At 43.6% G+C, this 51,531-nt stretch carries 48 protein-coding genes and 1 tRNA gene; 39 read left to right on the forward strand and 10 right to left on the reverse strand.

Going from position 1 to position 51,531, the window contains the following annotated elements; genetic code table 11:
- Positions 1 to 1,884 (forward strand): MucBP domain-containing protein (locus tag NRIC_RS17655; protein ID WP_146624040.1); only part of this gene is annotated, 1,884 nt, incomplete at its 5' end.
- 6 nt (positions 1,885 to 1,890) lie between these two features.
- Here NRIC_RS17655 and NRIC_RS19365 read toward each other — a convergent pair.
- Complete coding sequence (locus NRIC_RS19365; protein ID WP_175580148.1) at positions 1,891 to 2,061, reverse strand: hypothetical protein; 171 nt, start codon at positions 2,059 to 2,061, stop codon at positions 1,891 to 1,893.
- 301 nt (positions 2,062 to 2,362) lie between these two features.
- Here NRIC_RS19365 and NRIC_RS17660 point away from each other — a divergent pair, with 301 nt between their 5' ends.
- From NRIC_RS17660 to NRIC_RS17685, 6 genes are all read left to right on the forward strand, one after another.
- The gene (locus tag NRIC_RS17660; RefSeq protein ID WP_146624041.1) at positions 2,363 to 2,896 is read left to right on the forward strand and encodes a helix-turn-helix domain-containing protein; all 534 of its coding nucleotides are present in this window, start codon (positions 2,363 to 2,365) and stop codon (positions 2,894 to 2,896) included.
- Positions 2,897 to 2,965: 69 nt separating this feature from the next.
- Positions 2,966 to 3,826, forward strand: a complete 861-nt coding sequence (locus NRIC_RS17665; protein WP_146624042.1) for a CPBP family intramembrane glutamic endopeptidase — start codon at positions 2,966 to 2,968, stop codon at positions 3,824 to 3,826.
- 117 nt (positions 3,827 to 3,943) lie between these two features.
- Positions 3,944 to 4,147: a hypothetical protein gene (locus NRIC_RS17670; RefSeq protein ID WP_146624043.1), complete on the forward strand. Its 204-nt coding sequence runs from the start codon at positions 3,944 to 3,946 to the stop codon at positions 4,145 to 4,147.
- A gap of 776 nt (positions 4,148 to 4,923) precedes the next feature.
- Entirely contained in the window at positions 4,924 to 5,235 is a 312-nt protein-coding gene (locus NRIC_RS17675) for a hypothetical protein (protein WP_146624044.1), read from the forward strand.
- Between the two features lie 80 nt (positions 5,236 to 5,315).
- Entirely contained in the window at positions 5,316 to 6,671 is a 1,356-nt protein-coding gene (locus NRIC_RS17680; protein ID WP_146624045.1) for a sensor histidine kinase, read from the forward strand.
- A gap of 9 nt (positions 6,672 to 6,680) precedes the next feature.
- Entirely contained in the window at positions 6,681 to 7,442 is a 762-nt protein-coding gene (locus NRIC_RS17685; RefSeq protein WP_146624046.1) for a LytR/AlgR family response regulator transcription factor, read from the forward strand.
- Between the two features lie 316 nt (positions 7,443 to 7,758).
- Here NRIC_RS17685 and NRIC_RS19370 read toward each other — a convergent pair whose 3' ends face one another.
- From NRIC_RS19370 to lepB (NRIC_RS17700), 4 genes are all read right to left on the reverse strand, one after another.
- Positions 7,759 to 7,896, reverse strand: a complete 138-nt coding sequence (locus NRIC_RS19370; protein ID WP_175580149.1) for a hypothetical protein — start codon at positions 7,894 to 7,896, stop codon at positions 7,759 to 7,761.
- A 46-nt stretch (positions 7,897 to 7,942) separates the two neighbouring features.
- A complete protein-coding gene (locus NRIC_RS17690) occupies positions 7,943 to 8,545 on the reverse strand; it encodes a hypothetical protein (RefSeq protein ID WP_146624047.1) in 603 nt (200 codons plus the stop codon).
- A gap of 137 nt (positions 8,546 to 8,682) precedes the next feature.
- Positions 8,683 to 9,351, reverse strand: a complete 669-nt coding sequence (locus NRIC_RS17695) for a CPBP family intramembrane glutamic endopeptidase (protein WP_146624048.1) — start codon at positions 9,349 to 9,351, stop codon at positions 8,683 to 8,685.
- 188 nt (positions 9,352 to 9,539) lie between these two features.
- Entirely contained in the window at positions 9,540 to 10,112 is a 573-nt protein-coding gene (gene lepB, locus NRIC_RS17700; protein WP_175580150.1) for a signal peptidase I, read from the reverse strand.
- 863 nt (positions 10,113 to 10,975) lie between these two features.
- On the opposite strand from lepB (NRIC_RS17700), the gene NRIC_RS17705 reads away from it, so the two are divergent.
- From NRIC_RS17705 to NRIC_RS17810, 22 genes are all read left to right on the forward strand, one after another.
- Positions 10,976 to 12,082, forward strand: coding sequence for a tyrosine-type recombinase/integrase (locus NRIC_RS17705; protein ID WP_146624050.1), 1,107 nt, complete (start codon positions 10,976 to 10,978; stop codon positions 12,080 to 12,082).
- A gap of 395 nt (positions 12,083 to 12,477) precedes the next feature.
- Positions 12,478 to 13,338 carry a DivIVA domain-containing protein gene (locus tag NRIC_RS17710; protein WP_146624051.1) on the forward strand — a complete coding sequence of 287 codons (861 nt, stop codon included), beginning with the start codon at positions 12,478 to 12,480 and terminating at the stop codon, positions 13,336 to 13,338.
- 24 nt (positions 13,339 to 13,362) lie between these two features.
- Positions 13,363 to 14,619 carry a hypothetical protein gene (locus tag NRIC_RS17715; protein ID WP_146624052.1) on the forward strand — a complete coding sequence of 419 codons (1,257 nt, stop codon included), beginning with the start codon at positions 13,363 to 13,365 and terminating at the stop codon, positions 14,617 to 14,619.
- Positions 14,620 to 14,682: 63 nt separating this feature from the next.
- Positions 14,683 to 15,153, forward strand: coding sequence for a signal peptidase I (lepB, locus tag NRIC_RS17720; RefSeq protein WP_146624053.1), 471 nt, complete (start codon positions 14,683 to 14,685; stop codon positions 15,151 to 15,153).
- Positions 15,128 to 15,472 (forward strand): hypothetical protein, encoded by a 345-nt coding sequence (locus NRIC_RS17725; RefSeq protein ID WP_146624054.1) that lies wholly within the window; start codon positions 15,128 to 15,130, stop codon positions 15,470 to 15,472. Before lepB (NRIC_RS17720) ends, NRIC_RS17725 begins: the two co-directional genes overlap by 26 nt.
- 17 nt (positions 15,473 to 15,489) lie before the next feature.
- Positions 15,490 to 16,611 (forward strand): glucosaminidase domain-containing protein, encoded by a 1,122-nt coding sequence (locus NRIC_RS17730; protein ID WP_146624055.1) that lies wholly within the window; start codon positions 15,490 to 15,492, stop codon positions 16,609 to 16,611.
- Positions 16,608 to 17,585: a signal peptidase I gene (locus NRIC_RS17735; protein ID WP_227873853.1), complete on the forward strand. Its 978-nt coding sequence runs from the start codon at positions 16,608 to 16,610 to the stop codon at positions 17,583 to 17,585. Before NRIC_RS17730 ends, NRIC_RS17735 begins: the two co-directional genes overlap by 4 nt.
- 97 nt (positions 17,586 to 17,682) lie before the next feature.
- Complete coding sequence (locus NRIC_RS17740; RefSeq protein WP_146624056.1) at positions 17,683 to 18,948, forward strand: hypothetical protein; 1,266 nt, start codon at positions 17,683 to 17,685, stop codon at positions 18,946 to 18,948.
- A 34-nt stretch (positions 18,949 to 18,982) separates the two neighbouring features.
- Positions 18,983 to 19,738 (forward strand): cell wall protein, encoded by a 756-nt coding sequence (locus tag NRIC_RS17745; RefSeq protein WP_146624057.1) that lies wholly within the window; start codon positions 18,983 to 18,985, stop codon positions 19,736 to 19,738.
- On the forward strand, positions 19,731 to 20,570 hold the full coding sequence (locus NRIC_RS17750; protein WP_146624058.1) for a BsaA family SipW-dependent biofilm matrix protein: 840 nt from the start codon (positions 19,731 to 19,733) through the stop codon (positions 20,568 to 20,570). The genes NRIC_RS17745 and NRIC_RS17750 overlap by 8 nt, the downstream gene beginning before the upstream one ends.
- Positions 20,571 to 20,586: 16 nt before the next feature.
- Positions 20,587 to 21,195, forward strand: coding sequence for a hypothetical protein (locus NRIC_RS17755; RefSeq protein WP_146624059.1), 609 nt, complete (start codon positions 20,587 to 20,589; stop codon positions 21,193 to 21,195).
- Positions 21,196 to 21,312: 117 nt separating this feature from the next.
- Entirely contained in the window at positions 21,313 to 26,700 is a 5,388-nt protein-coding gene (locus NRIC_RS17760; RefSeq protein WP_175580151.1) for an Ig-like domain-containing protein, read from the forward strand.
- A 264-nt stretch (positions 26,701 to 26,964) separates the two neighbouring features.
- Positions 26,965 to 29,979 (forward strand): pectate lyase-like adhesive domain-containing protein, encoded by a 3,015-nt coding sequence (locus NRIC_RS17765; protein ID WP_146624061.1) that lies wholly within the window; start codon positions 26,965 to 26,967, stop codon positions 29,977 to 29,979.
- 16 nt (positions 29,980 to 29,995) lie between these two features.
- Positions 29,996 to 30,211 (forward strand): hypothetical protein, encoded by a 216-nt coding sequence (locus tag NRIC_RS17770; RefSeq protein WP_146624062.1) that lies wholly within the window; start codon positions 29,996 to 29,998, stop codon positions 30,209 to 30,211.
- Positions 30,208 to 30,903: a recombinase family protein gene (locus NRIC_RS17775; protein WP_146624063.1), complete on the forward strand. Its 696-nt coding sequence runs from the start codon at positions 30,208 to 30,210 to the stop codon at positions 30,901 to 30,903. The genes NRIC_RS17770 and NRIC_RS17775 overlap by 4 nt, the downstream gene beginning before the upstream one ends.
- Before the next feature lie 77 nt (positions 30,904 to 30,980).
- Positions 30,981 to 31,736 (forward strand): helix-turn-helix domain-containing protein, encoded by a 756-nt coding sequence (locus NRIC_RS17780; RefSeq protein WP_146624064.1) that lies wholly within the window; start codon positions 30,981 to 30,983, stop codon positions 31,734 to 31,736.
- Between the two features lie 46 nt (positions 31,737 to 31,782).
- Positions 31,783 to 32,880, forward strand: coding sequence for a C40 family peptidase (locus NRIC_RS17785; protein WP_146624065.1), 1,098 nt, complete (start codon positions 31,783 to 31,785; stop codon positions 32,878 to 32,880).
- 90 nt (positions 32,881 to 32,970) lie between these two features.
- A complete protein-coding gene (locus tag NRIC_RS17790; RefSeq protein WP_146624066.1) occupies positions 32,971 to 33,864 on the forward strand; it encodes a permease-like cell division protein FtsX in 894 nt (297 codons plus the stop codon).
- Positions 33,865 to 33,877: 13 nt separating this feature from the next.
- Positions 33,878 to 34,576, forward strand: a complete 699-nt coding sequence (locus NRIC_RS17795) for a cell division ATP-binding protein FtsE (RefSeq protein WP_146624067.1) — start codon at positions 33,878 to 33,880, stop codon at positions 34,574 to 34,576.
- Positions 34,577 to 34,597: 21 nt separating this feature from the next.
- On the forward strand, positions 34,598 to 36,109 hold the full coding sequence (locus NRIC_RS17800; protein ID WP_146624068.1) for a hypothetical protein: 1,512 nt from the start codon (positions 34,598 to 34,600) through the stop codon (positions 36,107 to 36,109).
- A gap of 18 nt (positions 36,110 to 36,127) precedes the next feature.
- Complete coding sequence (locus NRIC_RS17805) at positions 36,128 to 36,880, forward strand: winged helix-turn-helix domain-containing protein (RefSeq protein WP_146624069.1); 753 nt, start codon at positions 36,128 to 36,130, stop codon at positions 36,878 to 36,880.
- Between the two features lie 63 nt (positions 36,881 to 36,943).
- Positions 36,944 to 38,767 (forward strand): InlB B-repeat-containing protein, encoded by a 1,824-nt coding sequence (locus tag NRIC_RS17810; RefSeq protein WP_146624070.1) that lies wholly within the window; start codon positions 36,944 to 36,946, stop codon positions 38,765 to 38,767.
- Between the two features lie 138 nt (positions 38,768 to 38,905).
- On the opposite strand, the gene NRIC_RS17815 is transcribed toward NRIC_RS17810, so the two are convergent.
- Genes NRIC_RS17815 through NRIC_RS17825 form a run of 3 tightly spaced genes read right to left on the reverse strand, consistent with a single transcriptional unit; the run spans position 38,906 to position 41,453 of the window.
- Positions 38,906 to 39,271 (reverse strand): PTS glucitol/sorbitol transporter subunit IIA, encoded by a 366-nt coding sequence (locus NRIC_RS17815; protein ID WP_146624071.1) that lies wholly within the window; start codon positions 39,269 to 39,271, stop codon positions 38,906 to 38,908.
- Positions 39,272 to 39,285: 14 nt separating this feature from the next.
- The gene (locus NRIC_RS17820) at positions 39,286 to 40,161 is read right to left on the reverse strand and encodes a class II fructose-bisphosphate aldolase (protein ID WP_146624072.1); all 876 of its coding nucleotides are present in this window, start codon (positions 40,159 to 40,161) and stop codon (positions 39,286 to 39,288) included.
- Positions 40,155 to 41,453 (reverse strand): zinc-binding dehydrogenase, encoded by a 1,299-nt coding sequence (locus NRIC_RS17825; protein ID WP_146624073.1) that lies wholly within the window; start codon positions 41,451 to 41,453, stop codon positions 40,155 to 40,157. The genes NRIC_RS17820 and NRIC_RS17825 overlap by 7 nt, the downstream gene beginning before the upstream one ends.
- A gap of 255 nt (positions 41,454 to 41,708) precedes the next feature.
- Between NRIC_RS17825 and NRIC_RS17830 the strand changes: the two genes are divergently transcribed.
- The 5 genes from NRIC_RS17830 (at position 41,709) to NRIC_RS17850 (ending at position 44,872) form a co-directional block, all read left to right on the forward strand.
- Complete coding sequence (locus NRIC_RS17830) at positions 41,709 to 42,086, forward strand: transcriptional regulator GutM (RefSeq protein ID WP_175580152.1); 378 nt, start codon at positions 41,709 to 41,711, stop codon at positions 42,084 to 42,086.
- Positions 42,087 to 42,098: 12 nt separating this feature from the next.
- Positions 42,099 to 42,635, forward strand: a complete 537-nt coding sequence (gene srlA / locus NRIC_RS17835) for a PTS glucitol/sorbitol transporter subunit IIC (protein WP_146624075.1) — start codon at positions 42,099 to 42,101, stop codon at positions 42,633 to 42,635.
- Entirely contained in the window at positions 42,632 to 43,627 is a 996-nt protein-coding gene (gene srlE, locus NRIC_RS17840; RefSeq protein ID WP_146624076.1) for a PTS glucitol/sorbitol transporter subunit IIB, read from the forward strand. The genes srlA and srlE overlap by 4 nt, the downstream gene beginning before the upstream one ends.
- A gap of 87 nt (positions 43,628 to 43,714) precedes the next feature.
- Positions 43,715 to 44,665, forward strand: coding sequence for a sugar-binding transcriptional regulator (locus NRIC_RS17845; protein ID WP_146624077.1), 951 nt, complete (start codon positions 43,715 to 43,717; stop codon positions 44,663 to 44,665).
- Positions 44,666 to 44,799: 134 nt separating this feature from the next.
- Positions 44,800 to 44,872 (forward strand) — tRNA-Gln (locus NRIC_RS17850).
- Between the two features lie 211 nt (positions 44,873 to 45,083).
- On the opposite strand, the gene NRIC_RS17855 is transcribed toward NRIC_RS17850, so the two are convergent.
- Positions 45,084 to 45,854, reverse strand: coding sequence for an ABC transporter permease (locus NRIC_RS17855; protein ID WP_146624078.1), 771 nt, complete (start codon positions 45,852 to 45,854; stop codon positions 45,084 to 45,086).
- Entirely contained in the window at positions 45,847 to 46,782 is a 936-nt protein-coding gene (locus tag NRIC_RS17860; RefSeq protein WP_146624079.1) for an ABC transporter ATP-binding protein, read from the reverse strand. The genes NRIC_RS17855 and NRIC_RS17860 overlap by 8 nt, the downstream gene beginning before the upstream one ends.
- A gap of 207 nt (positions 46,783 to 46,989) precedes the next feature.
- On the opposite strand from NRIC_RS17860, the gene truA reads away from it, so the two are divergent.
- The 5 genes from truA (at position 46,990) to NRIC_RS17885 (ending at position 51,118) form a co-directional block, all read left to right on the forward strand.
- Entirely contained in the window at positions 46,990 to 47,739 is a 750-nt protein-coding gene (gene truA, locus NRIC_RS17865; RefSeq protein ID WP_146624080.1) for a tRNA pseudouridine(38-40) synthase TruA, read from the forward strand.
- A 191-nt stretch (positions 47,740 to 47,930) separates the two neighbouring features.
- Positions 47,931 to 49,322 carry an oxaloacetate decarboxylase subunit alpha gene (locus tag NRIC_RS17870; RefSeq protein ID WP_146624081.1) on the forward strand — a complete coding sequence of 464 codons (1,392 nt, stop codon included), beginning with the start codon at positions 47,931 to 47,933 and terminating at the stop codon, positions 49,320 to 49,322.
- Positions 49,323 to 49,334: 12 nt separating this feature from the next.
- A complete protein-coding gene (locus NRIC_RS17875) occupies positions 49,335 to 49,631 on the forward strand; it encodes an OadG family protein (RefSeq protein WP_175580153.1) in 297 nt (98 codons plus the stop codon).
- Positions 49,632 to 49,644: 13 nt separating this feature from the next.
- The gene (locus NRIC_RS17880; protein WP_146624082.1) at positions 49,645 to 49,977 is read left to right on the forward strand and encodes a DUF2118 domain-containing protein; all 333 of its coding nucleotides are present in this window, start codon (positions 49,645 to 49,647) and stop codon (positions 49,975 to 49,977) included.
- A 10-nt stretch (positions 49,978 to 49,987) separates the two neighbouring features.
- Positions 49,988 to 51,118, forward strand: a complete 1,131-nt coding sequence (locus tag NRIC_RS17885; protein WP_146624083.1) for a sodium ion-translocating decarboxylase subunit beta — start codon at positions 49,988 to 49,990, stop codon at positions 51,116 to 51,118.
- Positions 51,119 to 51,531: the final 413 nt, after the last annotated feature.

Raw genomic sequence — 51,531 nt, forward strand, 5'->3', positions numbered from 1 at the left:
GGGTATACGATCCAAACAGTTCCAGCCAACAAAGCAGGCAAGTACAAAGAAGGGATCATCACAGTCACTTATATTTATAAGAAAAACAAAGAAGACGTGGGTAAGACACAAGGAAGTGTCGTGACTAAGTACGTGGATGGATCTGATAATGAAATTGCAGGACGCAACGCTGCAAGTGGAGAAATCGGTACTGCCTATACGACTATAGAAAAGAAAATCCCAGGATATACTATCATTGAGACTCCTAAAAATGCCAAGGGCAGCTATCAGGAAGGTCTTGTTACTGTCACGTATAGGTATAAGAAAATAGACGAACAAAGACCAGTGATTCAAGGTACAGTTGCGGTTAAATACGTGGATGAGACTAATAAAGAAATTGCGAAGCAAACAATATACACAGGTAACATCGGTGAATCCTATGCGACGCAAGAAAAAAATATTTCAGGTTATGCGTTGAAGAATGCTTCAAAAAATGCCAAAGGTACGTATCAAGAAGGTGAAATCACCGTAGTTTATACGTATAAGAAAGATACTGTTGAAACACCAATTATTGAGGGGATAGTAGAAGTACGGTATGTGGATCAGAACGAGGTAGATATTGCAGGACGCAACACGCAGAGCGGAGTAGTTGATGAAATGTATGAAACACAACCGAAAATCATTCCAGGATTTTCACTTGAAACGATACCAGACAATGCCAAAGGCAACTATTTAGAAGGAAAAATTACCGTGACATATGTCTATAAAAAAATTAGTGAACCAGAACCGATTTTAGAAGGGACACTGTTAGTCAAGTATGTCGATATAGCAGGTAAAGAATTAGCCAAAAGACAAAAGTATACAGGAATTGTAGGATCGGACTATCAAACTGAAGCAAAAAATATCCCGGGTTATGAACTAAAAACCAGTCCAAAAGAGGCAAATGGAAAATATATCGAGGGGATTATTGAGATTTCTTACGTTTATTCGAGTGTTGAGCTATCACAACCAGTAGTGGAAGGTACGGTAATCGTTAAATACCTTGATGTATCTGGCAAAGAAATAGCATCTTCCCAAACATTGACTGGTGAAATTGAAACAGAATATGCGGCGAAAGAAAAAAATATTTTGGGTTATGAACTTGTAACAACACCTGAAAATGCAACAGGAAAGTATCAAGAAGGTACGATCGAAATCGCTTATGTCTATAAAAAGATAGAAACACCAACTCCAATCGAAGAAGGCACAGTTCTTGTCAGATATGTCGACGAAAAGGATAAAGAGCTTGTTTTAAGCCAAACTATCACTGGAGAAATTGGTACAAATTACGTGACAGAAGCGAAAATGATATCGGGATATATAATAAAAATAACACCGGAAAATGCGAAAGGCAGCTATCAAAAAGAGCCGATCGAGGTGACGTATGTTTACAAAAAAGACAACAAACCTGTTGAAAAAGGAAAGGTAATTGTAAAATATCAAGATGAAACAGGAGAACGTTTGACAGATTCAGAGATTATGACTGGAGATATCGGCAGCAGCTATGAAACAAAACAAAAAGCAATTGATGGATACACACTCAAAATATCACCAAAAAATGCACGTGGTAAGTATGCAGAAGAAGCAATTACTGTCTGTTACGTCTATCAAAAGTCAGAGCATGAGAAGAATCAAACGGATGACAAAGATCGTTCAACAACAGTTAAGGACGCCCAAAGCAATCAAGGAACTAATCTGATTAAAAAGGAAACACAAGAAACAACGAAAGGAACTTTACCAAAGACAGGTGAGCAAATCAGCCAATGGTGGAAGATGGCAGGAATCCTCATCGTAGGATTAGTCAGCCTTTTAGTCGGAAAAAAAATCTGGGAGAAAAGAAAAAAATCAATTAGAAAAACTTTTTAGAAAGAGCTATTTATACGAAGGCAAACGATACAAAGCCCATTGGTGGACAAAGAATAAGAAGCCAACGGATTGCGACGCAACAGGTGTCTGGCGACTGGTAGAAAAGTAAATTTTTAAATAGAATGCAGGTCGTTTAAACAAATAGGCTAAAAAGACAAACAAACCAGGAAAATCCACCCTTTTTACTTCTAAGAATAGATAGAATGGCTAAGAAAAGGGTGGATATCTTTCACCTTAAACATGAAAAAAAGATGATGCTGGTCGGAGCTGTGTCTGACATACGGGCTGTTTTGAGCTCATTTTTCTTTTTCTGTTTGGCATTTTATAAGAACATCTTTCACAATTGTCTCGTTAAATATAAGATGAAACTATGAATAAACCAGCATTGCAACTTGAAGTTGCTGAAATTCTACCATTGATTTCTTGCGAAAAAAGAGAATTCAAGTGAAAATGAATGCCATAGTGAGGAGTGAGAAAAATGTTCCATGAAAAATTGCAAGAGCTTAGAAAAAGTCGAGGGATGACACAAGAGGAATTGTCTGAAGTATTGGATGTTTCCAGACAGTCGATTTCAAAATATGAGAGCGGGACAGCCGAACCTAGTTTTGAAAAGCTGCGAATGATTGCCGTCTATTTTGGTGTGTCCTTTGATTATCTGTTAGGAAATGGAGAAAAAGCATCTACTGAAAAAATCGTCGTTAATGAGCGCAGCAACCGTATCGCTATCATCAGTAAAATCGATGGTGCGATGTCCTCTTATTACAAGTTTAAATTATCCAAAACGGTCTGGAAAAAGAAAGACCAGCCAGCTGCCTTGTTAATTGGAACGGATTCCACCAATATGCTGGAAGACAATCTGACTGAACTGGCTTGGTACGAAACCGTGGAAGCCGGACAAAAGGAAATTGAAGCCATCTACGCAGCGATTGCTGCAGGAGAATCGAGCTATGAGCTGCAATATGATGTGGCAGTCAAGAAAAAAGGGCTGCTTGGTGTGCAGGTGGTTCGTTAAGCGCACGACACTTCTTGTGGAAACAGAAGAAGTGTTTTTTCACATTCACCAGCAAGAAGGAGAGTTATAATGAAAAATCGTTCGTTTTTTAAGCGATTGAACGGATATGCGGCGTTTTTGGGGAGAATCCTTGTCGTGATGATTGTTTATGGGATTGCAGCAGTTGTGTATGAAGAGGTTCTTATAGTGAGTGAGAAATTGCCTTCTATTATAGCCGTCACTTTAGCGGTTTTCGCTCAACTTTTTATTTGTTTAATGGGCTTCTTTTGGGGCGCCAGAGATGAGAAAAAAACATTGAAGAGCTATGGGATCTACTGGCAGCCACAGGATTGGTCAAAACTGCTCTTAGGATTGGGAATGGGTGCGGCCGCAATTTTGGTGATCTGTGTACCTTTGTATGCTAGTGGTATTTTTCATATTTCCCCAGGTCAAGCAGGCAGTGAAAAAATGGCTGTTCAATTCATCTTTTTTACAGGTGTCGGTGTTATCGAAGAATGCTTGTGCCGCGGGTTTTTATTGCACAGCTTTATCCGATGGGGGTCGCTTCTTGCATTGGTAGTATCTTCTGCACTATTTTCGCTGCTGCATCTCGGCAATCCAGGAATCAGTGCTTTGGCGATCCTCAATTTATTTTTAGCAGGCATATTTATGGGAGCTGCGATGCAGGCTGCAAACAGCATTTTTACCGCGATCGGTGTCCATATCACATGGAATTGGGTACAAGGTGCGGTGCTGGGAATTCCTGTCAGCGGAACAAACAGTTTAGGATATTTTTTAACAGAATCTGCCAATGCTCAGCCTTTGTTCACTGGTGGGACTTTCGGTGTGGAAGGATCGATCATCTGCACGATGGGATTAACACTATTTAGCGCAGGTTTACTGATCTCTATGCGGCGTTCAGGAAAAAAGCTTTTTTTGCAAGAGGACTAAGAGCGCCCAATATACCTTTCGAGTTAGAAAATGAACCAGTCAAGAAAAAAGCCCCATTACAGGAAATGATTCCTTTAAACTTCACTGTAGAAAGTAAAAAAAGTGGGAGGAATCATTATGTTGTTGGAGAAAATAAGAAATATGCTGCGTTTTTTATGGATTGCGTTTGCAGCTGGTTGTGCGCTGGTCCAAATCGTATTTGAAGATGCTGGAATGATTGAGTTCACGCTCGCAGTGATTGGATTCACCTTGCTTGTTGAAGGGATGGCATTAGAAGTCGCATTGTATTATGAACGAAAAAAAGAAGAGATTTCTGAATGATGTTTGAAACAGATGGAGGTGTCAAAACCTTCGTCTGTTTTTTTAGCTTCATGGTTTTCCATTCCTCGGCTTTAAAGCAGTCACGAAAAGGATAAACGTATTTTTCTATCGTCTTTGTGCCTTCGTATTTACCAACAAACAGCGTACCAAATCGGCACCCAAGCGATAGCAGATTTGTAAGACTAGCAGCAGCTGAATGGTCACGGTGTCATAATCCGTTCATGATTTGCTGTTCAGTGTCTCCAGCTTCAAATTGAACAGCTGCTGGGGTGTGTGCAAGGGTATTCTGACATCATTGATTCTTCTTTTCGAAGAGAGGCCTTCTAGATCTCAACTTGTTTCTTTTTCAGCCTCAAAAAACCTCGTTTCAAGGGATAATGTGTTGAAACGATGGTTTTCTTTTTTTCTCGTTCTCCTGTTGGATGTAACGTGCAGCTTGATTCCTAATGGTTGGTTCATGAGTGGTTATTTCTATTTTAGGCGAATTGTTCCGGCCGATGATTGCACGATAGCAAAAAAGGCTGACATAATCAAATGCCCTTCTTTGCGTGGAAGACCGCTAGTTTGAAGAAGAAAGGGGAAGGAGTCAAGTAACGGCTTTGGATTGGCTGCAGACGAGCAATAAAGAGGCATTTGTTTCTTAAATAAGGTCAAACTGGTGGAAAAGCTCTCTTCACGCAAAAAAACAGAACACGAAGAAAAATGGACACTTTAGGAATAAATGCCATTCCCCTGATTTTCATTCAGTAGAATAATCAATGAGAGGGGAAGTAAAGATGTTGTGGAACAATCTAAAAGCTTTTTTCAAAGGCACAGGGATACTGGTTCTCTGCATAAGTGTTACCTATCTGTTGACACCTGATTTAGTGACTCGTTATTTTTATCTGACTGCTTTCTTTTTTATCGTTATTATTGGCTTGTTCTTTTCTTATTTTCGAGTTGCCAAAAAACAGCAGCAGCGATTTGAGAAAAAAAGGCAACTGCTGATAGAACGCCAAACCGAGCTGCATGATAAATTGATGCACACCCTAGAAGAAATCGAAACAATAAAAAAAGAGATTCAAAATGTTTCAAAAAATAAAGAATAATAACAAATGCTTAAAAAACAGTTGTTTTATAGTCATTTTTGCTTTAGAATTTTATTAAAAATAAGTAGGATTGTATAATTATGACACCAGATCGAATCTTAGAAATTTTTCTATTCAACGCACTCACTTTTTTGTTTACGAAATGGTTTTCGCTTGAACTATTCAGCCTTTTTGTAGATAGAAAGGTGACAAGGAAAAAGAAGATTAGTTGCCTTGCCTGTTATCTGCTTTTCGTTGTATTTCCGATCAGTTTAGTTACGGAAATCGGAGCAGATGGATTGACCACGGCGCGCTCTAATCTGCTGATGGGTATGATTATTATTTTAGGAGAGCTGTTCTTCTACTTGTATTTGAACAAAGGCCTCTCTTTCAGAGGTGTCTCAGGCTATTTTATCGTAGAGACTCTTGTTTTATGCTTCAGCCAGATCAGCCTGCTGTTTGTTTTCAAGACCATGGAACAGTTTAATCTTGGCTATCCCTGGCCACAGGTACTGACTTATTATATTTGTATGCCTATCGGCTATTTCTTATTCATAAAGCTGCTTTACTCCTTGGAGCTGCGCACTCTAATCGACAGTCTATTCGAAACAAGAAAACGAGCGATCCTGTCTACGGTTGGTTTCTTTTTCTTGGCACAGATCAATCTCGTCTTCGAATTTTTTGCGCCCGAGTTTACCGAGGAATTTCCTTATGGTCATACCTTATTGATTTTCTCGTTGTTTTGTGCGCTGATCGTGTTCGCCAGCTTCTACAAGACGGCACAGATTCGGCTGGCAGAAAAGGAAGCCACCTTACTGCAGCAAGAGAATTATGTCCAAAACTTAGAGACGATCCAACGAGAAATGCGCACGCTGCAGCATGACTACAAAAACATTCTTTCCGGTCTGTATTTGCAGTCAGAAGAAGGGAACACCGAGGAGATTAAGCATTATTTGAATCAAACCTTGGGTCAGCTGGACGAAAATGTAGCCAAGAAGCTCAAAGATACGACTCATTTAAGCAATATCAGAATTTCGCCAGTCAAGAGTATGCTTTTGACGAAGTTGTCAGCGATGGAGCAGCAGGGAATTCGATTCAATTTGGAGGTCAGTGATCCCATCGAAGAGATCAATATGGAGTTGAATGATTTTGTCCGTTGCTTAGGTATTTTGCTGGATAATGCGATGGAAGAGGTCCAGCAGATTCATGATGGGACAGCCAAACTCGACCTGATCCTTAGTAATGAGGCAGAGGATTTGACGATTATTGTCAAAAATCCGACACGAGAAAAGCCCAAAATCCATAAGATTTGGCAGGAAGGCTTTTCCACGAAGGGCGAAAATCGCGGATTAGGACTCTTCAGCTATCAGCGAATCATACAAAAATATGGACATATTTCAAAGAAAACCTTTGTGCAGGAACATGAATTCGTACAGATGTTAACGATTAAAAACTAGGAGAAATGAATGGTAGCCATCTATATTTGTGAAGACAATCTGATTTTTCAGCAAGAAGTCAAGCGGACGATCGAGAATTACTTGATGATCCAGGCCTATAACATGCACGTTGCTTTGGCGACGGCGGATCCTCAAGCACTATTAGAGGAGATCCATGAAGGAAATGAACGCAGTATTTACTTTTTGGATGTTGATTTAAAACATGAATCGATGAACGGCTTTGATTTAGGTAAGCAGATTCGACAATTGGATACAAGAGGCTTTATCATCTTCATCACAGACCACAGCGAATTGCTGGCTGAAACCTTCAAGTTTCGTTTAGAGGCGATGGATTATATCATCAAAGGGGACTTGGAAAACATCCAGAAGCGAGTTTGCGAATGCCTGGACAGTGCCAAGGATCGGTTGGATGCCGAACAAAAAGAAACTCGACGGTACCTGCCCATCAAAAGCAACAATGAACGGTTTTATATTCCAATTGAAGACATCTACTTTATTGAAACGTCTCCTCACCAACACAAAGTCGCTTTGTATGCGGAGGATCAACAAATAGAATTTTTTGGGATTTTGAATAAGCTTGAAGACGAGCTGGGCGAAAGCTTTATCCGAGTCCATCGATCCTATTTAGTCAACAGTAAAAAAATCACACGTATCGACTTTAAAGCACGGATGATTCATTTTGAAGACGAATTGAGCTGTCCGTTTACCCGCTCTATGAAAAACGAGCTAAAAACATTGGAAGCAAAAGAAGGTTTAGCGAATTCTCGCTGAGCCTTTTTTAGTCTTATAAATTTTTGAGTCGTTCGCCAGATTCGTCTTAAATCAGCTGTCCTTATTCTTAGAACCCAAAGAATAAAAAGAACGAAATACTGAATCGTTCAAATGGAAGGTTGATACTCCTGAAAATTCTAACCAATCAACCGCTCCGATCCACGAGCTATTTGTCATTGGAAGGATAGAAAAAACATCCAATAGAAAACGGCTGAGTTCGATTATCCAAAAATAAATAGAGACCGTGACATCACTGTCATAGTCTCCTAAATAATACTACTTGATTTCCGAAACAGGTGTAACGATTAATGTGCCATCAGGATTGTACAATGGGCTGATTCCTGTTTTTTGGGAACCACAAATAGTTTACGCCTGTTTCACGGTCAATCACCACTGAGCCCCAACCTACCACTTTCTTTGTAGCCAAAACAAACCGTTCCTCATTGTTATTCATGTTATTTCCTCCTCAAAATAATAGTTTTCACTTTCGAAGTGTCTTGCTAAGTTCTTTTTCGTTTATAAAAAGCAATTTCTCGAGCAAGCAGAGAAGGGCTGCCTTCTTCTTGCCTTAAAAGAATGTTAAGCGGTTTTGTTACGGACAATCCCAATGCACGTTTTGTATAAAAAGAAAGGCGAATGTGAAAATAATTGATGTATTCAATTATTGAGAACAAGTAGATAAATAAAGCAATCGCATATTCTAAAAGGGATGTCTGTGTGCGAATCAACAGAAATAGCGGGATATACAAGACGAACAAGCCAAGTACCCCTAGATTAAGCATGGAGTAAAGCCGACCGATTTGCTTCTTAGACAACGCCCTTTTTCGTTGAAGACGGTTCAACAGATTGTACCAATAGAAAGAACCGATCAACAAAAGAATACACAGCAGAAGAACTGGATAAAAGGACACCCAATTCAATTGGTAAGGCAAAAGCTGAAGAAAGCTCACTTGTCCGGCGGAAAAAGCCTCCAGCTGTCCAAACCTCATTTGCACAACACTGGTCAGTGCCATGTACAAAAATAGGATAAGCAGCGCATTGATGAATTCCCACTTCGCTAAATAGACCAATTCTTCTTTTCCTTTACGCTTTTTAACAGCCATTGTTCTTGACCTCCAATCTAAGTCTCATTTTTAGGAAAATCAAACGTAAAACGATTTTTGCTGTTCACATAAGGATATGCTCATTCACTATTTTTAATTTATGCTGAAACGAGCAAATACTCGAACACTCATTTTTATTACCCAAAGCCTAAAAGGACCATTGCCAAAGCAACAATATTGTTAAATAAATGAAGTGCGATCGATACCTCTAAGCGTTTTGATTTAACGTAGATAAAGCCGAAGATTAAACCTGGGATAAAATAATTAATAAACGACAATCCATCGCTTGGTACATGAGCAAAGCTGAATACAATCGAAGACACCAGCACTCCGACCACGGGATAATGCCGGAACATCAAACCGATGATACATCCGCGGTACACACATTCCTCTAAAATCGGTGCCACGAGTGAGACTAAAACAAGCAAGAGAATGGTATTGTTTCCATTCATTGATTCTTCGATCATTCTTCCATTAGAGGTTCCGCTCAAACCCAGAAATGTTAATCCGTAGTGGAGGAGCAATATCGAGAGGTAGCCGCCCACAATGAGCACAAGATTTTCTTTGGTCAGCCAAGAAGAAGTGAAACTCAGCACTTTCTTCTTTGTAAGGAAGAAGAGAGGAACAAAGACAGAGAATAAAATACTCGCAAGAAGAAATCCGTTCTCCGCTAAGGTAAAAGGCTCCTTGTCGGTGTTCAAAATCAAGTAGACCGTCAGCGGAATGTTTGAAATTCCAAAGAATAGGACGGTCAAAAAAAGATGCTTCATAAAAGACAATGGCTGGTGTTGAATAGTTTTTTCCATAAAAAAACCTCCTTTTCTATAGCATAAATCAAAGAAAAGGAGGAGGAAGTTTATTTCCTAAGTTGTGCTTTTTATTACCCAAACTGTCTTTTTTCTTTATCAAGACTTCTGTATGTCTTTTGATGGCTAGGTAAGGATTCTTTATACAGAGAATGAACCAAACAGGGATGAAGAAATCGCAACTTGGTTTAATGGTCATCTGAAAAAAGCTGAAAACGAGGCCAAAATGAGACCCATACCTTCCCTTGGATCGATGACCGATCAATAAAATCATACGTGCGTGAATCACTAGATACCATTCGATTGTCTCCTAATACAAAATACTTGTTCTTTGGAACTGTGAGCTCAAGATTTTCAGTATAAGTTCTTCTATGTGAAGCCGTTCCAACCTGAAAAGCCTCAATATCAGGGCACTCTTTTTTAAATTTGTCGAAGGCGTCCTTATTGCTTGTCAAATAAGACTCTTTTCGAACGTTTCCATTTATACTCAATCGGTCATTGTGGATTTTGATCGTATCACCCGGAAGTCCAATAATGCGTTTAACAATATTTTTCCTCTTTTTATCGAGGGTGCTGCTAACGACAATATCAAAATTTCTCAACTTCCCTCTTTTGGTTATGAGTGCGATCTCCTCATTTTTCAAAGTAGGATACATAGAATCGTCCATTATTATGACTGGACTAATAAAGTAGAGTTTCAACACGAAAACAAAAACACAAACCACCACAATGATGCTAAAAAGCTTTCTTTTCTTTTCCATAGTACCAGCCCTCCCATTCGTCAAAAAAGCGACATTCATTTTATATACTAAAATTAAATCACAGCAGTATCGAATGATGAATAGAATTTGCACAAAAATAAACCCGTTATTTCTTAGGATGGGAAGATTATTTATTTTGTTTAAATAGTATAAAAAAATAGGTGAGAGGATAGGGTGGGTTGAGACAGAAAGCAAAACAGAAAGATTTGTGGTTCGTTTTCATCGTTTTGGTGAGTGCGTTCAAGGTAAAGAAGTGCTTTAGATCGAACCCAAGAACTAGACCATACGGTAGAGTCTAATCATCTTAATTGTTTCTTCTCTTCCTGTTCAAATTCGGAAAAACGTTTCATCCAATGGCACCTTTCAGTAAATTTGTATCGGTTATTACTGAAACAGCAATCGATATATTTATCCTACTTAAAAGAAAAAATGAACGCTAATTTCACTGAAAGGTTGAAAATATTCTGAAATTAGAAAAATATAACGAAATCAAATTTCGTATTTTTGTTATGATAATGGAGAGTAAAACAGAGAGGATTGGTTATTTAGAGATTAAAAAAAACTATTTTAAAGAAAAATAGTAGTGGGTGGTCGTTATTTGTTAACTGAAAAATGTCTTGGTCTTACCAAAACCAGGAAGTTTTCGTCCGTTTAAACCATTTTTTTGATTTTTTGTGAAGCAATATAGATTTATTATAGAATACAGTGAAAAAATAGGCAATCTTTTTTAATAAAATAATTTTTATTTTTTAGTCTTTATCATTTTGCTTGTTTTGAATCAAATTTTTTAATGTTTCTAGAAATTAATTAATAACTTATGCGCCGTCTTATAGACCGTCATAAGAAAGTGAAAGGAAGTTTTTATGCGCAAAGGTCACAATATTTATAAACGACGTGATGGACGTTGGGAAGGAAGATACACTAAAGGTCGAAAAGAAAATGGTCGAATTCATTACGGGTATGTTTATGGAAAATCATTTGGCGAGGTCAAAGCGAAGCTTTATCCACTAAAAGCTAAATATGAGCAGCTGCGAGAAAAAAATGGAGAGGCTACGATTGCTTTTCAAGAATGGGGAGCCGTCTGGTTGATGATGATTCAATCTGAGGTGAAGGAGTCTACTTATGGAAATTACTATTATAAATTGAATAAGTACGTATTTCCCAAAATCGGTGATTACGGATTAAATGAATTAACTGTTGAGATTGGCGCTGAAATGGTTGCTGAGTTGATCGATTTAGGGTTGGCAATCTCTACAATCGGTGCAATTCTCCGAATTATTAATCAGTGTTTAAACGAAGCCAAACGCAAGGGGCAGATCAGCGAGAATCCTTTTGCATTAATCAAATTACCGAAATCCAAATCAGGTAAAACAGGTGCTTTGACACGCGAAGAGCAACGAAAGCTTGAAATCGCAGCGATAACGGAAAGAAAATCTTATGGCTTGCCTACATTACTATCGTTGTATTCAGGTATGCGCATTGGTGAGATTTCTGCTTTACAGTGGAAAGACATTGATTTTGATACGAACTTGATTCGTGTAAAACACACATTTCAACGAATCATGACGACTAGTGAAGATAAAAAGACAGAGCTGGTGTACACTAATTCCAAAACGGATTCTTCTGTTCGAGTGGTGCCTTTAAGTGACTCAATGAGGACTTTACTGTGGGATCATAAAAAGCAGGCAAAAGGGGAATTTGTCTTCTCAAACAAAGTGTATCCGCCTGAACCTCGCTTATTGACTTATCACTTTCATAGAATTAGAAAAAAGGCTGGGCTAGAAAATGTTCACTTTCACCAGCTGAGGCATACATTTGCGACTCGCTGTATAGAAACACAAGGGGATATCGCCAGTGTGAGTGCGATCTTAGGCCATCGATCTACTCAAATGACACTGGATACATATACAGATGCGTTATTGGAGCAGCGAATTCAGGTCGTTAAACAAATGGAAAGATCCATCGCCTAAAAAACGTTTTCAAAAAAATACATTTTCAAAAAGAGTTTTGTGTTTTTTCTAGGTAAATTGCTTTCTAAAAAAGAAACAAAAATACGAAATATTCAAGTATCAAATAACCCTTTATTGCTTATTTTATTTTACAAAAAAGTGATTTTTATAAAATTTAAAAATTGAAAGCCGTCAGTTCCCGTCAGGAGCTGACGTTTTTTTTTGTTGCAACAGGGTTTTTGTCCAGCTTCCTGGTTTTGGTAAGACCAAGACATTTTAAGTCTATTTTATCATGCTTTAGTTAAAAAAAAATTAAATTCAATTGTTGTTGAAAATGAAATGTTATCGAGTAAATGCCGATATTTTATAAGAAAACAAAATGTAGAGAAACAGAGGAAGTCGAGGGGGAATAAGGCATGTTTGGATTTGGCAATCGTCAGAAGAAAGACGCCACGGCACAGCCGCAGGATGATTATCTATTTGAGGAATACAGCGAGGGAGAAGATTACGAGTATCAAGACTATGCGGAAGGCAACTATGAGGACTATCCCTATCAGGAAGATCAACCTGCCGATGGGTCTGCTGCAGTACCACAGGAAGCGGCTTATCAAGATCCCGCTCAGTCTTATCCAGAAGAAGATTATCCGCCACGCCGTCCTCGGATGACAGAAGCTGTCGATCCAACAGCGGTTGCGAGCTTAAAGCAAGAGACGGCTCGTTTAGAAGAGACCGTGACTCAGCTGAAAAAGCAGCTGGAAGTCAAACAGACAGAGCTAACTTCGATTGCAGGCAAACTGGCAGAAAAAGAATACGGACTGGACGCACAGCTAAAAGAAAAAGAAGCAGAGATCGCGAAGCTAAGACAGCAGCTGTCGCAGCAAAAAGAACAGATCAGTGAGCCGTATGAACTGCTAAAAGCCGAGTATCAGGAATTGCTTGACCAATACACCGTTGCCCAGGAGCGAATCACGGTGCTGGAAGAATCCGCAGCTGTACAGGATCGCATGAAGCAGGATCTGGCAAATCTCTTAGTTGAGTCCAAGAAGCAAGGCAATGAAATGCTGGAGCGAGCAGAATTTGAAGCGCGCGGGATTCGCCAAAAGGCTGAGAAGGAGGCCGATGAGATGCTGCATGATGCATCTCTGGAGCTGCGCGTGATCAAGCAAGAGATCAAGAACTACCGAGCACGCCTGGTGCGTGCGCAAGAAGAGACTGCTCAGATGTTCCACGGCTTATTGGCCAACAGTGATTCACTGGATGGAGACGAAACGTCTTAATTCAACAGAGAGGAAGAAAACCGGGTGAAACAACAGGATGTTCAACTCACGATTTATCCTACGCCTGCCAAGTCGTCTGCTCAGGTCTTGCAAGAGGGCTCCTTATTCGATGAAATCGAAAAAGCCTGTGTCTATCTCAGTGTGATCTCAGGTGAAAGCTTGACGGACGAACGGAAAACGGACATTCGCCAGTATTTCGACCAATACTTTACCTTGACTGATGCCACGTATCACATCGAGCTGCAGGCAAAAGCAGATTTTCCGTGGAAGTCCTATTGGCAGGCTTTACATACCTCTTTTCCGCAGTTTGCCTGGACACGCTGTCAGAAGGAGGAAATGTCGAACGACACAGCCGTTTATTCCCTTGATTTCGTTCCAATCGCCCTTCAGGAGGAAGGTTTTTCCTTTAGCGTCAACCTGGATGAGAGCTTGAAACGACATTACGGACTGCCGGCTAAGGAAGCCAAAGAACGTCTGGAAGAAGTACTGCTGCTATTGGCAGTTGATGTTCCGACTGCGGCTCCCGTCGAAGAGACACCAACAGTCATGCAGGAACCTGAGCGTTCTACTGTTCATACTATAGAAGAAACACGAGAAGAGGCACCAAACGACCAACGACTAGAAACAGCGCAAGAGGGTCCACAGGAGGTCGCCAAAGAAGCAAGACAAGAAGCACCAGATAAGAAGGCGCCCTTCACAGAAGCCGAGATACTGCCAGCACAACCCGACACCAATCGGGTAGAAGAATACCAGCAGCTGCGGATGCGCTCAGCAAACAAACGACTTGAGATGATGGTGGAAAAGCTCGAAGTGTCCATGATCCAAAACGGGATCAAATTTTTTACCCATCAGGTCAAGAACGAAGATGACTGGCACAAACGACTGACCATCAGCCTCAGAGAGTATACCTACCTGATGCAGAAGGCCAAGTTCCTGGAACAAATGTGGAGCTTGAACGGCAGCCTCGTCAGCAAAACAGAAAAAATGACGATTTCAGGCAACACCCTCGTCTATGAACGAGATCAGGTCAAGGATGTGAAGGCCAAGCTTTCCACCCAAGACATTCAATTTGTGCTTTACGAATGCCAGATGATCGAGTCACGAGCGAAGGTAAGAGCTCGACCTTGGTTTAGAAAGCCCTACGTCAAGATGATGAAGATGGACTATGACAATCTCGTCAGCAAAGCCACCTACTTCGATCTCTTGCAGGGAGAAAACTACCTGCTCGAACAGATGATCCAAGAAGACGAAGGCAGTGTTGTTTCAGAGGAGGTTGGTTGAGGCGGTCTGTATAAGGGATCATTTCGACTATTAACTGGTCTGTTGATCTATCTGTGTACCTTTATGCTCTTAGGTATTGGGCTGCACATCTATCAGGTCATCTATCCAGAGTTCATGGTTGATGGCGATTCGATGTACCCGACGTTTATCAATGAAGAGCAGATCAAAGTAAAAGCTCATCACCAGCCGAAACGCTGGGATGTCGTGGTCTTCCAGCCGCCAGAAGAATCCGAGGAAACGACGTACTTAAAACGGATCATCGGGGTACCTGGCGACCATATCCGCTACAAGGATGATCAGCTGTATCTCAATAACATAGCTGTCGATGATCCTTTCTCAGAAAACACGGATAATTTCGACATTCGACGTTTGCTGGGGATTAAGAAGATCCCTGAAGGCTATTACTTCGTATTAGGGGACAATCGCGGAATATCCAAGGACAGCCGACTCTTCGGTCTGGTTCCAGAAGACAATATTATCGGCATCGTTGCAGAAGGGAAAGACAGCTATGAAGAAAATACAGGATCAGATTGAGTTTTATACCTTTTTTCACCGTCTGTACCTGATGTTGTCCTTCGTGATCTTGAGTGTCTTCGCCTTTTTGGCAGGACGCAGCTACTTTACCAAGATCAGAGAATCAGTCACTATGATCGATCTGTCTCTCGTGTTGATCTTGTTCTTACTCGCAGCCTATCTGCGGATCAATGCCCTGCATTACCACAGCATCGCGATCCAGCTGCGCATGAGACAAGAAGAGCAGTTGCGAACGATGCAAAAGAAGCAGCCGCAAAAACCAAGATCCCACATCATGAATCCACAGCCTCGGCACCCAGAAAAGAGGATGCCGAGATAAGAAAAGAAGGTGCAAAGATGAAGATTCGATTCCTTGTAGGAAGTCTACTGCTAAGCGGCAGTCTGCTGGGTCTGCTTGTACATGCTGAGCCAATTAAAACAGCACAAGCCGCCGATGACCTCATTCATGTGACGGAGAGTAGCACGTCTTCTTCTATAGAGGAAAGCAGCTCAGATACTAGCACGACGACAACGACCAGCAGCACATCTTCCAGCAGTCTCCCGCAGTCGTCCAGCACGACTACAGCGACGTCTGAACCGACCGTGACCAGCAGTGAGTCGGCCGTGGAAGTACCACAGGAAGAGCCAGCTAAAGAAGAACCTGCCACTGATCCAGAACCGTCAGATCAGCAAAAGAAGATGGAAGAACATCAGGGTACCATCAAGCCTGAGAAGCTGGAGAATCACTACAACTTCTCAGTCAAGAAGAACCAGACGACGACTAGCTTTATCGCAGAAATCGGCAAGGATGCTCAAGCGATCGCCTGGAAAAATGATCTGTACGGCTCCGTCATGATCGCCCAAGCCATCTTGGAAACCGGATCAGGCAACAGCCAGCTGTCTTTACCGCCAAATCACAACCTGTTTGGCATCAAAGGGTCTTATAAAGGTAAGACTGTCAACTTCTCGACCCAAGAAGACAATGGCACAAGCCAGCTTTACACGATCCAAGCCGGCTTTCGCCGCTACCCAAGCTACAAAGAATCACTGGCAGACTACGCCGTTCTATTAAAGAAAGGCATTTCCGGCAATTCAACCTTCTATCAGAAAACCTGGAAAAGCCAAGCTGCAACCTATAAGGAAGCTACGGCTTTTCTGACTGGCCGCTACGCCACTGATACGAACTACGACAAGAAGCTGAATGCGCTGATCGAAACCTATGAACTAACCAAGTACGACAACGACCCAGCGGAAACCAAAGAAGAGACGACGACCGCTGAAGAGACGAAATCAAAGACAGCAAAACAGACAGCTAAGTCGAAAGAAAAAGAAGACAAGATGGTCAAAGCTGTCGAAACCACCCAAGGAGGAGAAGTGCGATCCATCACGACAAACGGAACGAAAGTGATGCCACCGATCACCCAACGCCCAGCCGTTGAGATCGCCGGCACACGTACAGGAAAGGAGGTCGCTGAATGAACAGGATGCAGCCGCCTCGCAGAGAGGTTCCTCCACGACCCGCAGGACCAGCAAATCAAAATGTGAATCGACCCGTGCGCGAACCCAGACAAGGAGGGGATCGACCAAATGGACCAAGACAGCCGTATCCACAGGGTGGACGAGTTCCACCCCAGCAACCGCAGCAAAACCGGCCGCCGCGACCCGTTAACCAAGGTGCTGCACCAGCTGGCCGAGGCGGATACTCAGACCCAAGAGGAGGCTATCCGCCGCCAAGACAAGGACAGCCCCAAGCCAGACCCCAGCGACCCGTAAGAGGAGGACAAGCTCCTCCCAACTACCGACCGCCAGCTGGCTATCCACAAGGAGGGATACCACGAGGACCACAAGCACCTTTGCCGGCGCAACCACCACCGGTAAAACAGAAGACCATCGGCGGAAAGATCTTCGCCTTAGTCTTCAATTTAATCTTTTACGGCTTGACCCTCAGTGTCATCCTGATGGCCTTGATGTTCGCCTTCAGCGAAAAATCAAGCGCTTCAATCTTCGGCTACCGGTTCTATACCGTCTTGACGGATTCGATGGTGCCTCATAAAGATTCACCGCCTGGTGGGTTTTACTCAGGGGATATTGTTGTTTCGAAATTGATTGACGGGAAGAATGCGAAGGTCAATGATATCGTGACATTTTCGGTTGGGGAGAGCGCTTACCTAACTCACCGAGTTGTTGAAAAACTGACCGAGTTGAATGGAGAGCCAGGAGATTATTTAGTTACTAAGGGAGACGCCAATGCATCCAAGGACCCACCGATTGAAGCAGAGCGAGTCCATGGAAAGGTAGTTTTTGTCATTCCTCACGCAGGAAGCATGATCCAATTTGCACAGAATAATTTTTGGCTCTGCCTCGTCTGTGTATTATCGACATTCGGCTTTATCTTGGTGCTAAAAGCGTATTTCTTCGGGGATGATAAAAAAGAACCTAAGGTAGCTTATTAGGACTAAACAATGCACTACCCACAAATCGTGGTATAAACGCCAATTCTCGGGCGCTTATATATAAAAAAAGGATTAATTATTAATAGGAGGAAAAGAGATGAAAGCACAAAGTAAAAGAAAGAAAAAGCTGTTAGTAGCAGCTGCGGCGCTGGCATTAATCGCAGCATCGTCAGGGACGTTTGCTTGGATCACTTCACGGGATGCACGAATCAATAGAGTGGACGCGGCTAATACTGCGAACGACACTACTAAAATTTATGAAAAATGGATTCCAGCACCATTAGTAGCGGGGACAGAAACAACCAAGGAAGTTAAAGTCGCCAACGAAGGAACTGCGAATGTATTCGTCCGTGTATCTTACGAAGAAGTTTTAAAACATTTAGCAGACAAAGGGGAAACCAAATGGGGTAAATCTACGGATAGCCCAACACCTAAATATTCGTATGTAGCAAATGATTCTGGCTTAGGAAAAAATATGCCTGTTATTGATTCTTCTGCTGCTGATGTAGTTGCTAACGGGTTCAAACAAGTTCCAGCTGCTAATGTTACTGGTTTAGAACCAGATACAGAACTATGGGTTAAAGGTGCAACTATGGTTCACCCTGTAACTGGAGATACAATTGCAAAACCAGAAGTTCGATTTTTCCACAGAGTTGCTGGAGCACCTGCACCAGGGATGTTCCAAGAAACAAAAGCTGAAATCGACTATAAGAATGTCGGAGCAGACGGAACACCTGCTGAAGATTACACTTGGACAGTTAAAAATACTGAATATAAATTTTATGAAGGTGGATACACTTACAAAACGGTAAACTGGGCAAAATCTTCATTACCAGATGAATTAGGTAACAAAACTGATTACTCTCTATTGGGAACTTCAGGAACTCGTCATTTAGTTGACTACGACTATACTACAGGTGTTGTCGGTGCTCTCAATGGTGTTCAACCGGCTGTCCTTTCTGATCAAATTCCTACTGGAACTGCTGGTGGTAGTAAAAATGGTGTTCAAGCAGATACATTCGCGTTCACTAAGAGTATGATTCGTATCGGTTACTCAGAAGATATTACAACCGTTGCTGGTCTTGCAACAACTACTACTCCGAAATGGGTATACAACAAGGATGATGGTTGGTTCTATTATACAGAAGCGTTAAAACCAAGTGCTGAAACACCAGACCTGTTGAAAAAATTGCACTTTGATTCTGGCATGGGTAAAGAGTATGACAATGCTAGTTATGACTTAGTTGTTAAGATGGAAGCAATTCAAACAACGAAAGAAGCACTAACTGATGCTAGTGGTTGGGGAATGCCTAGCACGGGTGATACTGCAACTATCTTGGCCCATTTAGAAGGTAAAATCTAAGAATCAAATGATTCCATGAGAAAGGGAGGAGAGTATGTACCTACGAAAGCATTTTGCCAAGATCGTCTGTGTACTGATCGCTATCTGTGGATTCAGTCAAGCATCGATCGGGTATGCAGCCGAGGAACTTCCTCCCGGCATGGTCATTGGGGACGAGAAAGGGTTGTATACGACCCCGGAAGGCGATTATTTCATTGAAATGGAAGATGTAATGCCCGGAGAGACCTATAAGAAGACGATCACGATTCGAAGTCTGGATCTGAAAGAACCCTATTCTTTAGACCTCCGAGTCGACCCCGTTGATTCGACAGGACCGATCGATTTTAACAAGAGTATGACTATGACACTCACACTTGATGACAAGGAGATTTATACAGGACCTCTTCTTGGCAATGGTGAGTTTGATTGGACAAAGACACCGTTGGATCTCGGTATCTGTAAATACGGGACGGATAAAGTATTAAAAGCGACGTTCAAAATGGACAAGTCGCTGACTGGTGATGACTTCAAGGAACCCAGCGAGATGACATTCAAATGGACCTTCGTTGCCACCAGAGATCAAAAACCAACAAAACCTACAGAAGAAACGAAGGATACACCAAAGCTCCCAGATACTCAGGGACCGAAAGAAGTCTCCTTTATCGAAGAGCTGATCCGCAAGAACCTCCCGCAAACAGGGGAGGACTGGAAGGATGCACTGTATAAGACCTTGTCAGGACTGTTACTAGTCTTAATCACGATCTTATTATGGAAGAAACGGAAGGAAGAGGAGGCAAATCAAGGTGAATAAAAAACAAAAATTAATCTATCTCTTTAAAAGCATTCACCGCAGTAAACCGACTGTCGCCCTATTCACCGTTTTCCTCAGTGTGCTGTTGGTCGTAGGCTCCACCTATTCCTGGATCACCTCGCAAGATGAACGCGTCAATCGAGCGAAATCAAATGACCGTAAACTGTCTGCACGAATCGATGAAGATTTCCAACGAGAGACGAGTTGGATACCAGGAAAAGAAGTAGAGAAAAAGCTTCGTGTCGAAAATAATGGGGAAACACCGGCGCTCGTCCGTCTATCGCTGTATGAATTTCTTCTAACCTTCGAGAATGATCTAGAAGATCAGGTTGGAAATGGCGGCTTGAAATGGACAGCGACACCAAGCGCGACACAAGTAAAAACAGAAGATTACACCACATGGGCAGTGGGGAATACCTATGGCAGTGGCACGAAGCATCTAAAAGTAGCTTCAGCGATCGTCAATGACCTCACAGACCCGAGCGATGCTATCGAGTACCAAGGCACGCGGACTGCACCACTTGATTTATTGAAGATCGAATTCAATGGAACGAAGGTCTTCAAAGGTACCTTGCCACCGGCAGGGACCAAGAACTATTGGTTCTACCAAGATGGCTACTTCTATTATTCCGACGTCTTACAGCCGAATGACAAAACCGTCGAGCTGATCAACAGTGTGACCTTAGACAAGCTGACACCGAATGCGTATAAAGGCTCATTGTATCATCTGGTTCCGATTATGGATGCTCACGATGTTACCAAATCTTTACTCAGTGATTGGCAAGTCACAGGCACCAAGGTCGCCGACATGTACCAGGACAAACTTCATTAGGAAAGGGGAATAAGCGATGATCAATCGATTGAAACAAAAACATAAGCTGCTTCCTCTTGCCTTGGTCATGATGTGTGTCGTGGCAGTCATCGGAGGCATGTGGGCCTATGCGGCCATGACCGCAAAGGAAGAAAAGAGGAATACCTTTCAGATCGGGAACCTAGAGACGGACATCGTGGAAGTCTTTGATCCTGAGAAGGGCATCGAATTGGACAAACCGGTTCAAAAGGAAGTCGCGGTGAAAAACGTCGGCAGTAATCCGCAATTCGTACGGGTGATGGTTCATCCGACGATCGAACATGCAGACGGCACCGTGATGCCTTCGACGATCGGCAAAGTCATTCATCTGGATATCTCCAATGATTGGCTGGCAGGTGGCGATGGGTACTACTATTACAAAGATAAGTTAGCGCCCAATGCCAAAACACCTGATCTGTTCAAAACGGTGAAGCTGGATAGTGGCTTATCGGCAGAGTATAAAGACGCGAAGCTTGAGCTACAGCTCAAAGTCGAAGCTGTCGGTACCACGAAACATACGTATCGCGATACTTGGTGGCGTGGAGACAATCCCACCACAGGAGATCTAGGTACGATCAATACCTTGCTTACAAGTAAGGCTGATTGATCAATTTTGAGAGCAGGCTCTCATTCGAGCCGCTCTCTGCTATTTATTGTTGAGGGAAGCAAGAGTGCTTCTTTGACCAATGAATAGTGGGGAGAAATAAAGGGAAGGAGGATGAAAATGAAAAAGAAGATGTTATTCGGGTTGTTGGTAACCACGGTATTGAGTGTTGGGTTCACTCACCGTGTCCATGCAGAAGAAAGTCAATTGAACATTACACCACGCATCATCATTGGGGATGATAATCGCGAACAAGTGCCAAATGAGCAGTTGGATCAAGAACCTTATCGTTGGACAGTATTTTTAGATATTACGTATGCAGATGGGACAAGATACTACGCAAGTGGTGCGATGATCTCGAAGGATACGGTATTGACTTGTGGACATGCGCTCTTCAAAAGTAATTTGAATTGGGCGACAGATGTAAAAGTTCATGCAGGATATGATGGGGGGAATAACAAATATTACGCACGATCGACTGAGATATTAGGCATATCCTCTTGGACAAGGGGGGCAGATATGGACTATATGCCTGACATCGCTGCGATCAAACTAGACCGTAATCTGGGAGAACAGACAGGATGGTTCCCGATCCAGAAAGATGTCTTGCTTCAAGATGAGATTACCGTAACAGGATTTCCTGGTACAAAAAACAAAACCATGTGGACGGATAATGGTGTCGTAACGAAGCAATACCGACATGGGATTGGTTACAATGCGGATTCCGACCAAGGAAATAGCGGGTGTCCTGTCTATAATCAAAACAATGAATTGGTTGCGATTCACTCCGGTGCATTAAAGTCGACATCACTAGGCGATCACAATACAGGAACTGGCTTTACTGACGAAGTGAAGAAGGTCGTTGACTATTGGGTAACTGGTCAAGCTGATGTCCCAGTGACCAGTGTTTCACTTTCCGATCAACAGATCACATTGGAAAAAGGGAGCACATACCAGCTTAGAGAAACAGTCCTGCCAACAAATGCCTTCTATAAAGAAGGAAAATGGAAGAGTAGCAATACCTCTATCGCGACGGTTGACTATCAAGGAAGGGTAACGGCTAAGAACAAAGGGAAAGCAACAATCACTTTCGCAACCGATGATCAGAAGAAAGAAGCAAGTTGTGAGGTGATAGTGAATGCAGTAGGGCATGTGCCTGTTGAAGATGTTCAATTTAGTTATTCTGATGAAGTTGAAAATGAAGAAAAAGGCAATATTTTTAGTACGCGCTCACCTACGTTTGTTCCGTCCAATGCAACAAACAAAGAAATTTATTACACCAGTTCCGACAAAGATATTTTGGATATGGACTTAAAAGATCCCTATTCACCAAGATATCGAAAAGCAGGAACAGTAGACATTTACTGTCATTCAAGAGATAACGGAAAACAGTACAAAGTAAAAACGGTCAAAGTGGATGATCATGGAGAAGATATCGCGTGGGCAACACCAATTGAGAGTGGAATAACTCAAAATGGGTATTTCTATAAACAATCAGATGTAGATTACTTCAAATTTATACCCAAAGAAACAAAAGAATATACGATTGATGGCGAAGCATTTGACGGAAAAGAAAGTGCAGAGCTGAATAAGTATTGGGAATTTATGATTTGGGATGAAAAAGGGAAGCATATCTTTACTAGTCATAACCGAAATTTTTCTTACTCTTTTGAAGCAGGAAAAACGTATTATTTATTACCAAGATTACTCAAATATGCGCATATCAAAGATGAAGATTACAAAACAAATTACATTTTCAATGTCTTTCCTAAAGGAGCACCTACGCCAAAACCTATTACAGAGATCAAGCTGAGTAGGAAGAAACTTGAAATAGCTTTGAACGAGAAAGATTCTTTACAGGTAGAAGTTACGCCGGAAGATACGACTTACAGTAAAAATATCGAATGGAGTAGTAGTGACGAATCTGTTGCAACAGTAAACAATGGTGAAGTTACCGGAATAAAAGAAGGAACTGCTAAAATCACTGCAAAAGCAATGAATGGAATAACTGCGGTTTGTGAAGTAAAGGTGAAAAAAGTTGTTATACCTTTAGAAGATATGACATTTCCTTATTCTGAAAAAATTCTGGATGTTGAGAAGGGGTATGACTTCCCAAGATATGCGCCAACTTTTATACCTAGAAATGCTACTAATCAAGAATATTACTATACGAGTTCTAATAAAAAAGTTTTAGATTTGACAGATGATCCACTAATGCATAAGAAACACAAGATAGAGAATTTAGGCGAGACAGAGGTATATTGCTATTCCGAAAGTAATGAGAAAACATACAAAGTAACAACTTATCGTGTAGATGATCATGGCTCAAGTCCTGAAACGGCTACATCCATTGCAAGTGGAGTTAGCCAAAAAGCATATTTCTATGGAAAAAATGATGTTGATTGTTTCAAATTTATACCGTTAAAGACAGGCGAATATACACTTGATGCAGCTGTGCTAGGTGAGCATAAGGATAAATTTAATCAAGAATGGGAGATAGTGATCAAGGACGATGAAAATAATGTGCTTTCATCGCTTAGAGATCGGTACTCATCTTGTACTTTTGAAGTGGGGAAAACCTACTATATCACTCCAAAAATTAGAAGAGATATAGGAGTAGGTTGGCAAATAAATTATATATTTGACATTTTTCCTAAAGGATCGGAGCGACCAAAATCAGAAGCGGAGATTGTTCCTGTAGAAAGAATAGATCGAGACCCATATAGTAATCTTGTTTTGAATTTTGAAAAAGAAACAACCGTATCTAAACCAATCCCGCATTTTGTACCAACCAATGCAAGTAACAAGCAGCATTACTATACTAGTTCGAATCCAGATATTTTAGATTTGAGAAGCGATCCTAAGTTCTATTCTAATCAAAAATTGACTAAATCAGGAGAAGCGGATGTCTATTGTCATTCAGAAGACAATGGACAAGCCTATAAATTAGCCACTTATAGAGTGGATGACCACGGAAGTAAACCTGAGACAGCTACAGTATTTAAAGAAGGAATTAGTCATAAGGGAGTTTTCTACAATGTAAAAGATATTGACTATTTCAAATTCACACCATCTAAAAGTGGTGAATACACAATTGACGGAGCTGTTTTAGATGATTCCTTTAAAGAATTTTACGAAGAGTATCTGAACAGAGAGTGGTCATTTGATATTAAAGATGAAAATGATGTTCTCATAAAAAACTTTAGAGAAAGATATGCGACATTCAACTTTGAAGCTGGAAAAACTTATTATATTGTACCGAAATTACAAAGAGATCACGGAATCAAAGAACCAATACGTTACGTATTTGATGTTTTTCCAAAAGGAACCCCTCGACCTGAGTCAGAGGCAACCATTGTTCCTGTAGAAAAATTAGATCACTATTCTTCAGATCGAATTACAGATATCGAGAAAGGGGATGGATTATACAAAATCAATCCCGTAGTTTACCCGAGTAACGCTAGTAATAAGCAGTACACGTTCAAAAGTTCAAACAAAAAAATTCTTGATTTGACAGATGATCCACATTTTACAAAAAAATATGAAGCAAAAGAATCTGGAGATGTAGAACTACTTGCTCGGTCAGAAGATAATGACAAAGACTATCGAATGACAACATTCCGCGTAGATGATCATGGAAAGAATATTGCAACAGCAACAACAATGAATAGTGCGGAAAGTCAAAACGGTGTTTTCTACAGCGTGAAGGATGTTGATTACTTCAAATTCAATCCAGCAGAAACTGGGGAATATACAGTTGATGGCGTCATCATTGATCAAGCGCAAGAATACTATTTGAATAGAGAATGGGAGTATCTTATCAAAGATGAAAATGACGTTCTTATCACTACTTTAAAGGGAAGATATTCAACATTTAACTTTGAAGCAGGAAAAACGTACTATATTGTACCTAAATTAATCAGAGATTTAGGTATCAAGGTTCCAATGAAGTATGTATTTGATATTTTTCCAAAAGGAACAGAACGACCAAAATCTGACTATGAGTATGTGCCCGTAGAAAAAATTGAACGATATTACCCTTATTATTCGAATAATATTGAAAAAGGTGGAGGATTCTCGGTCATCTCATATAAATTCACCCCTGCTAATGTGAGTAATACTCGGGTCACTTATTCATCGTCAAATAAAAAAATACTAGATTTTTCTGATGATCCAACTTTTGCAAAAAGTCATTTGGCGACAGAGTCAGGTGAAGTAGATTTGTTCATTCATTCTGATGACAACGGTGAAGCATACAACATTGCAACATTTTGGGTAGATGATCATGGAAACAAACCTACGACAACTAGTGTAGTTGAGAGTGGCATTACCCAAAATGGAATATTTTATGACGTAAACGATTTAGATTATTTCAAGTTTAGTCCTACGAAGAGCCAAAGCTATACGCTAGATGGAAACATCACAGATGGACAATACAGAGAAAATCTAAATAGAGGATGGCAGTTTTTAATTAAGGATGAAAATGATGTTCTTCTCACTACACTTAGAGGAAGAGACTCTGAATTTACTTTTGAAGCAGGAAAAAATTATTACGTCATTCCAAAATTGAGTAGTTTCTTAGGGATAAAAGATAGACAGTCTTACACCTTAGACATCTATCCAAAAGGTGAACCAAAACCAATTCCTATCACCGAAATCAAATTAGACCAAATAAGCCTAGAGATGGACGAAGGAACAAAACAAACACTGCAAGCGACCATCACACCAGACGATACGACGAACAGTAAAGATATCGAATGGAGCAGTAGTGATGATTCTATCGCCACCGTAAACAACGGCGAAATCACAGGAGTCAAAGAAGGCAAAGTCACGATCACTGCCAAAACAAGTAATGGTAAAACTGCAACTTGTGAAGTGACAGTGAATAAAGTTGTTATTCCTGTGGAACGAATTGAGCTGTATATGTATACAACTGACTTAGTCAAATCAGGAGAATTTCGACAAGTCGAGGCGATTATCCATCCGGAAAATGCGACAAATCAAGAAGTTGAGTGGAGCATCGCTGATGAAACGATTGCTACTATTTCTGATAAATCGCCAGGACTCAAAAAAAATGTTTCTCCATTGAAACTAGGATCAACTACTGTTACAGCGAAAATTGGAGATGTTTCATCAAAAATTACTGTTAATGTCGTTGAAGATGCGGAATATCTCAATATTGATCAAATACTCGAACCAGGAGAAGTTTACGAAACAGAATTAGAGTTCCCAAATGTAGATGGAAAAGAAGTTCGGTTTTATGGACAAGGATATATCTGGATTCCTAACGCGCATGTGGATATCTATGATAGCAAAAAGGTGCATTATAACAAAGATTATTCTCATTGTGTGTTTGGCATAGGGAGTCAGTCGAAAGCTGGAGAAAAAGTGAAGATACGAATTGTTAATAAAGACCGCTATCGAAGTGGACAAATTAAGATGAAAATCAGAGCCTATCCATTCACATGGCAGCCGCATCCAACTTTCGTACCACAGATACCACAGTAGGAATAGAATCCCCACCCCAACCACCTTCCTCCCTCTTTCCAATCCGGTTGGGCATGGGGCGATCAACAGCATCATCCATACTGAGTGAGCAGCTCCCGAGGCTGCTCACTCCATAATAAAAAAATCAGTAACGGTAAAACACGCTCCCCCCTCATTAATATAGATGAGATCATCACCATGGACAGTAATGGTTTGATCGCTATTAATGAGAAAATCAGCGAACGATATAGAACGAATAGACACGAAGCAAAGGAGAAAAAAGCGATGAAAAAGCGAAACCATCCCAACGTAACGAAAGCCCTTATTCTACTCCTCATCCTACCGATGATCGTCTTCGCGAACCAGACCGTGCCAAGGGTAGGCGCGGAGGAGACAGAGAAGACGGAACAGACGACGGAAGAAACGAAGAAAGCAAAAGAATCGACGGAGGAATCCACGAAGAAGTCGAAGGAGAAAGACGAAACAAAAGAGAGTGTGACAGAAGAAAGTACCTTCATCGGACCGAGAGAAGCGGGCGAAGTGGAAGAAGAAATAAAACTAAAAGAAGGCGAACGTTTCACTGTTCCAAATGAAGAAGGAATAGAACGACGATCAGAAAAAGTGCAAGCACAACAGAGCAAGAAAAAACAAGCACGAGCACCCCAATCTTTTTCGGGAGACTTGATCGAGCATCATATTTTCGACCTAGCAGACCATAAAGCAACTTATGGAGCAGCAATCGCTCAGGCAAATGATGACTACAATACGGTGCATGGGTTTAATCCGTTGGTGAATGTGCAAGAAGTGACCACATATGCTCAGTTTTTAGCGGCATATCAGACCGAAGCTGTCACAAAAATTATCATGAAAAATGATATTATTTCTCCTGCTAATGTTGGGACGATCTATAAGAGAGAATCTTCGATTGAGATTGATGGCCAAGGTCACACACTTGAATTGAATCGTGGAAACCTTGGAATTGCAGATGCTGATCCGATAAATAAAGCTGTATTTCACATACATGATGTCGTTTGTTCACAAAATGCGAGATCTAATAATGATTACTCTAGTGGTTACCAAGCGTTTATAAATAGCGATGGGTATAATGAGACGAATGTGGCTAGTTCAACCGTAACTCAGAATTGGTATTTCAGAATAGGAAATGTGTCTACCGCTATGCTTGGTCCCGCAAATCAGAATTGTCATATACCGGGTGGTTTTGGAGCATTGGATCAAGCGGAAGTTACGTTTTATGGATTCAATAAAATTCATACAGGAAAAACAATTTTTTCGTGTGGAAGTGTAGTAGTCGAAGAGAATACTGTTTTAAGAACGGGCATCTACTCAACAATTGGATTTGCAAGCGCGCCAGCAAATCGCATTCGCTATGTTCCTCATTTTTGGTACAAGACGATTGATGGAGAATCTACAGGGAAGAGTAGAGAATTTACGCAACAAAAAAATAGTTACGTTTATTTTGCGGCTGGATACGTGTCTTTAACGGGTGGACAACCGTACAGATACAGTCTTACGATTCATGATGAGTTTTCAAAAATAACTGTTGATGATGGTGCTTGGTTTAATGTAGGAACGAACTATGCATTCTATATGGATACGGCAACATTGAAATATACGCCTAAAGAGCAAGAAAAACGGTTTGAAGCAAAAGAAAATGCGAAAGTGAACATACTATCTTATTTGGGTATGACAGGATTACCTGCAATTGTGTCAAAAGATGCCGCAAAAAATAGAAAATATACACTAGATATTGATATGAATAAACCAGAGTACGCGCTATTTTTTGGATTTCGTTCACAATCTGTTTACTTCGAAAATTATCAAAATTTATTCGTCCTAAATGCACCGAAAATTTTTGAGCTCGGACAAGAACCTTTTGCGAGAATAACTAGCTTAAATGATGGGAAACTTCAAGTGCTTAATTCGGATATCAACTTTTATCGATCTACTGGGGGCTTAGGATCTACTTTTGATTATGGAGCACAGGATATAGCTGAGCTTACTGTAAGAGGGAGTGAGTGGAACCCATCAAATGTGACGAATATCACGTCTTCTGACCTAGGGCTTCAAACAAGACTCAATGCTTTTACACCAGTTTTGAGGGCTCGTCTTAACAACATAGGTCAAAAACCTATGGTGAAAATGAATTATATCACGGATGCTCAGTATACCTATGATGCGCGAGTAGTGACAGGGACGACAGTAACAGGGAAATTTGATGATTATGGAATGCCTATCTTCACTGAAACTCCGGCTAATGCTTCTCAGGTTCGGGCGGAATTCACAGATACACGTACCAATGTTCGAGGACCGATCACCTTGACAGGTGGAGGGATCGCATCTTATACCGATACACAATTCCAAATTGCAGGCAAAGAAGTAGAAGCGAGAGCCCAAATGATTGCAAATAGTTTCTGGTCTGACACAGAAAAAACGACAGTATTAGATGTCACCCCACCAGAACCGATCAAGGTCACTGGGAACAAGATTTCCGATGAAGATACAAATTTGAGCGCAACGGTGGAACCGAATGCAAAAGTGTTTATCTCGGTGAATGATGGCACGCCTGTTGCAGCAGGGACAGCCAATGGGGCAGGCGCATGGAGCTATACCATTCCGGGTGGTGGTTATAACGTGGGTGATAAGATTCAGATTTTCTTGGAGGATACGACTGCACCATTGCCAGGGAACTTTAGCCAAACTGGGTTGGAACATACACGTACCACCGATGGTAACCGCAATCCAAAAGATGGCGATGTGACGTATAGAGATGCGACGTTCAAACAAGCAACCATCTATCATGTGAAAAAAGCAAACGAAGTATTGACCTTCCACATCCGTCAAATGGCTGTCACACCAGACGCACCGATCAAAGAGATCGTGACGCCGAAGAATGGCTATGTAACCTTGAAGAATACGAATGATGTGACCTTTGATATACAAGTGAAGAGTGGCGTAGAAAGTACTGGAACACCAGGTGATTCACAAGAAGCACCATTTAAAGACGTTAGTTTATTGATCCCTGATCCAGATACGAACAAGTTCTTGGATTTGAGTACCGTGATTCCATCGAACTATGAATATGCTGGCTATGCGGTGACAGATACTAATGTGAATCACCAATTCGCCTCGGCAAGTACCGGGAATTATCAGTACGACTTCTCCGCCGGCGTCTACGAAAAATGGATCACCATCTTCATCAAGCCCAACCGTGGGGCGAATGACACGGTGGGGCTGTACCATTGGGATTATGAACTAAATAAGTTTGGCCAGATTAAATAGAAGGAATTTTTACGAGATGTTGAATATAGGGATCGCGATAGGCATTGCCTTGGTTTTACTGACCCACAGCTACTTGCTTTTGACGATCAGTCAGAAGAATGCGGAGCTGGAGCAGAAGGTGCACAAGCTGGCTCGGCGTTTGGAGCCGAAGCGGCCAGCACCAAGACCTCGACCGGCTGGAAAGTCGGCGGGACAAGAGAGAGAACGAACGAGCAGGGGAAGAAAGCCATGAGATTAGGATATGTATACGGGCCGCACGCGCAGAGACAACAGGAAAAAATCGAATATAGCGGGATCGATGAATGGTTTGTGGATCAGACTGGCGGGCTTTTGGCGCCTGCCAGTGAGTTCACAGCATTGTTGGCCTATGGTCAGCCAGGAGATATGGTGGTAGTAGCTTCGTTAGAGGTACTGTCACGGGATTACCAGCTGTTGCTGCGGGTCGTGGATCAATTAGAGGAGCGGGGGATGGAGCTGGACGTGGTGACTCTTCCGCTTCTTTCGTTGCCGCAGTGGCGGGAGGTCTTCCAATGGTCGGCACACAATGAGCGGATGCTGTACCCTCGTTTGATCCAGTTGAGTCGGGAGAAGCCGACGGACAAGAGGCGGTATTCGCTCTTTAGCAAGGACCCAGAGGCAAAGGGATTGTACCGTGAGATCCTGCGGCTATTGCTGGAGAAGCAGTCGGTACGTCAGATCGCCTATGAAAAAAGAGTGCCAATCGAAACGGTCTATCGGATCAAGCAGGAGCTGGGGAAGGTGCAGCTGGCATTGACGATGCTGGCGTGCTTCTTCTTAGCGATCTTCAGCATCAAGATCGTGGAGCTGTACTTCGATCATCTGCTGCTGCAAGTATTGATCTGTCTGGTGCTGACAGGTGTGATCCTGTGGAATGTGCTGTCGGATAGCCAGCAGGAAGGATAGGGAACTCGAGGACGATTGGCTTTTTGCAGGAGCTTCATAGAAACATACGGGATAAAAAATGAAGGAGCTGGGGTTGGATGAGCAGTATCTTATTTTTGACGAAAAATGTATTGGGAGAACAGGAGTGGCAAGAGCGGCTTTATCGACTGAATCAGGAGGTGTTTTTTTCCTCCAACTTAGTACATAAGATCTTATTCGAGGAGGACGATCTGTCCATTTTGAAGTGCTTTTCCATCGTGATCCTCAGCCATACGATCACCAATGACGAGGCGCAGCGGCTGGTGGCAGCCCTGAAGAACAAACGAGTGGCTGTACTTCGGGTGTGTGACAGTGAAGGATCAGAAGGGGAGCTGCGGCGCTACCAGACGAAGGGCTATAAAGGCATTCTGTGTTTGAAAGGCACACTGTCGGAGCTGCGGGAACGACTGTCGCAGCTGAATCTGGAGCAGCAGCAGACCAAGGTCATTCACTTTCAGACGCGGGAGAAGCAGCGGACGCAGGAGATCGACTACCACCTGAGATTTGAAAAGGGATTGTCCATACTGAGCCCAATGGAACGTCAGCTGCTGAAGGTGCTGCTGAAGCAGGGGCAAAAGACAACGACCAGAGAGGCGCTGTGCCAGCTGCTATGGTCAGAGTGCAGCTCGAAAAATTCGCAGCTGGCTTCCTTGTCCAATATGGTGAGCAACATCCGTACGAAGTTTTTAAGAGCAGGTATCTTGGAGACGATGGTCAACACGGACTGGGGAGCAGGCTACAGCTTGTCTGAGGACTTTTACAAGGAGTACCAAAACAATGAAAAGCTGCAGCGGCTGATTGCACTGCATGCATGATGGAGTAAATGAGACTGGAAATAACTAGGAAATACGAGGGAACGGTATGCAAAGAATCGAACATAGGATAAAGAAGATTGCTGCTTATGGCATGGTCAGTCTGTTCGCAAGCCAGCTCGTAGGAGGCTGGCTTGTCTTGTCAGCAGATCCGGTTTTTGCGGACCCGCAGGAGGAGACACAAGGGACGATCGATGACCTGCAGGCACGACTGATGCAGCTCAACGATGCGATCGCCAATGCGCAAGTGAAGAAGGATGAACTGGAGACGAAGCTGGCGGAGTTAGACAAGGAAAAAGCGGTGCAGGAGTCAGAACTGGCTGAGTTAACAGAAAAACAGGAGAAGCTGAAAAAAGAGATCGCCGCTCGCGTGCGGGCGATCCAGCTGCAGGAGAACAGCGTGCGTTTTTCCCTGCTGCATCTGGTGGAATGGGCCAAGAGTTGGCAGACGGATCAAGCCGTCGGAGCCATCAAAAAGAGTGACGAGGACCATCTGCAGGTTTACGTCGATCTGGTCGCGAAGATCAAGGAAAAAAAAGCAGCTTGTGAGCAAAAACAGACGGAGCTGCAGACGACACGTCAGGAATTGGACGACGTTCTGAAAACACAAGCAGAGAGCAAGGCGGCCTTGGAGCAGGAGTTGACCGACAATCAGGCGCTATTGACCCTGCAGCAGGAGGAACAGCGGCAGCAGGAGTTGGCTCACCAACAGGCCCAAGAGGAGCTGCTGGAGGAGATCGTGCAGGAGGTGCGGACAGTGACGGTCTTGACCTCAGAGGAAGAAGTATCAGACAAAGCTCAGGCGATCATCCAGTCAGCGAAGAATTACCTTGGCGTGCCTTATGTCTGGGGCGGGACTTCGCCAGCGGGCTTTGACTGCAGCGGACTGGTTCAATGGGTCTATGCAGAGAACGGGGTTTCTTTGCCGCGGGTCAGTCAGGCTCAGCAAGGGGCCGCAGAGTCGATCCCGATCAGTGAGCTGCGTCCAGGTGATTTGGTCTTTTGGGGGAATCCGGCGCATCATGTCGGCATCTACATCGGCAGCGGCTACTATATTCATGCGCCACAGCCTGGCGAAGTCGTGAAGGTGACCCACAGCAGCTATTACCCTTTCAGCAGTGCAGGTCGAGTGCTTCGCTCGGAATGAGCCATGCTGCGGAAAAGAAGAGGTATGTGATTAAGAAAAAGCGACAGAGTGAAGCAGGAATCAATCGAAACAACGTAGGAGGACGACAGGATGCAAGGCTATCTGATCAAGAAAATGCTGAAAGAAGGGGGACAAAATATTCGCAAGGGCCCGTTCCTGTCTCTGGCAAGTGTCAGTGTGGTGCTGATCATGATGCTGATCTTCAGTCTGCTGCTGATTCTGATGATGAATGTCCAAGATTTTTCACGGCAGGCACAGGAAAATCTGATGATCAACGTCTTCGTCGAGTACAACACGGATCAGGAGGGCTTGACGGTCTTAAAATCCCAGCTGATGGATACCCCAAACGTCCAGCAGGTGACCTTTGTTTCGAAGGATGAGAGTATCCAGCAGATGATCCAACAATACGGCGAAGCATTTGAACTGCTGGAAGGAGATTCGAATCCGCTGTACGACAAGTTTGAGGTCACGGTGGAGGATGAACAGCAGATCAAGCTGACGACCCAAGCGATCGCTGAGCTGTACGGGGTGCAGCAGGCCAATTATGGCAATGAGCTGGCGGACAATTTGCTGCAGCTGGTGCGCTCGGTCAGAAAGCTGGGGACAGTCGTGTTGGCAGCCTCTTCGGTGTTCACACTGCTGATCCTGCTGCTTACCTTGGTCATGAGTATGAAGTCGCGGCAGGAGGAGATCCAGACACGGGCCTTACTGGGAGCGACCCGCAGCTACATCGGCCTGCCGTTTGTCCTACAGGCGATGGTCTTGACAGTGACTGGCGGTGTGCTGGCGGTGCTTTTGACAGCAGGCAGCTACGGGTGGCTCCTGTCTCGACAACCTAAAGCCTTGACCTTTTTTGGCTATCATTGTCTGCCGCTTTCCCAGTTGATACTGGGGTTGGTCGGCAGTGTGCTGGCAGGGGCGCTGCTGATAGGGGGACTCAGTGCCTGTATCGCGGTAAAAATAAGTATTCGTTATCCAAAGTAAATGAGGAGAAGCCATGATTTTTTTAAGAAATGTGAGCAAGCTGGGGACAGAGGGGCGCAAAGGCAAAAAAAGGCGTCCACCTTTGATTTTGAACCAACTAAATGTACATATTCGTACTGGAGAATTCGTTTACGTCGTAGGGCCTTCCGGGGCAGGAAAGTCCACTCTTTTGCAGCTTTTGTATAAGGAGATCAATCCAGACAGCGGCGAGCTGAGGGTAAATGGGCGGAATCTACGAAAAATGAAGCGCAGGGAAATTCCTTATCTGCGGCGGGAGATCGGAGTGGTCTTCCAGGATTTTCGTCTGCTGCCGCAGACCAATATAGCAGACAATATTACCTACGCACTAGATATTGTGAATACACCGCCGGAGTTGATTCCGCGGCGGGTGGATCAGGTCTTGAAGGTAGTAGGTCTAAGTCATAAGAAGTCAGCGGTACAGCTGTCTGGTGGGGAAGCACAGCGAGTCGCTATTGCCAGAGCAGTGGTCAATCAGCCGCGCATCTTACTGGCCGATGAACCGACAGGCGACCTTGATCCGCAAAATGCCCGCAACGTGATCCATCTGTTGGAGCGGTTGAACCAGCGGGGAGTCACGGTGCTGATGACGACACATAATTTGGGGTTGGTCCGCCAATTCCCTCATCGCGTGATCCATCTGGACCAAGGACAGATCGTCCAGGATGTTCGGATGGCACCAAGCAGACAATGAGAAGAAAGCTGAGGAAGACAGATGGCAGCAAAAAGAGATGGCCGATTTTTTACTAGAAACATCATGAGAGAGATTGACAAGCTTCCCAATGAACTGATGTCTGATGAACTGGATGATGATGCCTATGAGCAGCTGGCGAAAAAAGAGAAGCAGCTGACCCTTCTAAGGCGTCAAATGAATGAGATTCGTGAGGCTGGTGAACAGGAGAAAGAAAAGTACAAGGGTCAGCTGGAGGAGCTGCAGGCAGAAAGAGATCATTTGACGATGCGGCTGGACAGCATGACCCTTACAATCGAATACAACAAGAAGCTGGAGGCCAAGCTTCAGGCAGCAGAAGACGAGCGACTGGAACTGTTGGAAACGCTAAAAAAGCAACAGTCTTCGGCTGAACGGACTGCAGAACAACTGCTGAACGAACGTCAGAAGACCAAAGAGGTCGAAGCTGGCTATCGAAAAGAAGTGGCTAAGCTGCAGGAACAGCTGATGGAACAAAGTGCCCTGCTGCTGGATTACGAAGAACAAAAGGCCATGGCTCAGCGATACAAGGCAGAGACTCAGGCTTTCGAAGAAAAAGAGCAGCAGGTACTGGGAGAGGTCAAGGCAGAGACCGAAGCTGCGATCAATGAACTGGAGGAAATGACCCGTACATTGAAGGGGCAGCTGACCGAGTATCCATCGCAGCAGGAATTGCGCAGGCTACGGCTGGAAAAGGCCGAACTGGAACAGCAGGCAGCCGAGAATCAAGCATTGCTGACCGAGATCGACACTTGGAGGACCCAAGCAGAGCAGCTGAAACAGCAGCTGGCAGATATGCCTACTCAGGAGCAGCAACAACAGTGGCTGGAGGAGAAGGCTTGGCTGCAGGATCAGCTGGACAATCATCCGGCGATCGAGGAAGCCCAGCAGCTGCAGGCCGAGCTTCATACCCTCCAGGAACGTTTGGCGGCAGTCCCGTCTCTTGAAGAGTGGCAGGCGCTCTGTCAAGAAAAGGAAAAGCTGACCGCTCAACTCGCAGAATCCCCCTCTTTGGCAGAACAGCAGGAAAAAGAAAGCCAGTTGACGCAGTGGAAAGAGCTGACAAGCAAACTGGAACAACAAATCCAGACCTTGCAGCAGGAGCTGAGTGATACAAAAGCAGAGCTGAACGAACAAACGCATAGACAAGAAGTTCAACAGCTGACGCAGACACACGTACGTCTAAGGGAATTGGAGCAGGAAAATCAAGCCTTGAATCGGCAAATCCTGCAGTCGAAAGAAGCAATCGGCGAAACACTGCTGTTGGCCAAACGAGAAGCCAAAGAGATCGTCAAAGAAGCTTGGCAAGAAGCCCAAGATATTTTTGCAGCAGCAGAGCAGGAGCTGACAAAAATCAGCGACCGCACCCAATCGATCATGAGTGAAGTAGAAGTCCAGAATCAGAATTTGACGCAAGCATACGGGGATTGGCAAGCAACAGTCCAGCATGCAGCGGCTTGCTTGGTCGAAAGAAAGTGCGCAGAACAAGCAACAGTCCGCACAACAGTGAATCAATAAGGAAAGGAAGTTTTACGGATGCAAATAGTAATTATTACCAAGAATGTTCTTGCAGAACAGCAGTTGGAGCTGCAATTACAGCGTTTGAATCATGAGGTATACGTGACCAGTCGTTTGTTGAGTGCCCACCAGCCTCAGTCTTTTCTAGAACAAATCATCGACCATTTTCAGATCATCGTGCTGAGTGAATCCTTTTCAGATACCGAAGTCAATTGGATCGTGCAGTTGTTTAATCCGCAGAAGCACACAGTATTTCGCAAGGGGGACAAACCGCTCAAAAAGGCCGATGAGGAATATTGGCGAGAGCAAGGTATCCAGGGGTGGATCCAGGATTATGTCGGCTTTGAGCCGTTGAGAGAGCTGATTGATCAGGTGAATCAGCGATTTACCTTTTCGCCTTCGACTGTCGAAAGCGGCGCAAATTTCAAGGAATCACCACTGGAGATTAGACGAAATGCGCATGCCTTGAAGGAATGTCATTTCAAATACAATGAACGGAAAATCATCAATGCCTTGATGGAAGGGGAGGGACGTTTTTATTCTCGGGAAGACATGTGTCGCATCTTATGGGAAAATGAACCAAATTCGTCTAAGATGGCTCAGCTGTCTTTGCTGATTCGCAAGACAAAACAGCGGTTCCTGGAAATCGGTATTCGTGAAGAGATCATTCAGACTACATGGGGGAAAGGGTACCGACTGACGGATGCGTTTTATGAGTATTTTCCCTTTTGCGAAGCCAAGGAGACAGAAAGTGTAGAGCTGCGTCAATAAATAGGGGCACAGACTGAGCCAGCTGAGAGGGTTCAGTCTTGTTTTTTGAAAAAAGGAGAAGGCATGAAAAAAATAGTAACAGGATTAATGACAGTTGTGTTTTTGTTTTGTGGGTGGACTGTCCCAGGGCATGCGAAGGAAGAACTTGCTTGCCTAAAGACCCCCATCATTCGGGCAAGTGATTATGGAGTTGGTGTCGGAAAAAGTTGGCCGAGGCCCGTTTTGGCTCCGTATTTCAACATGGGGACGTATGTGCGAAAAGAGGGGTATCACTACAAAGGAGCACCAAATCTGGTTGCTTTTGCTGAAGACACAGGCTTTGACTATTTTAATCTTGGATTCATTCAAGGTGTCTTTACGGAGAGTGACCGGATTCATTGGGGCTGGGCTGGCTATGGGGAGCTGTCAGAGGGCAGCACAGATCCGCAGTATCTAGGCATCAAGCGGACACTTAAGGAATTTCGAGAGAGCGGTCGGGATTTCACAGTGTCCTTTGGCGGTGCAAAACCGACTGCCTTTTGGCAAATGACTGAAGACGTAGATGTTTTAGTGAACACCTACCGTGAGATCATCCAAGGCTATGGTCTGACACGGATCGACCTAGATATCGAAGGTACTGGGACTGGTTATGCAAAGAATAAGGTCAATGCCAAAGCCATCAAGCGGATTCAAGAAGAGACGGGGGTGCAGGTCACGCTGACGCTTCCAGTCATGCCTCAGGGACTGATTAAAGCAGGTCAGGATGATCTTCGAGCTTATTTGGAAGAAGGCGTCCAACTAGAGCTGATCAACATTATGACGATGTGCTATGGAGGTGGAGTGACAGACTATGTGCAGGCGTCGAAGGAGGCAGTCGAAAATACCAAAGAACAGGTCAAGCATTTTTTCCACACGTATCAAGGAATCACTCTGACTGAGGAACAAGCGTATCAGAAAATCGGCTCGACTCCTTTGATCGGTGCTCGTGCTGGTCATCCCACGTTTACACAGGAACAAATGAAAGAGCTGGTGGCTCATGCACGAGAGAAAAAGATTGGTCAGCTAGCATTTTGGTCGGTCGGACGAGATGCACAGATCGAAAATCAGGATGGAATGATCGAACCACTGTACAGCTACAGCCCAATCGCAAATGGATTCTTGCGCAGTGAACCGGTGACGGTCCGTTTTGAAACGGCTGGCGGAAGTAGAATTACAGATCAAACAATTGAAAAAGGCGAAAAATTAAGCAGGCCTGCCGATCCTGTGAAGGACGGCTTTACCTTCCAAGGCTGGTACAAAGATGCAGCACACACCGAGGCATGGGATTTCAGTCAGCCTGTGATGAGCGACTTGATTCTTTACGGAAAATGGGAAGCCAAGACCCCTCCACAGCAAACTAAAAAAGGCAAAACAGACAAACGAACGAATAATTTTCAGATTGGGAATCTTGAAGCTGAGCTGGTCGAAGCCTTCGAATCTGAGAAAGGGATCGAGTTAAACAGTCCTGTGAAAAAGGAAGTGGCGGTAAAAAATACTGGCAGTATCCCTCAATTTGTCCGAGTAATGATTCATCCTGAAATCGTTCAAGCGGATGGAACGATTCTGCCTTCTAAGATCGGCAAGGTGATTCATTTAGACATTTCCAACGAGTGGCAAGCTGGTGGTGACGGGTTCTACTATTATAAAGGCAGGCTGGAATCAAAGGATACAACACCGAATCTGTTCACAACGGTCCGCTTAGATAGCGGCTTATCTGCAGAGTACAAGGATGCTGCACTAGAATTGCAGCTGAAAGTTGAAGCAGCGGGGACGACAACCGACAGTTATCGGGATACCTGGTGGCGTGGAGAGAATCCAACGACTGGGGAATTAGGTGGAATCAATCAGGTGTTAAGTGGTTTGCAATAATAACATCCGTTGTTGAATGGAGTCGAGAAAGAACGCATGTACTCACGCCTCACAAGACCAGCGATGACCTCGAAAAGACGATCATCGCTGGACGATTTTATGGACAGCTCTAGCCGACGTTCATGGCTTTACGTTTATCTAGTTTGTGACCGCCACTTCAATCAAGCTGCCTGCTTTCAATCGAGGGAGTTCCTTTCTATCCAGCAGCACGGTTCCAGGGAGGATGTCTGCTGCTGGGTCGTCGCCAAATTGAAGGCAGATATGCCCTAGATTTTTAAAGTTTTCAAACGCGACACTTCCGACCTTTAAGATGGAATACGCTTCTTGGTCAAACATAAAGGTAGCTCCAGCTTTGAAGGCTTCAAGCGCTGGTTCTTGGATAAACCTGTGAAGCACACAAATATCCTTCAACTCTTCAGGGGCATCTTCATTAAACAAAACCAGTAAAGGGTAGTCTTCAAAATAGGCAGATTCTCCAATGTGTGTGACGATTGATTTTGTCATACGGCTCCTCCTTATTACCCTTTAAATATTTCGATGGCTCGTTTTACATCTTTTTTCATTGCTTCAGAAGCAAGGACAGCAATTTGGTCAAAGAAGGCTGGCTGCTCCGCATCCAATGTTTGTATATAGTCTCGAACGGCTTCTCCTCCGGCACGACTCATGTAGGTGAAATAGTTAATTTTGCAGATGCCATTCTGGATAGCGATTTTGTAATTCTCTTCCGAGACACCAGAACCGCCATGCATCACGAAAGGAATATCGACTTTTTTCTTGATCGCCGTGATCCGGTCCAAATCCAGGACGGGTTCTTTTACATATACCCCGTGGCACGTACCAAAGGCGATTGCCAGACAATCGACACCTGTAGCAGCAACGAAGGCTTTTGCTGAGTCTGGGTCGGTATAGATATCATCTAAATTCTCATAATCGTCAACCGAATCCGCGACACTTCCTTCCCCATTGCCGATTGCGGAGGTGAAGATATGTCCTAACTCGGCTTCCACCGTCACATCAGCTGCATGGGCAATCTTCACGATTTCACTCGTCTCTTTTAAGTTGGTTTCATAGTCTTTACTGGACGCATCATACATCACCGAAGTAAAGCCTTGACGAATGGCCTTGACGCACATCTCGTACGAAGCACCGTGGTCCAAATGTACAGCCACGGGAACTGTCGCTCTTTTCGCGTAATCGATCATGATCGGACCGATTTCTTCAATAGAAATCAAGTCATTGTGAACCTCCGCATGCTGCAAAATAACGGGCGCACCGACTTCTTCTGCAGCCGTAATCACTGCTTGAACGGCCTCTAAATTTGGAGTGTTGAAGGCACCAACTCCGTATTTTTTTTCACGAGCATCTTCCAAAATTTCCTTCATCGTCACTAACATGATTTTTCCTCCTCAATGCGTATTCCAAAATGATCGAATAAAATCTTTTCTGCGTCACTGTTCCAGCAATCTCGATGGTTTTTGCAAGCGACTGCCAGCTTCTTGAACAGCTCATTGGATGCTCCCAACTCTTCAAAATCGGCGATCGCTGTCAATGGAAGATCGATGTGGGTGTAAATCAATTTTTTTCCACCTGGTATTTTTGGCAGGTTGAGGGTGGTCTCTGCAGCGGCATTTAATCCGCCAATATGTGTGATCATCACAGTTGGACTTAAGATTCCCTGCGAGGACAAACGAATGGCCTCCAGCATATCTTCCATCACACTGCCGCTGTAGCCGACCAAATGTGTCCGTTTGTAATGAATATCGTACATGTTGATCACTGCACTTAGTTCTTTGTCCATCGGACCGGCAAAAAAGTTCAAGCAGCCGTCCTCTCCAAGAAGATGTGCCGCTTCCTCAATCAGGGGCTGGATCGGAGCGTAAACAAAAATATCATCATAGCCTTGTCCTTTGGTCAGAGCCAATAACGCCGCTTCTGATTCTTGAGGATCCTTCCAGTCATTTGGATTGTGATAAATTAATTCCACGCCTGCTTTCTGGGCTTCCTCTATCGGCAAAACCTTTTGCGCACGCTGAAGGCGATCCGTTGACGTATCCACAGCAACTACCATTTTGGCGCCATTTTCCATATGCACAGCATAATCAATAGCTTCTAGCCCCATTGGCCCCCCAGCGCCGAGAATCACCAGTCTGCCGTCTTTTTTCACACCCATGTCATGCTCATGACTCGCGTTGCTGGTATGATAGTTGCGTTTGAAGCCGGCAATCACACAAGCGACAGGTTCAGTCAAGGAAGCATCAAAGAAACTCTCACCCTCATACGTCAACAAACAATCTAATTCCATCACCTCTGGCGGAACGATCGCATACATGGTTTCCCCGCCGAAAAACTCATAGGAATAACCCGGGGTAGCATTGCTGCCTTTATAATTTAGGGCCGGCTGGATCGTGAATTTCTGGCCCTTTTTGTATTTGTGCTGCCATTTTTTACCGATCTCAACGATCACTCCGGCGATTTCGTGCCCCACGATAACAGGATGCTCTTCCAAGTTTTTTGGAGCCCGTGTGTGATTGGCTCCTTGTTGTGCCAACTTATACGTCGACATGCAGATGCTGTCTGTCAAAACCTTGATTAAAAGCTCGTCGTCTTTTAAATCAGGCAATTCGAATTCGTCCAATCGAAGATCCTTTGTCCCATGCAATCGAACTGCTTTTGTCATTACTCCCATTGTATTCACCTCTTTGTGTTTTTGAAACGCTTACTCCTTTTATGCACCTTCACAATAGGATTTGGCTGAACGAATGTCAATGGATCGAAATAGAATGGAACATAAATTCTATTTTTAATTCGAATATTTGGCAATGATGGAAATTATGTTCTATTTTCCATAAATGATTGACGTTTGTTCGTATAGCGGTTTTAATTGTCAGTATGAAGCGCTTACAAAAATATGCAGAACAGTTACTTTGAAAGGAGAGGTCAGATGTCATTAATGGTTAGCGGTGCACTCATTTTTTTTATTGTCAACGGGTTGTTGTCCTATCTTCAAATGAACGATTTAAGGCATTCGATACAGTCGATGAAAAAAAGACAGGAGACGTGTGTGGTGACGATCGGCAAGGCGAAATCCGGCTACAGTTTTAAGAAAGGAGCGATTATCATCGTCGCTCTCTCGGAACAAAATCGTGTCCTCGACTTTCACGAATTAGTAGGCAGGACCGTTTTTTCAAGAACGAAGCAAGTCAGTCAATTGGTCGGATGCTCCATTCAAGAGGTACATGAATATTTATCGAATGCAAAGGATTTTAGAAAGAAAGCATTTGAAGATGCGTTGAAAAACGCAAACAGAGCACTTATCTAAGGAGGAAAAAAGATGGATTTTTTGATTAAACTAGCGGAAGGATTCACCGGGGTATTTAACGCTGGCGGAGAAAATTTGATCGGGTTAGTGACGGGAATCTTGCCCAATTTGTTGGTTTTATTGACTTTTATTAATTCTTTGGTCGTACTGATCGGAGAAGAAAGAGTCGCGCGCTTTTCTCAAAAGCTCACGAAGTATACGATCTTCCGAACGACATTGCTTCCGTTTTGCTCGTTGTTCTTCTTATCAAACCCGATGGGATTCACCATGGGACGATTTTTAAAAGAAGAACAAAAACCTGCATTTATTGATACGGTTGGGACGATTGCCCATCCGATGACGGGGATCTTTCCTCACGGCAACCCGGGGGAATTGTTCGTATGGATCGGGATCTCGTCAGGAATCACAACGTTAGGCTTATCGACTTCGCCGTTGGCTGTTCGCTATTTGATCGCTGGGTTTATTGTGTGTTTCATTCGGGGAACGATTACTGAGATGTTCACGAAGCGCTTGATGAAAAGCAGTGATGCCAAGGAGGTAGCAAGATGAGAAAAGTTGTAACGATCAAACATGGATCAAAAGGCTGGGGCGGACCGTTAAGTGTTTTTGAAACCCCTACACAAAAATATGTTGTTTCGATCACTGGTGGAGGGATCCATCCGATTGCTCAGAAAATCGCCGATCTGCTGGAGGTGCCGACCAAGGATGGGTTTAAAGAAAAAATCGAACCTGAAGAGATGATTATCGTCGTGGTTGATTGTGGCGGGACGTTGAGATGCGGCGTGTATCCAAAAATGGGAGTCAAAACGATCGATGTCCATGCGATTTCGCCTTCGGGTCCTTTGAGCAAATTTATGACGGAGGATATTTTTGTTTCTGGTCCTTCTTTGGAAGACATCACCTTAGCGACCGAGACAGAGGAAGACGCAGAAACACCCATCATCGCACCGACCGTGGATAAAGAAGAATCAGAAGCCACAGAAAAAATCGAACCAGCACCCCAAAAGAAAAACCTGATGGGGTATGTCGCAGCCTTAGGAAAAGCGATCGGAAAAGTAGTGAATGTGTTTTATCAAGGCGGCAGAGAATCCATCGATATCGTGATTAAAAACATTCTGCCTTTTATGACCTTTGTGAGTATCATGGTGGGGATCATTAATTATTCTGGGATCGGCGATGTGATTGCCAATGCAGTAAAACCATTAGCAGGAAGCTTGCCGGGATTGCTTGCTTTGTCTGTGATTTGCGCGATTCCATTCCTGTCTCCCATTTTAGGACCGGGAGCGGTAATTGCCCAGGTGGTCGGTGTGCTGGTGGGTGTTGAGATCGGCAAGGGAACGATTCCGACAGCCTATGCCTTGCCTGCACTTTTTGCGATCAACTCGCAGGTGGTTTGTGATTTCATCCCAGTTGGGCTGACCTTGTGCGAAGCGACGCCAGAGACGGTGGAGATCGGTACGCCGGCAGTGCTCTTCACCCGCTTGATCACTGGACCGATCGCAGTGGTGGTGGCTTGGCTGCTGAGCTTCGGATTGTATTAAAGGCTTTCATCTTTTGGTGGAACTTTTGTTATACTAAGTTGAAGACTTTAGAATCGGCTTTCTATGGATTGAGAGGTGCTGGGAAAATTGAGTTTTGATGATGTGGATTTTTTAGTGAAATTATCAAGGATGTACTACGATGAAGAACGACCGCAAAAGGAAATTGCCGATTATTTCAATATCAGTCGTTCTCAAGTTTCAAAGTATTTGTCCAAAGCGAAAAGGCTCGGAATCGTTGAAACGATCATTCATGATAATACGGCCAATCGGTATGTCGATCTGGAATCGGAAATTCAGAAATTGTTCGGATTGGATCATGTGGTCTTATGCTCGACTGTTGATGCAGCAAATCAAAAAAATCAGTTGGCTCAAGCAGCACGAGACTATTTCTTAAGAATTTTAAAGCCAAACAGCATTATCGCCGTCTCGGCCGGAACGACTGTCCACCTGATGGCTTCGAGCTATCCCTACACGAGTCCGATGGAAAGTCTCACGTTTGTTCCTTTGTCTGGCGGACTCGGCAAAACCCATCAAGACATCCAGGCCAATGTCGTCTGCGAATTATTCAGTCAGCATAGCGGGGGGCATTTTTTGCAGCTGCATGCACCAATCATTGTGGATTCAAGCTTTACGAAAAGTATTTTACTGAAAGAAACGTTTGTGGATTCTATTTTTAGTGTGTGTAAAAAAGCGGATATTTGTCTGTTGGGCATTGGCAATGCTCCGATCTATGAAGAAATGCGCGCGACTTATTTAGCCAATAGCGAAGTGACCAATGTCGACCGAGAGATCGTGGTAGGCGATGTCTCCTATAATTTTATTGATAAAAATGGAGAAATTGTGGATTGTGCTTGGAACAATCAAGTGATTGCCTTGAATTTATCTGATTTGAAGGGCATTCCTATTCGTTTAGGGATCGCTGGGGGACCTGAAAAGGTCAGTGCCATTGCAGCTGCCATTCAAGGAAAGATCGTCAATTCGTTAGTAACCGATGTTAATACAGCTCAAAAATTATTGAAGTATAAACAATTGAAGTAATCTTTAGCCAGACAGGCAGTGTCAGCGATTCATAGACACTGCCTGTCTGGTTACATCGTTCCTTTATCAAATCAACCAAGTCGTTTTACTTGAAGAATTTAAAAACTGGCGGTATTCTTTTCCTGTTGGATTTTTGGGATATGGCCAAACTGGTAAGGCGCCTGACTCTGAATCAGGTAAGTGCAGGTTCGAGCCCTGCTATCCCAATTTTACAAGATCAAGAAAAGAACTTTCATCAATAGACGAGTAAAAAGGATTGAAAACAATCAATCTTTTTTGTCCTGTTTATCCATAGGTAAACACGCCTTTTATAATACGCATTTAGGACAAATTGATCCGAAAATAAGAGCGTTCCAGAAGTGAGTCAGCTTTCTGGAACGCTCTTTTCGTAGGTTTTAATAAACTAAAGGACACATGCCTAGCTTCTCAATCCGCGGCCTTTTTCGATCAATCGCCAGCAAACGATGTAAAGCACAGAGATGAACAGGATCAGAATCAGCATCGAAAAGACGATCGGCACATCCATCAAGCCTAAGAATCCGTAGCGGAACCCGGAGATCATATACACGATCGGATTGATCTTAGATACAGCCTGCCAGATCGGCGGCAGCATGGAGATCGCGTAAAACACACCGCCTAAATAAGTTAACGGCTGTAAAACAAAGGTTGGAACGATCGACACATCATCAAAGGATTGGGCGAAGATTCCATTTAACAATCCTGCCAAAGAAAATAAGATAGCCGTCATCAATAGTGTTACGACAACAATAAACCATGAGTACACATGAAGCGGGACGAAGAACAGTGAGATGATCGTTACCAAAGTACCGACTAACACACTTCTGCCCAGTCCGCCGATCACAAAGCCCCAAATGATCACATGGGTCGGAACAGGTGCGACTAACAGCTCTTCAATGTTTTTCTGGAATTTCTGAGAGAAAAAGGAAGAAGACACATTTGAATACGAGCTGGTGATTGCCGACATCATGATTAGACCGGGAACGATAAATTCCATGTAGGAAAAGCCGGCCATTTCACCGATTCTTCCACCGATCAGGTTCCCAAAAATGATGAAATACAAGGACGTAGTGATCACCGGCGGCACAAGAGTTTGTACCCAAATGCGCAGGTAACGATTGGTCTCCTTTACCGCCAGACTTTTTAGTGCAGTGAAATATAGATTAAACATGTTGGGCCTCCGCTTGACGTTTTTCTTCTGTGATTTTTAAGAACAGCTCTTCCAAACGATTGGATTTATTGCGCATCGACAGTACCTTGATGCCTTGGTTGGATAGCTGCTCAAAGAGTTCATTGACCCCTTGGTTTCGTTCGACCTCGACGGCGAGGGTTTGTTCATCCTCAAACTGCGTGTTGTAGCCGATGATTTCCGGACGCTGCTCATAGGGAGCCAAATCAAAAATAAACGTCTCAAATTGCAGCTTGGCTAAGAGGCTCTTCATGCTGGTGTTTTCAATCAGTTCGCCGGACTGGATAATTCCAATGTTGCGGCACAGCATTTCAGCTTCTTCCAGATAATGGGTTGTCAGAATGATCGTCGTTCCACTGGCATTCAGCTCCCGCAGAAAATCCCACATCTCACGACGCAATTCAATATCGACTCCCGCCGTTGGTTCGTCCAAAATCAATAAACGCGGTTCGTGCATCAAGGCACGGGCGATCATCAATCTGCGTTTCATTCCGCCAGAAAGCATTCGGGCACGGACATTGCGCTTTTCCCACAAATCGGATTGCTTCAAGTATTTTTCGCTGCGCACCAAAGCTTCCTTGCGGGATACGCCGTAATAGCCGGCTTGGTTGACCACGATTTGCTGGACGGTTTCAAAGGGATTGAAATTAAACTCCTGAGGAACCAACCCAATTTGCTGCTTGGCGATCACCAATTCCTTCTCGATATCGTAGCCAAAGACTTTTACACTGCCGGAGGTTTTGTTCACTAAAGAAGTGATAATGCCGATAGTGGTGGATTTTCCGGCACCGTTTGGACCTAAAAGGGCATAAAAATCCCCTTCCTCCACCGTCAAGTTGATGCCTCGCAGTGCCTCTACTCCAGAGGCGTATTTCTTTTTTAATTCGTTGATCTCAAGTGCATAGGTCATGTACAACTTTTCTCCTTATCTACTGTAGATGTGATTCCTTATTTTATCATTTATTCTAAGGTTCTCAAGCCAAAATGCCTATGTTTTTCCAGTTTTTTTGTGGAGGAATCGTGGTAGATAAAAGAGTTTGTTATAACTGCGGCTGCAGAAAATGGTATAGTGTAAAAGTACGACATTATTCAGACCTAAGAGGAGCAAATTATTTAGATGAAAAATATCAAACTAACGATCGAATACGATGGAAAACGCTATTTGGGCTGGCAGCGGCTAGGAAATTCCGAAAAAACCATTCAAGGGAAGATCGAGCAAATCATCACACAAATGACGGGTGAAAAAATCGAGATCGTCGGATCAGGCAGAACGGATGGCGGTACGCATGCCAAAGGCCAGGTCGCCAATTTCAAAACAAACAGTCCACTGAGCACACAGGAAATGATTGAATTTTTCAATCGCTATCTGCCAAAGGATATCGTTGTCAAAAAAGCAGAGGAGGTCTCCGAAAGATTCCATGCACGTTACAATGCTGTTGGCAAGCGCTACAGCTATCATGTTTGGAACAATCCCATCCCGTCGGCTTTTGAGCGACAATACAGCTTTCACCACCCGCAGCAGTTGGATCTGGACAAAATGAACCAGGCCTGTCAGAAATTGATCGGCACCCATGATTTTATTGGCTTTTCAGCATTGAAGAAGACGAAGAAATCGACGGTTCGCACCATCAATGAACTAACGATTCATCAAGAAGGCAGTTTGCTGCAGTTTACCTTTGTTGGAGATGGCTTCTTGCACAAGATGGTTCGAATCATCGTGGGAACTCTTCTGGAGATTGGTGCCGGCCGATTGGCTCCTACGGCTATCGACGATGTCTTTAACCACAAGCTTAGAGAGCATGCGGGGGAAACAGCGCCGGCACACGGGCTGTTTTTGGAAGAAGTTTTTTATAAATCACAAAAATAACCCCGCTGTTTTGAGTCCCGTATAGAAGAATCAGATCGTCTGGAAAGAACGCCTTTTAAATTTATTTTGACGAAGAGACTATGTTAAAATAATAGGGAGGGGTTCTTCTTTTTTTAGTTGAGCAAGTTATTAAAACAAAGCAGTCCATGCTGTTAATGAAAGTGAAAATTTGAACAAGAGAGGTGTAGCGATTGAAGAATCAACGAATAGGAATCACTGAAACGGTTCTAAGAGATGCGCATCAAAGCTTGATGGCGACACGGATGTCGATCGAGGACATGCTGCCGATCTTGCCTGTGATGGATGAGGTCGGTTTTGAGTCGATCGAGTGCTGGGGAGGCGCAACCTTCGATGCCTGTATTCGTTTTTTAAAGGAAGATCCGTGGCAGCGATTGCGGACGATGAAGGAGAAAATGCCGAAGACACCTCTGCAGATGCTGCTAAGAGGGCAAAATTTGCTAGGGTACCGCCATTATGCTGATGATGTGGTCACGACCTTTGTAGAAAAATCTGCGGAAAACGGCATCGATATTTTTCGAATCTTCGATGCATTGAATGATCCAAGAAATGTCCAGACCTCCTTGAAGGCAGTCAAAGCCTGCGGAAAAGAAGCACAGCTGGTTTTGGCCTATACCATCAGTGAAGTGCATACGATCGATTACTTTGTTGCATTAGCTGAAGAATTTGAGGCCATGGGAGCAGATTCAATCTGTGTCAAAGACATGGCGGGGATTTTGACGCCTGCAAAGGGCTTTGAGCTGGTCAGTCGTTTGAAAGAGACCGTCTCGGTACCAATCATTGTACACACGCATTGCACCAGCGGAGTCGCGGCGATGACGTACCAAGCGGTTGTTTACGCAGGGGCAGATCGGATCGACACAGCGATCTCTCCTCTTAGTGAAGGAACAAGCCAGCCGGCAACGGAGTCTTTAGCCATTTCGTTTGAAGAAAGCGGCTATAGCAGCGGACTAAATTTTGAAAAGCTTTCTTTAGTGGCCGATCATTTTCGCAAGGTGAAGGATCGGTATTTAGTAAACGGAGTGTTGGACCCTAAGATGCTGATCCCAGATCCGAGGACGTTGATTTATCAGGTGCCTGGAGGCATGTTGTCCAATATGTACGCGCAACTGAAGCAGGCCAATGCTCTGGATAAATACGAGGAAGTCTTGAAAGAAGTTCCGCGAGTGCGTGCCGATTTGGGGTTTCCGCCATTGGTTACCCCATTAAGTCAGATGGTCGGCACCCAAGCAGCCATGAATTGTTTGACCAACGAGCGGTACAAGATGGTTTCAAATGAGATCAAGGCTTATTTGTCTGGTGAATACGGGAAGTCGCCGGTACCGATCAAGGAGACGTTTCGCAAACAACTTATTGGCGATGCGCCTGTGATCACAGACAGGCCTGCCAATCATTTAAAACCAGAATTCCAAGAGCTGCGGCGAGAAATCGGGGGATTGGCTAAGACGGATGAGGATGTACTAACGTATGCATTGTTCCCTCAGGTGGGGAAAAGCTTTTTGCAAGAAAGAGCTTCTCCTGCGACCACGTCTGAAGAAGTCATAAAAGTAACTGGATATCTATAAGGAGGCAGCAAAGTGCATTATTCAATGGGTGAAGTTCTTAAATTGACTCTTTTTTCAATGGGAGTCGTCTTTCTTGTGTTAGTAGGACTGATGTTTTTAATGATGATCAATGCCAAAATCTTTGGCAAGACTGTCGAAAGCACTGAAGGAAAAGAAAAAAGAAGTGATCCGCCCGCTCCTATGACAACACAGGAGCTGGTAGAAGGTGATCCTTTAGCAAAAGTGGCAGTCATCACTGCTTTGGCAGTGGCGAGTGAAGAGAAATCCGGCAGCAAATTTCAAGTAGCAGAAGTCAAAAGAATGAAGTAAGTGAGGATGGACGATGAAAAACTATGAAGTAACAGTCAATGGGCAAGTCTACCAGGTTTCGTTGAGGGAGCTTTCTGAAGATGAACCGATCAAGCAGGTACAAAAACCGCAGAATGTTCCTGAACCTTCTTCCGAGAAATTATCGGTATCTGCACCCATGGCAGGAACGATCTTATCTATCAAGGTGAAAATCGGTGATCGAGTCAAATCTGGAGACACACTGTGCATCTTAGAAGCGATGAAGATGGAGACCCCTGTATTGGCGCCTCAGGATGGTACCGTGTCGGCAATCGAGGTCTCAGAGAACCAAAGCGTAGAATCCAGCCAGCGTTTGATGACGATATAGGAGGGATGATATGACTGAGATCATAAAGCAGATGGTCGATACCTCAGGCTTGGCAAATTTGAGCTTCAGCAATTTATTCATGATTTTTTTAGCCTGTGTATTTCTTTATCTGGGAATCAAAAAGCAATATGAGCCGTATCTAATGATACCGATTTCGTTTGGTATCCTGTTGGTCAATTTGCCTTTGGCAGGATTGATGAACCCAGGCGCTGACGGGAGCCCGGGTGGGATTCTGTATTACCTTTATCAAGGAACCAATTTAGGAATTTATCCTCCATTGATCTTCCTGTGCTTGGGAGCTTCGACGGATTTTGGTCCCTTGCTGGCGAACCCTAAAACGATTTTATTAGGAGGAGCCGCACAATTTGGGATATTTGCGGCATTCTTTCTAGCGGTGGTCGCAGGTATGACGCCCCAGGAGGCAGCATCAATTGGAATCATTGGCGGAGCAGACGGTCCAACAGCAATCTTTTTGACCAGTCGATTAGCTGGGCATCTTCTGCCGGCGATCGCATTGGCAGCCTATTCCTACATGGCACTGGTTCCAATCATCCAGCCGCCGATTATCCGTTTATTGACCACGAAGGAAGAGCGGCAAGTAGTGATGAAAGAAACGCGAAAAGCCACTCAAAAGGAGAAGATCGTTTTTCCGATAATCGTCACGATCTTTATCAGTTTGCTGATTCCTAGTGCCACGACATTGATTGGCTTATTGATGCTGGGCAATTTGATTCGTGAATGCCGGCTGGTTCCTAAGCTGGTTGATACTTTGCAAAATTCGTTGATGTACATCGTCACGATTCTCTTGGGAATTACAGTTGGGGCAAAAGCAGATGGAGACCTCTTTTTGTCTCTTGACACACTGACAATTATTCTTTTAGGACTTTTAGCCTTTGGTATCGGGACAGCAGCAGGTGTTTTGCTTGGCAAAGTGATGTATCGAATCAGCGGCGGTAAAATCAATCCGATGATCGGAGCTGCAGGGGTCTCGGCGGTTCCCATGGCTGCTCGCGTCGTTCAACAGGTGGGTCAGGAAGAGAATCCCAACAACTACTTGTTGATGCATGCAATGGGGCCGAACGTGGCTGGAGTGATCGGCTCAGCTGTTGCTGCGGGCGTATTGTTGGCCTTTTTTGGATAATATCATGATGTCAATAAGTAAAAAGTGTACAGTCCAACTTAAAATAGTTGGGCTTTTTTTTGGGGTTAAGAAATGAGAAGAATGGATTGGCCATTAAAGACTTAAGACTTTCACAAAAAAGAACTTCACTAAGCCTTAGACAAAATGTCTAGGAGCTGGTGAAGTTCTTTTGTTCGTATCGAGGAGGGGTATGAATCCATTTGAATCATCCCAATCTATTCAAATCAAAAAAATTAAAAATATAATGATGAAAAAAGAAAATTTAACAACGGAAAGTTCGCTTGAATAATCATTTTTATTGCTTTTTGTGATTTGTCTCAGGAGTAATTGTTATTTTAATAAATTTAAATTATACTAAAATGACTTTAGTTGGAGAAAATAGTTGAAATTAGTTCTTGTTCTTTTGAAAAACA

It is taken from the genome of Enterococcus florum (assembly GCF_004309355.1).
GTDB lineage: Bacteria > Bacillota > Bacilli > Lactobacillales > Enterococcaceae > Enterococcus_A > Enterococcus_A florum.

What these genes read in the sequence shown, in the direction of transcription:
- NRIC_RS17660 (WP_146624041.1), top strand. Translation starts at nt 2,363, where the DNA reads ATGTTCCATGAAAAATTGCAAGAGCTTAGAAAAAGTCGAGGGATGACA.
- NRIC_RS17665 (WP_146624042.1), top strand. Translation starts at nt 2,966, where the DNA reads ATGAAAAATCGTTCGTTTTTTAAGCGATTGAACGGATATGCGGCGTTT.
- NRIC_RS17670 (WP_146624043.1), top strand. Translation starts at nt 3,944, where the DNA reads ATGTTGTTGGAGAAAATAAGAAATATGCTGCGTTTTTTATGGATTGCG.
- NRIC_RS17675 (WP_146624044.1), top strand. Translation starts at nt 4,924, where the DNA reads ATGTTGTGGAACAATCTAAAAGCTTTTTTCAAAGGCACAGGGATACTG.
- NRIC_RS17680 (WP_146624045.1), top strand. Translation starts at nt 5,316, where the DNA reads ATGACACCAGATCGAATCTTAGAAATTTTTCTATTCAACGCACTCACT.
- NRIC_RS17685 (WP_146624046.1), top strand. Translation starts at nt 6,681, where the DNA reads ATGGTAGCCATCTATATTTGTGAAGACAATCTGATTTTTCAGCAAGAA.
- NRIC_RS19370 (WP_175580149.1), bottom strand. Translation starts at nt 7,896, where the DNA reads ATGAATAACAATGAGGAACGGTTTGTTTTGGCTACAAAGAAAGTGGTA.
- NRIC_RS17690 (WP_146624047.1), bottom strand. Translation starts at nt 8,545, where the DNA reads ATGGCTGTTAAAAAGCGTAAAGGAAAAGAAGAATTGGTCTATTTAGCG.
- NRIC_RS17695 (WP_146624048.1), bottom strand. Translation starts at nt 9,351, where the DNA reads ATGGAAAAAACTATTCAACACCAGCCATTGTCTTTTATGAAGCATCTT.
- lepB (WP_175580150.1), bottom strand. Translation starts at nt 10,112, where the DNA reads ATGGAAAAGAAAAGAAAGCTTTTTAGCATCATTGTGGTGGTTTGTGTT.
- NRIC_RS17705 (WP_146624050.1), top strand. Translation starts at nt 10,976, where the DNA reads ATGCGCAAAGGTCACAATATTTATAAACGACGTGATGGACGTTGGGAA.
- NRIC_RS17710 (WP_146624051.1), top strand. Translation starts at nt 12,478, where the DNA reads ATGTTTGGATTTGGCAATCGTCAGAAGAAAGACGCCACGGCACAGCCG.
- lepB (WP_146624053.1), top strand. Translation starts at nt 14,683, where the DNA reads ATGCTCTTAGGTATTGGGCTGCACATCTATCAGGTCATCTATCCAGAG.
- NRIC_RS17725 (WP_146624054.1), top strand. Translation starts at nt 15,128, where the DNA reads ATGAAGAAAATACAGGATCAGATTGAGTTTTATACCTTTTTTCACCGT.
- NRIC_RS17730 (WP_146624055.1), top strand. Translation starts at nt 15,490, where the DNA reads ATGAAGATTCGATTCCTTGTAGGAAGTCTACTGCTAAGCGGCAGTCTG.
- NRIC_RS17735 (WP_227873853.1), top strand. Translation starts at nt 16,608, where the DNA reads ATGAACAGGATGCAGCCGCCTCGCAGAGAGGTTCCTCCACGACCCGCA.
- NRIC_RS17740 (WP_146624056.1), top strand. Translation starts at nt 17,683, where the DNA reads ATGAAAGCACAAAGTAAAAGAAAGAAAAAGCTGTTAGTAGCAGCTGCG.
- NRIC_RS17745 (WP_146624057.1), top strand. Translation starts at nt 18,983, where the DNA reads ATGTACCTACGAAAGCATTTTGCCAAGATCGTCTGTGTACTGATCGCT.
- NRIC_RS17755 (WP_146624059.1), top strand. Translation starts at nt 20,587, where the DNA reads ATGATCAATCGATTGAAACAAAAACATAAGCTGCTTCCTCTTGCCTTG.
- NRIC_RS17760 (WP_175580151.1), top strand. Translation starts at nt 21,313, where the DNA reads ATGAAAAAGAAGATGTTATTCGGGTTGTTGGTAACCACGGTATTGAGT.
- NRIC_RS17765 (WP_146624061.1), top strand. Translation starts at nt 26,965, where the DNA reads ATGAAAAAGCGAAACCATCCCAACGTAACGAAAGCCCTTATTCTACTC.
- NRIC_RS17770 (WP_146624062.1), top strand. Translation starts at nt 29,996, where the DNA reads ATGTTGAATATAGGGATCGCGATAGGCATTGCCTTGGTTTTACTGACC.
- NRIC_RS17775 (WP_146624063.1), top strand. Translation starts at nt 30,208, where the DNA reads ATGAGATTAGGATATGTATACGGGCCGCACGCGCAGAGACAACAGGAA.
- NRIC_RS17780 (WP_146624064.1), top strand. Translation starts at nt 30,981, where the DNA reads ATGAGCAGTATCTTATTTTTGACGAAAAATGTATTGGGAGAACAGGAG.
- NRIC_RS17785 (WP_146624065.1), top strand. Translation starts at nt 31,783, where the DNA reads ATGCAAAGAATCGAACATAGGATAAAGAAGATTGCTGCTTATGGCATG.
- NRIC_RS17790 (WP_146624066.1), top strand. Translation starts at nt 32,971, where the DNA reads ATGCAAGGCTATCTGATCAAGAAAATGCTGAAAGAAGGGGGACAAAAT.
- NRIC_RS17795 (WP_146624067.1), top strand. Translation starts at nt 33,878, where the DNA reads ATGATTTTTTTAAGAAATGTGAGCAAGCTGGGGACAGAGGGGCGCAAA.
- NRIC_RS17800 (WP_146624068.1), top strand. Translation starts at nt 34,598, where the DNA reads ATGGCAGCAAAAAGAGATGGCCGATTTTTTACTAGAAACATCATGAGA.
- NRIC_RS17805 (WP_146624069.1), top strand. Translation starts at nt 36,128, where the DNA reads ATGCAAATAGTAATTATTACCAAGAATGTTCTTGCAGAACAGCAGTTG.
- NRIC_RS17810 (WP_146624070.1), top strand. Translation starts at nt 36,944, where the DNA reads ATGAAAAAAATAGTAACAGGATTAATGACAGTTGTGTTTTTGTTTTGT.
- NRIC_RS17815 (WP_146624071.1), bottom strand. Translation starts at nt 39,271, where the DNA reads ATGACAAAATCAATCGTCACACACATTGGAGAATCTGCCTATTTTGAA.
- NRIC_RS17820 (WP_146624072.1), bottom strand. Translation starts at nt 40,161, where the DNA reads ATGTTAGTGACGATGAAGGAAATTTTGGAAGATGCTCGTGAAAAAAAA.
- NRIC_RS17825 (WP_146624073.1), bottom strand. Translation starts at nt 41,453, where the DNA reads ATGGGAGTAATGACAAAAGCAGTTCGATTGCATGGGACAAAGGATCTT.
- NRIC_RS17830 (WP_175580152.1), top strand. Translation starts at nt 41,709, where the DNA reads ATGTCATTAATGGTTAGCGGTGCACTCATTTTTTTTATTGTCAACGGG.
- srlA (WP_146624075.1), top strand. Translation starts at nt 42,099, where the DNA reads ATGGATTTTTTGATTAAACTAGCGGAAGGATTCACCGGGGTATTTAAC.
- srlE (WP_146624076.1), top strand. Translation starts at nt 42,632, where the DNA reads ATGAGAAAAGTTGTAACGATCAAACATGGATCAAAAGGCTGGGGCGGA.
- NRIC_RS17855 (WP_146624078.1), bottom strand. Translation starts at nt 45,854, where the DNA reads ATGTTTAATCTATATTTCACTGCACTAAAAAGTCTGGCGGTAAAGGAG.
- NRIC_RS17860 (WP_146624079.1), bottom strand. Translation starts at nt 46,782, where the DNA reads ATGACCTATGCACTTGAGATCAACGAATTAAAAAAGAAATACGCCTCT.
- truA (WP_146624080.1), top strand. Translation starts at nt 46,990, where the DNA reads ATGAAAAATATCAAACTAACGATCGAATACGATGGAAAACGCTATTTG.
- NRIC_RS17880 (WP_146624082.1), top strand. Translation starts at nt 49,645, where the DNA reads ATGAAAAACTATGAAGTAACAGTCAATGGGCAAGTCTACCAGGTTTCG.
- NRIC_RS17885 (WP_146624083.1), top strand. Translation starts at nt 49,988, where the DNA reads ATGACTGAGATCATAAAGCAGATGGTCGATACCTCAGGCTTGGCAAAT.